This window comes from Olsenella sp. Marseille-P4559 (genome assembly GCF_900605015.1).
GTDB lineage: Bacteria > Actinomycetota > Coriobacteriia > Coriobacteriales > Atopobiaceae > Tractidigestivibacter.
Map to the genome: position 1 here is coordinate 1,568 of NZ_LR027574.1, position 56,091 is coordinate 57,658.

The 56,091-nt window shown below is 61.1% G+C and carries 56 protein-coding genes, 1 tRNA gene and 1 pseudogene; 48 read left to right on the top strand and 10 right to left on the bottom strand.

The window, feature by feature from the left end; all coding sequences use genetic code 11:
* Positions 1-813 precede the first annotated feature (813 nt).
* Positions 814-1,110: a DDE-type integrase/transposase/recombinase gene (locus E0E00_RS06210; RefSeq protein WP_165443581.1), complete on the top strand. Its 297-nt coding sequence runs from the start codon at positions 814-816 to the stop codon at positions 1,108-1,110.
* Between the two features lie 38 nt (positions 1,111-1,148).
* The gene (locus tag E0E00_RS06215; RefSeq protein WP_165443582.1) at positions 1,149-1,409 is read left to right on the top strand and encodes an integrase core domain-containing protein; all 261 of its coding nucleotides are present in this window, start codon (positions 1,149-1,151) and stop codon (positions 1,407-1,409) included.
* 143 nt (positions 1,410-1,552) lie between these two features.
* Here E0E00_RS06215 and E0E00_RS06220 read toward each other — a convergent pair whose 3' ends face one another.
* Genes E0E00_RS06220 through E0E00_RS06230 form a run of 3 tightly spaced genes read right to left on the bottom strand, consistent with a single transcriptional unit; the run spans position 1,553 to position 4,292 of the window.
* Positions 1,553-3,034 carry a glycoside hydrolase family 1 protein gene (locus E0E00_RS06220; RefSeq protein WP_130811700.1) on the bottom strand — a complete coding sequence of 494 codons (1,482 nt, stop codon included), beginning with the start codon at positions 3,032-3,034 and terminating at the stop codon, positions 1,553-1,555.
* Positions 3,031-3,951, bottom strand: coding sequence for an N-acetylmuramic acid 6-phosphate etherase (gene murQ, locus E0E00_RS06225; RefSeq protein WP_130812618.1), 921 nt, complete (start codon positions 3,949-3,951; stop codon positions 3,031-3,033). The genes E0E00_RS06220 and murQ overlap by 4 nt, the downstream gene beginning before the upstream one ends.
* Before the next feature lie 8 nt (positions 3,952-3,959).
* The gene (locus E0E00_RS06230; RefSeq protein ID WP_130811701.1) at positions 3,960-4,292 is read right to left on the bottom strand and encodes a PTS lactose/cellobiose transporter subunit IIA; all 333 of its coding nucleotides are present in this window, start codon (positions 4,290-4,292) and stop codon (positions 3,960-3,962) included.
* A gap of 392 nt (positions 4,293-4,684) precedes the next feature.
* Here E0E00_RS06230 and E0E00_RS06235 point away from each other — a divergent pair, with 392 nt between their 5' ends.
* The 11 genes from E0E00_RS06235 (at position 4,685) to E0E00_RS06285 (ending at position 14,105) form a co-directional block, all read left to right on the top strand.
* On the top strand, positions 4,685-5,533 hold the full coding sequence (locus tag E0E00_RS06235) for a MurR/RpiR family transcriptional regulator (protein WP_130811702.1): 849 nt from the start codon (positions 4,685-4,687) through the stop codon (positions 5,531-5,533).
* A 46-nt stretch (positions 5,534-5,579) separates the two neighbouring features.
* Positions 5,580-5,882 carry a PTS sugar transporter subunit IIB gene (locus tag E0E00_RS06240; RefSeq protein ID WP_130811703.1) on the top strand — a complete coding sequence of 101 codons (303 nt, stop codon included), beginning with the start codon at positions 5,580-5,582 and terminating at the stop codon, positions 5,880-5,882.
* A 65-nt stretch (positions 5,883-5,947) separates the two neighbouring features.
* On the top strand, positions 5,948-7,246 hold the full coding sequence (locus tag E0E00_RS06245) for a PTS sugar transporter subunit IIC (RefSeq protein WP_130811704.1): 1,299 nt from the start codon (positions 5,948-5,950) through the stop codon (positions 7,244-7,246).
* 91 nt (positions 7,247-7,337) lie between these two features.
* Entirely contained in the window at positions 7,338-8,438 is a 1,101-nt protein-coding gene (locus E0E00_RS06250; RefSeq protein WP_130811705.1) for a DUF871 domain-containing protein, read from the top strand.
* Entirely contained in the window at positions 8,435-9,352 is a 918-nt protein-coding gene (locus tag E0E00_RS06255) for an N-acetylglucosamine kinase (protein ID WP_130811706.1), read from the top strand. The genes E0E00_RS06250 and E0E00_RS06255 overlap by 4 nt, the downstream gene beginning before the upstream one ends.
* Before the next feature lie 2 nt (positions 9,353-9,354).
* The gene (anmK, locus tag E0E00_RS06260) at positions 9,355-10,539 is read left to right on the top strand and encodes an anhydro-N-acetylmuramic acid kinase AnmK (protein WP_130811707.1); all 1,185 of its coding nucleotides are present in this window, start codon (positions 9,355-9,357) and stop codon (positions 10,537-10,539) included.
* Positions 10,540-10,541: 2 nt separating this feature from the next.
* Positions 10,542-10,934, top strand: coding sequence for a hypothetical protein (locus tag E0E00_RS06265; protein ID WP_130811708.1), 393 nt, complete (start codon positions 10,542-10,544; stop codon positions 10,932-10,934).
* Positions 10,935-11,029: 95 nt separating this feature from the next.
* Positions 11,030-11,689 (top strand): HAD family phosphatase, encoded by a 660-nt coding sequence (locus E0E00_RS06270; protein WP_130811709.1) that lies wholly within the window; start codon positions 11,030-11,032, stop codon positions 11,687-11,689.
* Positions 11,690-11,764: 75 nt separating this feature from the next.
* Entirely contained in the window at positions 11,765-12,121 is a 357-nt protein-coding gene (locus tag E0E00_RS06275; protein WP_130811710.1) for a hypothetical protein, read from the top strand.
* Positions 12,122-12,428: 307 nt separating this feature from the next.
* A complete protein-coding gene (locus E0E00_RS06280) occupies positions 12,429-13,193 on the top strand; it encodes a S9 family peptidase (protein WP_130811711.1) in 765 nt (254 codons plus the stop codon).
* A 162-nt stretch (positions 13,194-13,355) separates the two neighbouring features.
* Positions 13,356-14,105, top strand: coding sequence for an SDR family NAD(P)-dependent oxidoreductase (locus E0E00_RS06285; RefSeq protein ID WP_130811712.1), 750 nt, complete (start codon positions 13,356-13,358; stop codon positions 14,103-14,105).
* Positions 14,106-14,176: 71 nt separating this feature from the next.
* Here the strand turns inward: E0E00_RS06285 and E0E00_RS06290 are convergent, their stop codons facing one another.
* Both E0E00_RS06290 and E0E00_RS15345 read right to left on the bottom strand, forming a co-directional pair.
* The gene (locus E0E00_RS06290; protein WP_130811713.1) at positions 14,177-14,452 is read right to left on the bottom strand and encodes a hypothetical protein; all 276 of its coding nucleotides are present in this window, start codon (positions 14,450-14,452) and stop codon (positions 14,177-14,179) included.
* Positions 14,453-14,492: 40 nt separating this feature from the next.
* A complete protein-coding gene (locus E0E00_RS15345; protein ID WP_130811714.1) occupies positions 14,493-14,813 on the bottom strand; it encodes a LysR family transcriptional regulator substrate-binding protein in 321 nt (106 codons plus the stop codon).
* A gap of 228 nt (positions 14,814-15,041) precedes the next feature.
* Here E0E00_RS15345 and E0E00_RS06300 point away from each other — a divergent pair, with 228 nt between their 5' ends.
* The 28 genes from E0E00_RS06300 to E0E00_RS06435 all read left to right on the top strand — a co-directional run bounded on the left by E0E00_RS06300 (position 15,042) and on the right by E0E00_RS06435 (position 42,962).
* Positions 15,042-15,791 (top strand): SDR family NAD(P)-dependent oxidoreductase, encoded by a 750-nt coding sequence (locus tag E0E00_RS06300; protein WP_130811715.1) that lies wholly within the window; start codon positions 15,042-15,044, stop codon positions 15,789-15,791.
* 381 nt (positions 15,792-16,172) lie between these two features.
* Positions 16,173-16,853 (top strand): dTMP kinase, encoded by a 681-nt coding sequence (tmk, locus tag E0E00_RS06305; RefSeq protein WP_242622168.1) that lies wholly within the window; start codon positions 16,173-16,175, stop codon positions 16,851-16,853.
* Positions 16,840-18,012 (top strand): DNA polymerase III subunit delta' C-terminal domain-containing protein, encoded by a 1,173-nt coding sequence (locus E0E00_RS06310; protein WP_130811717.1) that lies wholly within the window; start codon positions 16,840-16,842, stop codon positions 18,010-18,012. The genes tmk and E0E00_RS06310 overlap by 14 nt, the downstream gene beginning before the upstream one ends.
* Positions 17,991-19,613, top strand: a complete 1,623-nt coding sequence (locus tag E0E00_RS06315; protein ID WP_130811718.1) for a regulatory iron-sulfur-containing complex subunit RicT — start codon at positions 17,991-17,993, stop codon at positions 19,611-19,613. The genes E0E00_RS06310 and E0E00_RS06315 overlap by 22 nt, the downstream gene beginning before the upstream one ends.
* A 7-nt stretch (positions 19,614-19,620) precedes the next feature.
* Positions 19,621-20,049, top strand: coding sequence for a 6-carboxytetrahydropterin synthase (locus tag E0E00_RS06320; RefSeq protein ID WP_130811719.1), 429 nt, complete (start codon positions 19,621-19,623; stop codon positions 20,047-20,049).
* 371 nt (positions 20,050-20,420) lie between these two features.
* Complete coding sequence (locus E0E00_RS06325; RefSeq protein ID WP_130811720.1) at positions 20,421-21,482, top strand: glycoside hydrolase family 5 protein; 1,062 nt, start codon at positions 20,421-20,423, stop codon at positions 21,480-21,482.
* Positions 21,479-22,345, top strand: coding sequence for a 16S rRNA (cytidine(1402)-2'-O)-methyltransferase (rsmI, locus tag E0E00_RS06330; RefSeq protein ID WP_130811721.1), 867 nt, complete (start codon positions 21,479-21,481; stop codon positions 22,343-22,345). The genes E0E00_RS06325 and rsmI overlap by 4 nt, the downstream gene beginning before the upstream one ends.
* Before the next feature lie 116 nt (positions 22,346-22,461).
* On the top strand, positions 22,462-23,232 hold the full coding sequence (locus tag E0E00_RS06335; RefSeq protein WP_130811722.1) for a GntR family transcriptional regulator: 771 nt from the start codon (positions 22,462-22,464) through the stop codon (positions 23,230-23,232).
* A gap of 353 nt (positions 23,233-23,585) precedes the next feature.
* The gene (locus E0E00_RS06340) at positions 23,586-24,281 is read left to right on the top strand and encodes a triose-phosphate isomerase (protein ID WP_130811723.1); all 696 of its coding nucleotides are present in this window, start codon (positions 23,586-23,588) and stop codon (positions 24,279-24,281) included.
* A gap of 3 nt (positions 24,282-24,284) precedes the next feature.
* Entirely contained in the window at positions 24,285-24,806 is a 522-nt protein-coding gene (locus E0E00_RS06345) for a YjbQ family protein (protein ID WP_130811724.1), read from the top strand.
* An 89-nt stretch (positions 24,807-24,895) separates the two neighbouring features.
* Complete coding sequence (locus tag E0E00_RS06350; RefSeq protein ID WP_130811725.1) at positions 24,896-25,186, top strand: PTS sugar transporter subunit IIB; 291 nt, start codon at positions 24,896-24,898, stop codon at positions 25,184-25,186.
* Between the two features lie 77 nt (positions 25,187-25,263).
* Positions 25,264-26,676: a PTS galactitol transporter subunit IIC gene (locus E0E00_RS06355; protein ID WP_130811726.1), complete on the top strand. Its 1,413-nt coding sequence runs from the start codon at positions 25,264-25,266 to the stop codon at positions 26,674-26,676.
* A gap of 99 nt (positions 26,677-26,775) precedes the next feature.
* Positions 26,776-27,312 (top strand): hypothetical protein, encoded by a 537-nt coding sequence (locus E0E00_RS06360; protein WP_207302682.1) that lies wholly within the window; start codon positions 26,776-26,778, stop codon positions 27,310-27,312.
* A 3-nt stretch (positions 27,313-27,315) separates the two neighbouring features.
* Positions 27,316-28,200, top strand: a complete 885-nt coding sequence (locus tag E0E00_RS06365; protein ID WP_130811727.1) for a class II fructose-bisphosphate aldolase — start codon at positions 27,316-27,318, stop codon at positions 28,198-28,200.
* Between the two features lie 10 nt (positions 28,201-28,210).
* Positions 28,211-28,684 carry a PTS sugar transporter subunit IIA gene (locus E0E00_RS06370; protein WP_130811728.1) on the top strand — a complete coding sequence of 158 codons (474 nt, stop codon included), beginning with the start codon at positions 28,211-28,213 and terminating at the stop codon, positions 28,682-28,684.
* A 238-nt stretch (positions 28,685-28,922) separates the two neighbouring features.
* A complete protein-coding gene (locus tag E0E00_RS06375) occupies positions 28,923-30,503 on the top strand; it encodes a helicase HerA-like domain-containing protein (RefSeq protein ID WP_130811729.1) in 1,581 nt (526 codons plus the stop codon).
* 114 nt (positions 30,504-30,617) lie between these two features.
* Positions 30,618-32,225 carry a methionine--tRNA ligase gene (metG, locus tag E0E00_RS06380; protein ID WP_130811730.1) on the top strand — a complete coding sequence of 536 codons (1,608 nt, stop codon included), beginning with the start codon at positions 30,618-30,620 and terminating at the stop codon, positions 32,223-32,225.
* Positions 32,226-32,231: 6 nt separating this feature from the next.
* Positions 32,232-33,062, top strand: coding sequence for a 16S rRNA (adenine(1518)-N(6)/adenine(1519)-N(6))-dimethyltransferase RsmA (rsmA, locus tag E0E00_RS06385; protein WP_130811731.1), 831 nt, complete (start codon positions 32,232-32,234; stop codon positions 33,060-33,062).
* Positions 33,063-33,096: 34 nt separating this feature from the next.
* Positions 33,097-34,110, top strand: coding sequence for a TatD family hydrolase (locus E0E00_RS06390; RefSeq protein ID WP_130811732.1), 1,014 nt, complete (start codon positions 33,097-33,099; stop codon positions 34,108-34,110).
* 81 nt (positions 34,111-34,191) lie between these two features.
* The gene (locus E0E00_RS06395) at positions 34,192-34,953 is read left to right on the top strand and encodes a ComF family protein (protein ID WP_130811733.1); all 762 of its coding nucleotides are present in this window, start codon (positions 34,192-34,194) and stop codon (positions 34,951-34,953) included.
* 853 nt (positions 34,954-35,806) lie between these two features.
* Positions 35,807-36,397, top strand: a complete 591-nt coding sequence (gene hpf, locus E0E00_RS06400) for a ribosome hibernation-promoting factor, HPF/YfiA family (RefSeq protein WP_207302683.1) — start codon at positions 35,807-35,809, stop codon at positions 36,395-36,397.
* Positions 36,398-36,415: 18 nt separating this feature from the next.
* Positions 36,416-37,498, top strand: a complete 1,083-nt coding sequence (locus E0E00_RS06405) for a DegV family protein (RefSeq protein WP_242622169.1) — start codon at positions 36,416-36,418, stop codon at positions 37,496-37,498.
* Between the two features lie 77 nt (positions 37,499-37,575).
* Positions 37,576-38,622: an NAD(P)-dependent oxidoreductase gene (locus E0E00_RS06410; protein WP_130811734.1), complete on the top strand. Its 1,047-nt coding sequence runs from the start codon at positions 37,576-37,578 to the stop codon at positions 38,620-38,622.
* 6 nt (positions 38,623-38,628) lie between these two features.
* Positions 38,629-39,108: a hypothetical protein gene (locus E0E00_RS06415; protein ID WP_130811735.1), complete on the top strand. Its 480-nt coding sequence runs from the start codon at positions 38,629-38,631 to the stop codon at positions 39,106-39,108.
* Positions 39,109-39,891 (top strand): NYN domain-containing protein, encoded by a 783-nt coding sequence (locus E0E00_RS06420; protein ID WP_130811736.1) that lies wholly within the window; start codon positions 39,109-39,111, stop codon positions 39,889-39,891.
* Positions 39,892-39,918: 27 nt separating this feature from the next.
* Entirely contained in the window at positions 39,919-40,509 is a 591-nt protein-coding gene (locus E0E00_RS06425) for a hypothetical protein (RefSeq protein ID WP_130811737.1), read from the top strand.
* 227 nt (positions 40,510-40,736) lie between these two features.
* Positions 40,737-41,639, top strand: a complete 903-nt coding sequence (locus E0E00_RS06430; RefSeq protein ID WP_242622170.1) for a SurA N-terminal domain-containing protein — start codon at positions 40,737-40,739, stop codon at positions 41,637-41,639.
* Positions 41,640-41,771: 132 nt separating this feature from the next.
* Positions 41,772-42,962 (top strand): purine-nucleoside phosphorylase, encoded by a 1,191-nt coding sequence (locus tag E0E00_RS06435; RefSeq protein WP_130811738.1) that lies wholly within the window; start codon positions 41,772-41,774, stop codon positions 42,960-42,962.
* Between the two features lie 53 nt (positions 42,963-43,015).
* Here the strand turns inward: E0E00_RS06435 and E0E00_RS06440 are convergent, their stop codons facing one another.
* Positions 43,016-43,825: a spermidine synthase gene (locus E0E00_RS06440; protein WP_130811739.1), complete on the bottom strand. Its 810-nt coding sequence runs from the start codon at positions 43,823-43,825 to the stop codon at positions 43,016-43,018.
* Positions 43,826-44,028: 203 nt separating this feature from the next.
* On the opposite strand from E0E00_RS06440, the gene E0E00_RS06445 reads away from it, so the two are divergent.
* Positions 44,029-44,104, top strand: a tRNA-Thr gene (locus E0E00_RS06445).
* 573 nt (positions 44,105-44,677) lie between these two features.
* On the top strand, positions 44,678-46,126 hold the full coding sequence (locus E0E00_RS06450; RefSeq protein ID WP_165443585.1) for a zinc-ribbon domain-containing protein: 1,449 nt from the start codon (positions 44,678-44,680) through the stop codon (positions 46,124-46,126).
* A gap of 872 nt (positions 46,127-46,998) precedes the next feature.
* On the opposite strand, the gene E0E00_RS06455 is transcribed toward E0E00_RS06450, so the two are convergent.
* Complete coding sequence (locus E0E00_RS06455; RefSeq protein WP_207302684.1) at positions 46,999-48,063, bottom strand: ATP-binding protein; 1,065 nt, start codon at positions 48,061-48,063, stop codon at positions 46,999-47,001.
* Positions 48,064-48,628: 565 nt separating this feature from the next.
* Here E0E00_RS06455 and E0E00_RS06460 point away from each other — a divergent pair.
* Entirely contained in the window at positions 48,629-49,792 is a 1,164-nt protein-coding gene (locus E0E00_RS06460; RefSeq protein WP_130811741.1) for an ATP-binding protein, read from the top strand.
* Positions 49,793-49,827: 35 nt separating this feature from the next.
* On the top strand, positions 49,828-50,205 hold the full coding sequence (locus E0E00_RS06465; RefSeq protein ID WP_207302685.1) for a hypothetical protein: 378 nt from the start codon (positions 49,828-49,830) through the stop codon (positions 50,203-50,205).
* Positions 50,206-50,320: 115 nt separating this feature from the next.
* Here E0E00_RS06465 and E0E00_RS15350 read toward each other — a convergent pair whose 3' ends face one another.
* From E0E00_RS15350 to E0E00_RS14960, 3 genes and pseudogenes are all read right to left on the bottom strand, one after another.
* The gene (locus E0E00_RS15350; protein WP_130812622.1) at positions 50,321-50,626 is read right to left on the bottom strand and encodes a type II toxin-antitoxin system RelE/ParE family toxin; all 306 of its coding nucleotides are present in this window, start codon (positions 50,624-50,626) and stop codon (positions 50,321-50,323) included.
* A 14-nt stretch (positions 50,627-50,640) separates the two neighbouring features.
* Positions 50,641-50,907 carry a type II toxin-antitoxin system prevent-host-death family antitoxin gene (locus tag E0E00_RS06475; RefSeq protein ID WP_130811742.1) on the bottom strand — a complete coding sequence of 89 codons (267 nt, stop codon included), beginning with the start codon at positions 50,905-50,907 and terminating at the stop codon, positions 50,641-50,643.
* A gap of 511 nt (positions 50,908-51,418) precedes the next feature.
* A pseudogene (locus E0E00_RS14960) lies at positions 51,419-52,537 on the bottom strand (DUF6429 family protein).
* A 374-nt stretch (positions 52,538-52,911) separates the two neighbouring features.
* Between E0E00_RS14960 and E0E00_RS06490 the strand changes: the two are divergent.
* The 3 genes from E0E00_RS06490 (at position 52,912) to E0E00_RS06495 (ending at position 55,645) form a co-directional block, all read left to right on the top strand.
* Positions 52,912-54,273, top strand: a complete 1,362-nt coding sequence (locus E0E00_RS06490) for an ATP-binding protein (RefSeq protein WP_130811745.1) — start codon at positions 52,912-52,914, stop codon at positions 54,271-54,273.
* Positions 54,274-54,706: 433 nt separating this feature from the next.
* The gene (locus tag E0E00_RS14340) at positions 54,707-54,883 is read left to right on the top strand and encodes a hypothetical protein (RefSeq protein ID WP_165443587.1); all 177 of its coding nucleotides are present in this window, start codon (positions 54,707-54,709) and stop codon (positions 54,881-54,883) included.
* A gap of 9 nt (positions 54,884-54,892) precedes the next feature.
* Positions 54,893-55,645, top strand: coding sequence for an exonuclease domain-containing protein (locus tag E0E00_RS06495; protein WP_256386426.1), 753 nt, complete (start codon positions 54,893-54,895; stop codon positions 55,643-55,645).
* Positions 55,646-56,091 lie beyond the last annotated feature (446 nt).

The following is a 56,091-nucleotide window of genomic DNA, read 5'->3' on the forward strand; positions in this document are numbered from 1 at the left end:
CCTGCCTCTCGACCCGTGGGTTGGGCCCTGCGAATCGAGCATGGCAATGTGTGCGGTGCCAGGACGTGTCCCCCTTGCCTATCTGTGAAACTTTTTCATGCTCACGAGTGAAAAGCCGCTCTGCTTTTTTGTGCAACTCCGAGGCTATCAAACACACTCGAGCGCGGCCCGGCATGCTTGCCAGGCCTGGCAAGAGCCGCACGCCGGCACTCACAGGGGCCCTTCGACATCCCCAAGGGAGCGGCGAGGCCCTTCGAGGCGTGGCCGGCCGTCTGCCTCAGATGCCCCATGGCCAGGGCCTTCCCCCTGTCCGTCAGCGCATCGGGGCCTGCGGCCTTCAAAGCCTCCACCACTCCGCGCAGGGTGTCGTCCTCGGGCCCGGGCCGCCTCATGCGCCCCTCGGGCGTCCCCTCGAAGCCCGACCAGGCGCGCTCGCCCCCTTCGGGCACGGTCGGCTTGGCTGGTGTGGAGGGCCCCCTCGGCCGGTCCCGCCCGATTGTACGCAGTGGCAGCATTGGGCACCCCGAGCGCCCTCGCCACGCCCTTCCCGCCCACCCCGCCCTGCACGAGCCTGACGGCCTCCGCCCTCGTCTCGGGATCGTAGCGGCCGAAGGGACGGCCGGCGGTCCCCGCATGCGCGGCATCGCTCCCCCGGACCCAGGCATGCATGGCCTGCCTGGGGGATGTCCGAGCCTGCGGATTGCGAGGGTCACCTTCCCACCGCATGCCCCGAGGACCTCGAGCGCCCTCTTCCTCTGCTCTGGCGCAAAGCTCATTGCGGACTCCTGACCGGACCGTATCTGGTCCAACTTTTTGTCCGCATGCCCCTACCGCCCCTGCTGCCCGCTGCCGTCGCTCTCGAGGCCGTCCAAGCACTCCAGGAGGTTCCCGTACCCGCTCGGGGGCAAGCGGGTCCTCTTCCCCGACCAGGTGTGGTCGACCGACATCACCTACGTGCAGATCGGGGGGCGCCACATGCACCTCACGGCGGTCATGGACTGGCACAGCCGCCACATCGTGGGCTGGGGGCTGTCGGACACGATGCGGGCGGAGGGGGTCGTGGCCTGCGCGAGGGCGGCCTTCCGCGGGCGAGGTAGCCCCCCATCATGAACAGCGACCGGGGGTCCGCCTTCGGGTCGGACGCCCACGTGGGACTCCTGGAGGGCAGCCACGTCACGCAGGGCATGGACAGACGCGCCCGCTTGGCGGACAACGTGCTGACGGAGAGGTGGCTCGGGACCCTGAAGTCGGAGTGGCTGCGCACCCACGAGCGCTCGGCGCCGAGGGAGCTGGAGTCCCTGGCTGCCGAGTTCGTGGGCTACTGCAACGACCGTCGCATCCACCAGTCACTGGGGTACGACGTGCCTAGGGACTGGTACTACGCGGGAATCGGCGAAATCGCGGCCTAGCGAGGACGAGGAACGGCTAATCCTAGGGCATCATCGGATTTGGGCTTTCGGTAGCAGACGGCTTGCCGTGTCGAACTTCCCCAGCCACTTCACCTTGTTTTCCTTGGTTGTCCGAGCCGCCTTAGAAAAGCCGTTGAATTTCGTTATTCGGAGGCTGGCTTCTCCCTTTGGTGGTAGTCCTGAATGAATTTCTTGTACCACCAAAAGCTGTCTTTGCGAGTGCGTTCGTAGCTTCCGTTGCCCTCGTCGTCCGCATCGACGTAGACGACACCGTAGCGCTTTTCCATCTCACAGCTGCCTGCCGAGACGATGTCGATGATTCCCCATACGATGTAGCCGAGCACGTCTACGCCGTCCTTTTGGGCCTCAATCACCTGCTTAAAATGCTCCGAAAGGTATTCAATGCGACGTGCGTCGTGAACGCGCTTCTCGTCCTTGCTGACCACGAGCCTATCTCTTGCACCTAATCCGCCCTCTGCTACGAAGATAGGCTTGTGCACACGGTCATACAGCACGTTTAGTGCGGTTCTTAGGCCCACCGGGTCTATTTGCCATCCCCACTCTGATGAGGCAAGGTATGGGTTTACTGTTGAGCATACGAGGTTGCCCGCCGTTTGCGGCCCATCATCGCCACAGGACACAACGGATGATTGGTAATAGGAGATGCTCACGAAGTCGCACGTGTTGTGAGCCAGGAGCTCTAGATCGTTCTCGCCCATGCGTATTTTGATCCCGCGCTCATCAAAGAATCGTGCCGTGTACGAGGGATAGAATCCGCGCGCCAGAACATCGACTGCTAACCACTGGCTTATCTGCTCGTCCTTCACCAACTTGAGGTTGTCTTCCGGCGAAGGCGTATTGGCGTAATAGCAGAAGTCTGCGACCATGCATCCGCTCTTGCAGGTGGGGGCAATGCGCCTCTGCAGCTGTATTACCTGCGCGCTTGCCACAAACTGGTTATGTAAGGACTGGAAGACTTTGGATTGATCGTATGGACCTTCCTCGGGCTTGAGAAGCCCCACGCCATTCCACGGACTAAAATACCCAGCGTTAATCTCGTTGAAGGGGAGATAGTAGTCGATGTATTTCCCCCAACGCGTGAATACAAATTCTGCAAATCTGAGATAGCAGTCAATTGTTGATCTGTTAAGCCAGCCACCATCACTGAGCACCAAGTCTATTGGCATGGCATAGTGCGTAAGGGTGAGAAATACGCGCATGCCGGCCTTGCGTACCAGACGAAACACCTTGTCATAATACGCAACGCCTTCGGGGCTTGGGTTGCGCTCGTGACCAGTGGGGTAGAGCCGCGCCCAGCTGATAGAGAAGCGATAGATGTCAATTCCAAGGTCCTCGAGGAGCGCGACGTCCTCTTCGCAGTGAGAGATGCCTTCTGTCCCCCTCCTGAAGGGGTAGTTCCCATTAAATCCCGAGTCAAGCGCCTCATTTACCATTCTCTTGGTGAGAAGGCGCGTCTCCGTTGTTGCCTTGCTGGTTCTTGGCCGGAAGGGGCGAACGTCTTGTGTGTCCGGCCCCTTGCCGACCATGTCGGAGCCGCCCTCATACTGACTTGCAGATGTCGCCCCACCCCAGAGGAGGGCTCGCCTTGGGACCTCGAAACTCATGCCAGCTGCCTCTCCGGACTGACATTCTTTGCTGCCTGGCGCACGTGTCCCTTCGCTTCTCGCAAGGCTGCTCGCGCGGCTCCCGCATCACAGTTGAGCAGGAGCATGGTAATGGCGAGCTTTGCATTCCCGTTGGCTTCATCCAGTTTTTCGCTCGCAACATTGGGCGTGCAGCCACATGCTTCGCAGACAATGCCCTGAGCCCTTGCACGGAGCTTCTCGTTGTTCTGCTGCACATCAACCATGAGGTTCTGATACGCCTTGCCAATTCCTACCATGCTGCCGGTCGAAATCATGTTGAGGATGAGCTTCTGTGTCGTTCCCGCCTTGAGCCTGGTGGATCCCGTGAGCACCTCGGGTCCCGTTATTACCTCTATGGCCAAGTCGGATTCAGAGGATATCTCTGAGTTGGGGTTGCAGGCAATCGAGACAGTCTTGCATCCAAGAGAGCGAGCAAAGCGGAGCGCTCCCACAACATAGGGTGTACGACCGCTAGCCGCAAGGCCAATGACAATGTCCTTGCTGCAGAGACTCTTGTCCCGGAGGTCCTCCTCGCCAGATTCCTCTGAGTCCTCTGCGCCCTCTCGTGCCTTAATGAATGCATTCTTGCCGCCAGCGATTATTCCCACCACTACATCCGGCGATACGCCAAAGGTTGGCGGGCATTCGACGGCATCCAGCAGGCCCAGCCTTCCACTTGTGCCCGCGCCTACGTAAAGTATCCTTCCTCCTGCGCTTAGGCTCTGCGTTGCCCAGGTGATTGCCTGCGCTACCTGAGGAAGGACTGCATGTACGGCGTCAACCGCGCGACGGTCCTCCCGGTTCATCGCTTCGACAATCTGAAGAGGAGTGAAGGTGTCCAGCTCCATGGTATCCGGGTTTCTCTGCTCGGTAAGCAGACAACCCAGATTCGGCAGCACCGTGCTCATGCCCGCTCCTCCCTGTCCTTTGCCCTCAGCTCGTAGAGGTCAATGAGTTCCTGAATGAGTTCGATGGCAAGGATGGATGCCATCAGATGGTCCTGGGAGTGGATGAGCAAGATATCGAGAGGAAGCTCCTCTCCGCGAGCCGCCCTCGTGATGAGGTCAGTTTGAATGGCGTGCACCTTGTTCGATGCTTCCTGAGCCTCGACCATGGTGGATTTTGCCTTATCAAAATCCCCCTGCTTGGCATAGCCGAGCGCCTCATAAGCCTTGCTTCGCGCTTCTCCGGACTCGGCGATAATCTCGAATGAAGTCTGGACACTCTTTTCGTCCATAAGCGAGATTCCCTCCTAAAGCGATTGTTCCCCAACTTGCTGAAATGAGAATACGCATCACATTTGGAACGAACAAACGGTCAAAACGCCCTTTTGACGAACGAATGCACCCATGTGAAGCTAAACGGAGAACCCTGGTGACAACATTGAAGTCATCCGATTAACTTGCAGGTAAACGATGCATTTCTGCTCCTGCTGTTTCTGCGTAACGCTAGAATCTAACCATTTGACCATGCGATTTGCTGACACGTTGGCACTGATGGTCAATGCCGCCCAGCGGTGCCCAAAAGCCGTTTGGAGTGTTGGACTTTCAAAATTGAAATAAAATATCAGTTATTGAGAAATAGCGTGACATGATAATTCCACATCGGTACAACGTTAGAGGACAGGCGATGGAACAGCGCGATGTCATTGCACTCTTAAAAGAGAATAGGGACAGCGCAACAGTTACAGAGAGAAACGCAATCGACTACGTTCTCTCGCATCCAGAGGATGTCATGGGCATGAGCATCCATGAACTTGCGAATGCATCGTTCGTATCACCCTCAACCATTTCCCGCATGTGCAGACACCTGGGACTAAGCGGCTATCGCCAGTTTCAACGGTCCCTTGTCTTCGAGCTTGCGAGAAGGCGAGACAGTGAGAGAACGTCAATTGGGGACGTAAGCCCAAAGGATTCGGTGAGGCAGACGATCCTCAAGGTAACCAGAAGAAATATTGAGTCTCTCGCGATTACCGAGAAGCTCAATGACGTGGAAGCTATCGAGGCATGCGTTGCCATGATGAGCAAGGCGGAGACCATCAACTTGTTTGGGATGGGTTCCTCGCTCTTGAGCGCACGAGACTTGTATTACAAGCTCATACGTGCCAATGTTCGCTGCAACATCAATGACGACTGGCACGTGCAGCTGGTGTATGCGACGAACATGGGGGAGGGGGACCTTGCTATTGCCTTTAGCTATTCGGGATTGACGCACGAGGTCATCGAATGCTCGAGGCGGGCGAAGAAGCGTGGTGCACAGCTCGTTGCCATTACGCGTACTGGGCATGATTCAGAGTTTGTTCGCTTGGCGGATCAAACGCTATACGTTGCGTCGACGGAATCGATTTTCCGAAGTTCAGCGCGTGCGTCACGTATTTCTCAGCTGGACATCGTCGATATCCTCTTCATGGCATACGTGAACAAGAACTACGAGCGATGCTCTGAATGGTTCGAGCGCAACTACATCGAAAGGCACTAACGCTGATGGGTCTCGCGATTGCCGAGACCAGAGAGGAGTGTTCACGATGAAGGAGTACAAGATTTTGCTAGTCTGCTCAGGCGGAATGTCAACCTCGGTTCTCATGAACAAGATGGAGAAGTACGCCAACGAGAATGATATCTCTCTCAAAGTGGATGCCTGCGGAACCGGAAACTACCAGGATGAGGCCAAGGACTACGACATCATTCTTCTCGGCCCCCAGATTGCCTATCGCAAGGCACAGATCGCCGGAACCGTAAATATCCCCGTGGTTCCCATTGTCCCGCAGGATTATGCATTCGGAAACGTCGAGAACATACTCAAGGGAGTCGACAAGGTTCTCGGATAGCACTACTTGTTTTGCATCAATGATCACAGCTTGATAAGTGAATAACAGACGGTCTAGGAGGTCGCATGGAGAAGTTCCAGAAGTTCTTGGAGGAGAAGCTGGGACCCGTGATGAGCAAGCTCGGATCCAACAAGTACCTTCTCGCAGTACGCGATGGCGTCATCTCGGCACTGCCGCTCATCATTGTTGGCTCATTTTTCCTCATTATCGCAAACCCACCTCTTCCCGAGGATTGGGGCGTTTATCAGTTCCTCAAGGCGAATGCCGCTACGATTCTGCTGCCCTACCGCATGACCATGTACATCATGTCGCTTTACGCTGTGTTTGGAATGGGCAACAGCCTCGCTAAGTCCTACGGGCTTGACGGCCTGTCCGGCGGCATCATGTCAGTGATGGCCTTCCTTCTTACCATCACCCCCGTCAACGTGAGCGCAGATGCCAATGCAGGCATTGCCGGCTTTGTGCTTCCCATGGCGTCCCTCGGCAGCGGCGGCCTCTTCGTTGGCATGATCGTGACCTTCATTGCCATCAACATCTTCAGGCTCACCCAGAACTCCAAGTTCCACATTACGATGCCTGACCAGGTGCCCCCTTCGGTCTCCCGGTCGTTCGAAGCCCTCACGCCGACGCTGCTCGTGATGCTTCTCATTGGCTCCATCACGTACTACCTGGGCTTCAACTGGAACGGCGCGATTACTGCCGTTATCACCCCGCTCGTCGCAGCTACGGATACCCTGCCCGGTGTCCTGCTTGTGTGCTTCCTCACCTGCTTCTTCTGGTTCTTTGGCATTCACGGCGCTTCGATCGTGGGCTCGATTGCCCGTCCGCTGTGGCTTGCCCTGCTCGAGCAGAACGCGAACGCAGCAGCGTCCGGCGTGGCTGGAACGTCGCTGCCTGCAATTGGTGCCGAGCCCTTCTACCAGTGGTTCATTTGGATTGGCGGCTCTGGCTGCACCATTGGTCTCGCAATCCTTCTGGTCACCGTCTGCAAGTCTAAGTACCTCAAGGACCTTGGCCGCATTGGCATCGCCCCTGCCATCTTCAACATCAACGAGCCCCTCATCTTTGGTGCTCCTGTGGTGCTCAACCTCACGCTGGCCATTCCCTTTGTTGTCACGCCCATGATCTGCGCCATCATCGCTTGGGTTGCAACAAGCCTTGGCATGGTAAACCGTGTGGTCATCACCGCCCCGTGGACCCTCCCTGGTCCCATCGGCGCATATCTCGCGACTGGTGGTGACTGGCGTGCGGCCGTTCTCTGCTGCGTTCTTATTGCCGTGTCCGTTGCGTGCTACTTCCCGTTCGTCAAGATGTACGACAAGCAGTTCCTCAATCAGGAGCAGCCTGAAGAGGCGGCGGAGTAGTACAAGCCGTCCGCTGTCCCAGGTACCCATCGCGGCCCCGGGGCGTAAACTCCAGGGCCGCTGTTGTTTAAGATGGGAAAAGGAGGGGCGCATGAAGCGTCTTGGAATATCGATCTATCCCGAGAAGAGCGACAGGAACCAACTGCTGGACTACATGGAGAGGGCTTCTGCTGCCGGCTTTTCTCGCATCTTTAGCTGCCTACTCTCGGTCAAGGACAGCCGAGAGAACGTTATGCGTGACTTCTCGGATATCAATGCCCGAGCACACGAGCTTGGGTTCGAGGTGGTTCTTGACTGCAACCCGAGGGTATTTGAAGAGCTGGGGGTGTCGTATAAAGATCTGTCATTTTTCAAGCAGATTGGCGCGGACGGCATACGTCTCGACATGGGCTTCACGGGCAGCGAGGAATCACTCATGACCTTCAACCCCGAGGGGCTTACCGTTGAAGTGAACATGAGCAACGACGTCCACTACATCGACACCATCATGGACTACCGGCCTGATCCGACGCATCTCGTGGGGTGCCATAACTTCTACCCCCATAACTACTCTGGTCTTGGCCTTGACTTCTTCCGGTCGTGCACTCGCCGCTTCAAGTCGTATGGCCTGCAGACCGCTGCGTTCGTAACGTCGCAAGCACCTGACACCTTTGGCCCTTGGCCGGTGACCGATGGGCTCCCCACACTAGAGATGCATCGTCACCTCCCGCTGTACCTGCAGGTCGAGCACTACATATCCATGGGGGATATTGATGACGTGATCATCTCAAACTGCTATCCCACGCAGGAAGAACTCGACGACGTTGCAAGGCTGCCCAAGAACCTCGCTTCCTTTGGCGTCGTGCTCGACGAGGGGCTGCCGGAAGTCGAGCGCTCTATCGTTCTTGACGAGCTGCACTTCAACAGGGGCGATGTCTCCGAGAACTTCATTAGGTCCACGCAGAGCCGCGTGAAGTACCGCGGACACCACTTCGATGTGTTGGACGCCCCAGAGATTATTCATCGGGGGGACGTCGTCATTGAGAGCAGCGAGTATGGGCACTATGCTGGCGAGCTGCAGATTGCTCGCAGTGATATGCGTAACAGCGGGAAGAGTAGTGTGGTTGGCCACATCCCCGAGGAAGAGCACTTCCTTATCGATACCATCAAGCCCTGGCAGAAGTTCCGTTTCCACGAGGCGAACGCCAAATGAGGTGGCTTGGTGTCGATGGAGGTGGGACAAAGACTACCTTCACCACGTTCAGCGAGGATATGAGCAGGCTCGCCACCAAGGACTTTCCTACCTGCCACATTGGGCAGGTAGGAAAGGAAGGCATGCGTAGCGTCCTCCATGATGGCATCGAATGGTCAATGCGCTGTGGTGGCCTTGGTGACGCGTGGGGGATTGGGTTTGGGCTTGCCGGCTATGGAAACGAGCCCATCTCTCGTGACGAGATAGAGTCTGTCTGCGAAGACGAGGCACAGGGTCATCCGCATGTCCTGATGAGTGACTTGAAGGCTGGTTGTGTTGCCGCTCTCGGTCTCGAGGACGGCATCGTTGTTGTTGCCGGTACGGGGTCCGCAGCTTTGGGGATTCGGGGAGAAAAAGAGCTTCGCTGCGGGGGATGGGGTTTCCAAATCGATGACGAGGGGAGCGGCTGGTGGATTGGCCGACGTCTCCTGCAGGCCTTCAGCAGAGAGTCTGACGGGAGGGCTCCCCTCGGCGCACTCTACGTTTTATTACGCGACCACCTTGGGCTTGAGAACGACTACGACCTAATTGCGCTGAGGAGAACAACGCTCTCCGGTCGCACGGAGGTTGCCTCCCTCGCCCCCTTGGTCTTCGAGGCTGCGGCGGAAGGTGACAAAGAAGCAGAGCTCATCCTGCATGATGCGGCGGCAGCCGATGCCAAGATGGTCTCGACCCTCGTCCGCGAGCTGTTCCCAACCTCTCCTGAGGTAAGGACCTCTTATGTTGGAGGGACTTTCAAGGGCGGGGACGGTGTCATTCTCGACCTACTCTCAGGAGGGCTGCTCCCCGTGTCGTGCAGGCTTGCCGCTCCGGAATATGGTCCTGATGCCGGTGCTTGTCTTGTCCTGAGAAATACTTTGGGAAAGGGGATGTAGGGGTGCTTGCGGTTGGGCTTATGAGCGGCACGAGCCTTGATGGAATCGATGCCGCATTGGTCGAGGTCGATGGGGTAGACGGTTCGACCAGCGTTCGCCTTAGGTCGTTCGAAACTCTCCTCATGCCAGCGGACATACGACGGAGGATTGAGCGCGTATGCGATTTGGAGGAGAGTTCGTCTCGGCTCCTCTGTTCTCTCAACTTTGAGCTTGGTCATTTGTTCTCCCAGGCAGTTGGCAAAGTCTGCGAATCGGCAGGGGTCAGCGACACTGCCCTTACGTTTGTTGCCTGTCATGGACAGACTGTTTGGCACGAGCCTTACCCCCCCAGGGGCTGGTGTGCGGGTACTCTCCAGTTGGGGGAGGCATCGGTAATCGCTCGCGAACATGGGGTCACTGTGGTCTCTGACTTTCGCAAGGCAGACATGGCTGCAGGAGGGCAGGGAGCTCCGCTCGTTCCCTTCTCCGAGCAAATTCTGTATGGAGACTCGGAGAGAAACGTTGTCCTTCTCAACCTGGGCGGTATCGGTAACGTGACCGTGCTTCCGCGCAGCAACGCGTCTGGGGTCTTTGCCTTCGACACTGGTCCAGGCAACATGATGATTGACGAAGCCTGCAATCGTCTCTTTGGCATGCCTTTTGACCGTAGTGGAGAGATTGCGAAGCGCGGCTCTGTCAATAAGGACCTGCTCGAGATGCTCATGTCCAGTCCCTACCTGTCAAAGGAACCTCCCAAGAGTACGGGGAGAGAAGTGTTTGGTGCGCAGGCAGTTGACAAAATTCTCTCCGCGTACCGGACCATTCCCCCAGAGGACATAGTCCGCACGCTGGCAGAGTTCACCTCAGCAAGCGTTGCGGATACATGCGTGCGCTTTGTAGAGCCGCGCGTGTCCGGCAGCATTGATCGGCTCGTCGTTGGAGGCGGCGGGGCGCACAACCCGGTCATCCTCAGCGGTCTCTCTGAGCGGCTTCCCAACACCGAGGTGATGACCCAGGAGGATCTTGGGTTCTCGAGCGACGCAAAGGAAGCGGTTGCCTTTGCCGTCCTTGGAAACCAGACGCTGCATGGGTGCCCATCGAATGTTCCTAGCGCGACGGGGGCAGCCTATCCTGCCGTTCTTGGAACCATCACCCTGCCGCCCCAAGGCTGGAGTCCTGAAGTCGAGTCATGTTCAAGGAAGGCATAGAGATGAGCAAGAAGCGCAAAAAGGGAGGTGAGAGCAGGCCCACTCAAAGGGATTGGGTGAGGATGCATGGCGTGATCACGGATGATCGAGTAGATGAACAGGTGGAGAGGACTGGAACGTATCCCTTCACGTTCACGAGCTCGGCAATCATTGCTGGTGCCGCGCTCTTGGGGTACCTCGTTCTTCCCGCCGTTCTGCTTGGTGCCGGGGTGGAGGCGAAGACCTCAATGCTGGTGCTTGGACCGCTGCTCATCTCTGGCGCGCTGGCGCTTACCAGGTACTTCCTCGACTCCAAACGGGGCCCGACCAAGGGTTTCTGGATGACATTGGTCATCTCCCTCCTGGCGCTTCTGCTTGTGACTTACCTCATGGCCTTCCGCGGCATTGCGCTGTAAGAACCCCAGGAGCCGTTGGCCAACGCACGCCTCATGGACTTCCCGGTATCCTAGAGTATCAGTCATTCGCCAAGCGAAGTTCTCTGGAGGCTCCCATGCTTGAGGCGGCTATATTCGATCTGGATGGTCTGATGTTTGACACCGAACCAATCTGGGTCTCGGCATGGGAGCCTGCCTTTAGGCAGCATGGGCTTGAGCTGAAGCCAGGCCTTATGCAGCGCTTCTTTGGCATGAGCCAGCATCGCATCGAGGAGCTTGTCGATGAGGAGTATGGTCATGACCCCCGTGCGGTTCCTGCCGTCCGCGAGCACGTTCGCATTGGAATTGAAGAGATGCTCGCGCACGGTGCCCCCAAGAAGCCTGGTCTCGACAATCTTCTTGCGTTTCTCGCCGAGCGGGACGTACCATGTGCCGTTGCCTCCGCGTCACCCAGAGCCATTGTGGAGACGCACCTTCTCAAGGGTGGAGTGGAGAAGTACTTCTCTGCCATTATCGCGGGTGATGACGGCCTGCCGTCAAAGCCTGCGCCAGACGTGTTCCTTGAGGCGGCCCGTAGGCTCCATGTAACGCCTGCACGCTCGCTCGTTCTTGAGGACAGCCCCAATGGGATTCGCGCTGCGTCTGCCGGTGACTTTCTCTCGGCGATGGTCCCAGATATGGTTGCGCCCACCCCGGAGATTCGTGGGCTTGCGACGTGCGTTTGCAGCTCGCTGCTTGACGTTCGCGACTTTGTGGAAGCGGGGAAGCTCGGGTAGCATCTCTCGGGCTGTTAATCCATTCCAAACTGGGTAGGTTCTTCGGGTAAGATTGGGCTTAAGGAGATGGTTTGGATGGCAGGCCTCACGAAGAACAAGAACTCCGTTGCGGCAGCATGGGTGGCAGTTGTCCTTGCCATTTTGGGAGCCCTCATGCTCTATCCCATTGGTGTTCCAGCCCTTAACTGCGCTTTTGTCATTGTGAAAATATGCATGGTCTCTGGGCTTCTCATTTATATACTCTCGAGCAACCAGGACGCGGGGTTCAACCTGTGGCTGGTTGCAAGCATTGCGGCCGTGGTAATGACGGCCATCAAGTGGGGCTCGTCTGTCTCGCCTGACGTGTGGGAGATCATCTTGTACCTTGGCAGCATGGTCGTTGATCTTGGCATGCCGGCGCTGGTCCATCATCTCTCTGGAGGCAAGGGATAGTTCCGCTCCGTTCGGTTCCCCTTCCCGGCTTTTCGAGGAGTGGGACTACGTCTACTTGCGCATGCCTCAAGCAAGGCTAACGGTTCGTATAGCTAGCTAAATCAGCCGCTCGCGTTTGGAAAACGACTACATGCTCGACGTTTGAGCTTTACTCGCTAGCGGGAACCTTTGCTTGCACTTGAAAAAGTCCTTCTCCCTAAGTAGTCGTTCTGTTGTCTTCACACTTTTAAAAACGTCTTCGAAAGTCATACTTTGTACAATATCGAACAGATACATCGTTATCTGGCTATTAGATGGGAGCCATCTCATGAGCTACGAGGAGCGAGAGCACTGGTGCCGGCGTGAGGACAAGAACATCTACGGCAAGCTGTTCCTGCCCGAAGGGTGGGATGATGGCCGCCCGCGCGCAACGGCGATCTTCTCGCATGGGTTGAGCACCAACCATGGGGATATGGAGCCCTACGCCCGCACCGCCGCAGAGCGCGGCATGGTGTCGTACGTCTTCGACTTCTGCGGGGGAGGCAACTACAGCAGGAGTGACTGGCAGGACAACATGTCGCTCTTCACCGAACAGCATGACCTCGAGTCCGTTGCCTGGGAACTCTCCCGTGAGCCATTCGTCGATGAGAGGAACCTGTTTCTCTGCGGATCGAGTCTTGGGGCAACGGTTACGCTCATGGCGGCACGCGCAAACGCCGACCTTGTAAGCGGGTGCGTCTTGCTTTACCCGGCATTCAACCTGCATGACGCGGTGCACCAGACGTGTCCCAACCGTGACCTCCTTCCGGATCGTTTTCCCATCATGGGGATGGACGTGAGCGGGGACTTCCTAAGGTCCTGCTATGACTATGACTTCTACGAGCACATCCCGGCCTTTCCGCGAGACGTCCTGCTCTTTCACGGGGATGCCGACAAGGCGGTGCCCCTGTCCTACTCGCAGCGTGCGGCGAGCCTCTTTCCCAACTGCGAGCTGCGTGTTATTTCCGGTGGTGGTCACGGCTTCACGGGCGAGCAGTACTGGCAGGTTGTCGACCAGGCCACCGAGTGGTTGCGGGCGCACATTGGACGGTAATGGGGCGCGTGCCTAATCTCCCCCAAGGTGGTAACAGCACCAAACCGCTGCCGATAAAACGTTTTTTTCCTACTGCTTGCGGAAGCCGTGCGTTATCCAGTTTGGTCACGGGTAGGGGCTTCTATGTGTTGGTCACCATTCCACAACTGTTGGGAGGAAATCATGTTTGAAATCAAAGGCAAGACTGCGGTTGTAACTGGCGGCACTTCGGGCATTGGCCTGGCTACCGCGAAGGCATTCCTCGAAAAGGGCGCGAAGGTCGTTATCGCTGGCCGAAACGAGGGGCGTGGAGCCAAGGCGCTTGAGGAGCTCAGGGCAGTATCTCCGGACGTCGTTTTCCACAAGACCGATACCAGCGATCCCGAGCAGGTTAAGGACCTTATCAACTTTGCTGTGAAGACATACGATTCGGTTGACATCATGTACAACAATGCCGGCATCGCCAACTTCCTCCCTGTTGACCAGATGAGCGACGAGGACTTCAACACGCTCATCTCCATCAACCTCACCGGCGTCTTCTATGGCATCAAGTACGCAGCCCTCCAGATGGAGAAGCAGGGCCACGGCGGCGCCATCGTGAGCACATCCTCCATCGAGGGCACCATCGGTGACCCCAACCTGCCGTCCTACAACGCTGCAAAGGGCGGCGTGAACCTGCTTACCCAGTCCGCCGCTCTGGCGCTTGCCAAGTACAACATCCGTGTGAACACCGTGAACCCCGGCTACATCTATACCGGTATGATTAACGAGAAGACTATGGGCGAGGATGGCATGAAGCGCCTTGAGTCCCTGCACCCGCTGGGACGCCTTGGCAAGGCCGAGGAGATTGCCCACGGCGTGGTCTTCCTTGTCGAGAACGAGTTCACCACCGGCACGCACCTCTACATCGATGGCGGCTACACCGCACAGTAAGGCGAAAGGGATTCCGTGCATAATGGCCCTCCGGCACCGCAGGATGTCGGAGGGCTTTCTCATGTGCGCAGTCATAACACGTTCGCAAAAGCGCATGCAGCGGCATTGCCCGTGTCATATGCCACGACCATGTCACCGCCCGTGGGCTTGCATCCTACAAGCGGGACGCAGACAACCTTGTCGGGGACCCGCTCCCCCGGCAGGCCTACGTCGATGGCGCCCAGGCAGAGGAACCTGCCCGTACACACAAGCAGCACCATCTCGGCGTGTGCGCTCACGTAGGTCATATCTTGTGCATCACACCCAACAGACACCAGGTAGCGGGCCTTGGCGTGGTAGCTCCGCATGTCGTTGCTGGTGAAGAGTGCTATGCGCTGTCACGCAAGGTCACTCGGTGTACAGGCGGTGTGACGGGAAAAAGGGTGACCCGTAACCAGTCAACACACAGTAGCGCATGCGCCTGAGGACACGCATGCCCACAGCGTCCTGGGGGTGGGCGTTCTCCTCGAGCGTTATTGCAACGTCCACTCTTCCGCGGCGTATCTCATCACAGGGGTCGGTCAAGCCGGATGCCTCCGTGAACGAGAGGTCCGTCTCCGGATGCTCCTGCGCCATCCGGGTGATTGCTGGAGCGATGAGGGCAAGGGGTGTTGCGGGCAAATACCCAACGCGTAGCGGTCCTGAGGTGCCTGTGCGGACGCCGTGCATCTTCGCGCAGGGTCTCGTTGCTCAGCCTGAGGGTCTCCTCACAGCGTGCGAGCAGCACTAGGCCCGCCTTAGTGGGAAACGCAGGGAGCATTCCTTCAAGGAATACCTTTTGCCATCCAGCCGTGACATGCGGAATCTCTTTTGTGTTGTGCGCCCGGGTGGGTAGCCTTGCCAAAGGGGAGGACTGCTCGCCCTTGGCATATACGCCATCAACGAACGGAGGCCCACATGTTTGACATCAAGGGAAAGGCCGCCATCGTCACTGGAGGCACCTCGGGCATTGGCCTTGCCACGGCGCAGGCACTTCTCGCCAAGGGAGCCAAGGTCGTCGTGGCTGGCCGCAACGCCCAACGCGGCGAGAAGGCCGTGGAGGAGCTTTCCAGAACGTCTTCCGAGGTCGCCTTCTGCCAGGCAGACGCGTCAAACGAGAAGAGCGTAAGGGACCTGGTCGACTTCGCTGTCGATCGCTTTGGCTCCTTGGACATCATGGTCAACAACGCCGGTACCGGTACCATGGCAACGGTGGACGAGATGACCGACGAGGACTGGCGCCAGGTCATCGACATCAACCTCACGGGCGTCTTCTACGGCGTCAAGTACGCGGCCATCCAGATGAAGAGGCAGGGTCACGGCGGGGCCATCGTGAGCACGTCCTCCATCGAGGGCACGATTGGCGACCCGCTCATCCCGTCGTACTGCGCGGCAAAGGGCGGCGTGAACCTGCTAACGAAGTCATCCGCGCTGGCGCTGGCAAAAGACGGCATCCGCGTGAGCACGGTGAACCCCGGCTACGTGGATACTCCACTCGTGAGCGCCGAGCTCATTGGGCAGAAGCGCCACGATGAGCTTCTCGCCATGCACCCGCTTGGGCGCTTTGCCAAGCCCGAGGAGATTGCGCACGCCGTGGTCTTCCTTGTCGAGAACGAGTTTGTCACGGGAACGCAGCTCTATGTCGACGGCGGCTACACCGCGCAGTAGGACGAGAGGTACCTGGCGTTACGGCCCTCTGGTGCACTTGTGTGCCAGGGGGCTTTTGCTTGGGCGCGGGACGGCTGCGGGCGCGGGACGGCTGCGGGCGCGGGACGGCTGCGGGCGCGGGACGGCTGCGGCGACGGGTGGGGTCGGCAACGGCTGGCCTGCTCGGAATCATTGCGCATCCATTGCTGATGCTCAGAGCTCAACTGGGAGGATATCATCGTTACCCTACACGAGCGCGCAATAATTCTCAGTGCGATAAGGGCCACCATCCGCACCTGCTGCGCAAACACGCCCTTGCCCCACCAACTCCCCACGATGACCTGCTAAAGTAATTCGGCTACCCATGCAATGGCATACGGAGGCGGGAGGAGGCATGCGTCGGTGGCAGCGGGGAAGACATCTGAAGGACGGGGCCTGTTTGTGACCCTCGAAGGAATCGACGGCTGCGGCAAGACTACGCAGGCGGCGAGACTGGCTACAGCGCTCGAGGCTGTCGGCTGTGACGTAGTGCGCTTGCGCGAGCCCGGCGGTACATCTATCTCCGAGAAGATCCGCGGCCTGTTGCTCGATGCCTCCAATGCCGAGATGTGCCCCGAGTGCGAGCTGCTCCTCTACGAGGCCAGCCGCGCGCAGCTGGTCCGCCAGGTCATCGAGCCCGCGCTCGAGCGCGGCGCCATGGTGGTGTGTGACCGCTTCTTCGACTCGACCCTGGCCTACCAGGAGGCCGCACGGGGTCTCTCGTCCAAGACTGTGCGAGCGGCCAACGCGCTGGGCAGCTGTGGCGTTACTCCAGATCGCACGGTTGTCCTAGATATCGATCCGGTGGTCGCGTTTTCCCGTGCCACCGAAGGCGGCGTCGACCGCCTCGAGGCGGAGGGGCTTGCCTTCCAGAACCGCGTGCGCACGGGCTATCTGCGCCTTGCCGAAGAGGAGCCAAGCCGCGTGCGCCTGGTGGACGCCGCCGGCACGCCGGATGAGGTATACGGCGCCCTTGTCGCTTCCCTTGTGGACGTTCTCCCCGTGTCGCTCTTCCCGGAGGTTGAGCATCATGGCCGCCGCTAGGGAGGGCTCCGTGCCCGCATCCGCGCACGCCGCTGTCGTGCTTGATGCGCTTAGCGACCAGCCGCGCGTCCGTGACCTGCTCACCGCGGCTGTGAGAGAAAACCGTCTCTCGCACGCATATCTCTTTGTGGGGGTGCCGGGTTGCGGCATGGAGGAGGCCGCTGCCGCATTGGCGCAGTGCATTGTCTGTCCCAATGATGGCTGTGGCACCTGCGACGATTGCCGCCGCGTGGAGCATCGCACCCACCCCGACGTCCAGTGGCTCTCGCCGGGAAGCGTAACCGGTTACCTTGTTGACCAGGTGCGCACCCTCATCGAGGGCGCGACTCGCGCGCCCAGCCGTGCCCGCGCGAAGGTCTACGTGCTTGAGAGCGCGGGTCTTCTCCGCGGCACGTCGGCAAACGCCTTGCTCAAGACCATCGAGGAGCCGCCCGAGGGCGTGGTGTTCATCCTTCTCGCCCGCTCGGTGGCATCGGTGCTGTCCACGATTGTCTCTCGCTGTCAGGTGGTGCCATTTCGCACCATTGCACCCAGCGTGGCTCTCGACGAGGTCATGCACCGCTCCGGTGCAAGCGAGGATGAGGCGGCGAGGATCGCACTATCGGTTACCGGCACTCCCGCGCGTGCCTCGGAGTTTCTCGCCTCTCCCTCGCGCCGTGAGGTGAGGCGCCTGGTCGTTCGCATCTTGGACGAGCTTGGTCGTGACGATTCGTGGGACATGCTCTGCTCGGCACGTGACCTTTTGGCTGCCGTGCGCGTGCCTTTGAGGGACGTCCAGGTGGCTCAGGACGAGGCCGCTAAGGAAAGCGCAGACTTCCTTACCGCATCGGCGCTCAAGCAGGTGGCCGACGCAAACAAGCGCGAGCTTACGGTACGTGAGCGTTCCGGTATCATGGAGGCCCTGGCCGCTGCAGACTCTCTTCTGCGCGACGTGCTCGTACGCTGCGAGGGCGTGCCGCAAAAGATCGTGAACGGGGACGCGGCCGCCGTGGTCGACCGCCTTGCCGCATCCACAGGAACGCGCGGTGCACTTTCTGCGCTCAAGGCGGTTTCTGCAACGCGCGACGACCTCGCGCACAACGTATCCCCCCAGCTGGCCCTTGAGGTCATGCTTCTTCGTATCAAGGAGGCGCTCGCATGCCCACCGTCATTCCGGTGAAGTTCAAATATGCTGCCCGCGACCTGTGGTTTGACGTCGCGGGCACCGAGGCCGTCGAGGCAGACCACGTGATCTGCGCCACCGAGCGTGGCCACGAGATTGGCCTTGTCACCGCAGACGCTCGCGAGATGAGCGCCGAGGACCTCGACCGCGTAACCAACCATGCCCAGCTCAGACCCGTGCTTCGCGTTGCAAGTGACGAGGACCTCGCCCACGCAGAGGAGCTTGCCGATGAGGGCGAAAAGGCACTCCCCGTCTTTAGGCGCCTGGTCTCCCAGAGCGAGCTCGACATGAAGCCCGTGGGCGTCGAGTACCTCTTCGATGGCGGTAAGGTGGTCTGCTACTTCTCGGCCGAGGAGCGCGTGGACTTTCGCCAGCTGGTGCGCGACCTCTCCCGCGAGCTCCACAAGCGCATCGACATGCGCCAGATTGGCGTGCGTGAGGAGGCTGCCGTGGTGGGCGGTTGGGGGCACTGCGGCCAGGAGCTGTGCTGCACCCGCTTTGGCCTCGCCTTCGAGCCGGTTTCCATTCGCATGGCAAAGGAGCAGGACCTGCCACTCAACTCTACCAAGATCTCGGGTGCGTGTGGGCGCCTCATGTGCTGCCTGCGCTATGAGTTCGAGGCGTACCGCGACTTCAAGGGCCGCGCCCCCAAGCGCAACGCTGTCATCGAGACGCCGCTGGGCAAGGCCAAGATCGTGGAGTACGACACCCCCAAGGAAGAGCTTTGCCTGCGCCTGGAGAACGGCAAGCAGGTGCGCGTGCCGCTGGCCGAGATGATTGCCTCCGATGCCGCCGTAAAGAAGTCCAAGGACCTGGGCTGCGCCTGCCGCCCTGACACGGTGACGCGCGACGCTCTCGAGCGCCTCCAATCGCCTGACGTTCGCATGGCTTTGGCCGAGCTTGACCGTGCGCACGGCGTGACGCCTCCCGAGGGCTTCGACGACGCGGACCTCTTCGTGCGGCCCAAGCGCCGTCGCAGGCGCGCGGGTGACGGCGGTGCGGCCGAGGGTGCCGAGAGGCGCCAGGCTGCGGGACCGGAAGTTACGGATGCCGCCGATACCAAGGGCGAGCAGCAGCCCACGAGACGCCGCCACCGCAACGGTCGTACGGCACGCGTGGAGCTTGCTGCCGAGGAGTTCGAAGTCACGGTGACCAGCAACGTGGAGGCCGATGCGGATGCGCCTAGGCCCACACGTCGCCGCAGACACCACCGCGTCACTGGAAGCGCAACCGGCGTCGAGGGCGGGCAGGGTCGCGGGATGGGTGCCGAGAAGGGCACTGGTGCCGGCACCAGACAGGCGCAGAGCGCGCAGCAGCGTCGTCGCACGCGTCACCCAGGCGACCGCGGGGGTGCTGCAGCGCAGGGCTCCAACGTCTCCAGCCAGGGTGGTCCCTCTCGCCCCGGCAATGGCCGGCAGGGTGGCCGTCCCTCGCCCAAGCACATGGCACCCACCGATGGTGCCGCAGGCCAGCCGGGCGCAGACGGCGCCGCACCCAAGCGTCGCCGTCGCCATCGTGGCGGCCGTGGACGTCGTGGCGGCGGCGAGGGTGGTTCTGCAGGCAACGGCGCGCAGCCCTCGGCGCCGACAGGGGAGTAGGTGGCTCGTGTACGAACTCTCGACCGAGTACTGGTTTGACTCGGCGCACTTCCTGACCGGCTACAACGGCAAGTGCGAGAACCTGCATGGCCACCAGTGGCGCGTGACCGCCTACGTTCGCTCAAGGGAGCTGGGCGCCTCGGGCACGGAGAGGGACATGATCGTGGACTTTGTCGCGTTCAAGCGCATCGTGCGCGAGGAGTGCGACGCGCTCGACCATACCTTCCTTGTGGAGGAGGGCTCCCTTAAGCCCGCGACGCTCGAAGCGCTCGAGTCCGAGGGCTTTAGCCTCACCATTCTTCCGTTTCGCACCACGGCCGAGAACCTCGCACACTACCTTTTCGACCGGCTTGTCGCGCGTGGGCTGCCCGTTGGCCGCGTGGACTGCAACGAGACTCCCAACAACCGGGCGTCGTACGCGCCAGACCAGGGGTAGGCGGGGCCTGGGCCCCAGGGGCCGCCCGGGTGGGTCCCAGGGGCCGACCAGGCCAAGGCCCCAAGGTCCTTCTCGCCACCGTCACACAATCGTTGCCGAACGTGTGACGAGCGCAGGGCGTCACAGAAACGCATTCGAATGTGTGACGGGGCGTCACAGAAACGCATTCAATTGTGTGACAAGCGCAGGACGTCACACAAACGCGTCCGAATGTGTGATGGGGCGTCACAGAAACGCATTCGATTGTGTGACAAGCGCAGGACGTCACAGAAACGCATTCGAATGTGTGATACAGAGGAGCGCGCCTGAACCCGCTCGCCTGCGCTACACTCTGAAGAGGCGCTGAACTTTGATGGGAGCGGAGGCGGCGCATGGCAGAGAACGCACTTCATGGCGTCAACCTTACCGGTTGGCTTACGCTTGAGTCCTGGGTCACGCCGGAGCTCTTCTCCGGATCCGGGGCCCTTGATGAGCCCTCGCTGGTCACATCGCTGGGGGCAAAGGGATATCGCGAGGTGGTCAGGCGCCACCGCGCCCGCTTTGTGACAAAGGAAGACTTCTCTCGCATAGCGTCTCGTGGCTTCAATGCCGTGAGGTTGCCCGTCCCCTGGTACGTCTTTGGCGAGAACGGTCCCAACCCCGGTCCCCACCAGGGCTGCATCGAAGAGGTTGACCAGGCGCTCGAGTGGGCCGAGGAGATCGACCTCAAGGTGGTTTTCGCGCTTGCGGTAAGCCCGGGCGTCCCCGGAGACGAGCAGGCCTGGAACAGCTTCACCGACAACCGTGGCATTCGCGAGAACGCCCTTTGGGTCCTCTCCCAGCTGAGTTCGAGGTACGCCTCGCGCATGGGCTTCTACGGTATTGAGGTCGCAGATGATGCCCGCATCCAGGTACGGCATGGCCTGAGCGTCACCGACGGCATGCCTGGCCATCAACTGAGAAACTACTACCGCGCCGCGTACGACCGCGTGCGTGAGGCTGCGGGCCCAGAGCCGGTGGTCATTCTCCCCGATGCGGGCATTCCCACCGATTGGCGTCGCTTCATGGCGCAGCGCCAGTACCAAAACGTGTGGCTTGACTGCCACCTGGACAAGCCGTCTGCCATCATGGCCGACATTGGCTACGTGCCTGGGGCAAACACGCTTGGCGTGCGGAAGATCATGACGACCATCCATCGCCACATACGAGAAGACCAGCGAAGCGGCCTTCCCGTGATGGTGGGCAAGTGGTCATCGGCGCTTCCCATCGCAGATGCGGCCATGACACCAGAGGGGCGTGTGGCACTCGAGCGCATCTACTCGTCCGAGCAGCTCACGGCATACGAGAAGCTCCCGGCGTGGTTCTTCCAGACCTGGAAGACCACGGGCAGGCTCTCGAGCTGGGATGCCCGCGTGGCGCTCTCGTCGTTCGAGCGGGGGATCATCTCCAGATGACAGGCATTCTCTCCGTGGTGGGCACGCCCATCGGCAACCTCGAGGACGCCTCTGCGCGCGTGATCAGGACGCTCTCCGAGGCAAGCGTCATTCTCTGCGAAGACACGAGGGTCACGGGCAGGCTTCTCTCGGCCTTTGGCCTGCACGTGCCTCTCGTGCGCTGCGATGAGAACGTGATTGCGTCAAAGATTGCCCCTGCGCTTGCGCGCATGGAGGCGGGCGAGCGCGTGGTCTTTGTCTCGGACGCGGGCATGCCGGCCGTGAGCGACCCTGGCCAGTGCCTGGTTGATGCCGTGCTTGACGCGGGCCTCCCTGTCGAGGTTGTGCCCGGGCCCTCGGCCGTGACGTGCGCCGTTGTTGCGTCTGGCCTGGCGTGCGAGCACTTCTTCTTCGAAGGCTTCCTGCCTCGCCGACATTCCGCGCAGCTTGCGCGCCTGGACGTCTTGGCGCAGGTGCCCGGGGCAATCGTCTGCTACGAGTCCCCGCATCGCGTGGTCGCAACGCTTGCAAGCGTGGCCGAGGTCATGCCGCACCGTAAGGTGGCCCTGGTACGAGAGCTCACCAAGCTGCACGAGGAGGTCGTGCGCGGCGTGGCACCCGTGCTTGCCGCAGCCGTGGCGGCGCGCGACGAGGTGCGCGGGGAGTGTGTCATTGTGATTGCGTCGCCCTCACCGGAGGAGCTTGAAGGGTGCCGCAGGGCCCAAGCATCGGGGCCAACAAGCCTGGATGAGGCAATCGACGAGGGGCTTTCTTTGGGAGAGTCCACAAGTGCGCTTGCAAGACGGCTTGCAAAGGCGTTCAAGGCCAATAAATCAGACGTATATAACGCAATACTATGTCGCGCACAGGCTTTGGATGAATAAGGTCGCCTTGGGTTGTGCGCCCCCGCCCTCTTGAGTATCGTTGTTGGCGGGTGTTGCCCATAGCGTGTTTGTCGGGGATCTGTTGGTTGGGGTGTTCTTTGGTGTTGGAGTCAAGGGTGTTGGGGGACAACGCGGAGATTTCCACCGGCGGCAGCGTGTGCGGAAACATGCGGGACGCCTCGAGACCCCGTTACCTCACTGTTGCGGAAGTACTTAGAAAGATGATCTACAACTATGAGCTGGAGCCGGGGGAGAGGATTCCCTCCGAGCACGAGCTTATGGACCGCTTTGACATTGCACGAGGAACGGCACGCCATGCAATCAAGCTGCTTGTAGAGGAAGGCCTTCTCAAACAGGCCCACGGCCGTGGGACCTTTGTGTCAAGCCCTGACATCACCCACAATGTAGGTGACTTTCCGCTTTCTTTTGCTCAGTCCCTCACTCAGCAGGGCAAGGAGTTCACCACGCGCCTGGCCTATTCCAAGGTCGAGGTTCCTCCTCCGGCGATGCAGGTGGCACTCGATATTAGGCCGGGCTACAAGGCACTTTACCTCGAGCGCGTGCGTATGGTGGAGGGTGCGCCGCTTCTGGCTCAGGAGAGCTGGGTGTCCTTGGTCGAGTGCTCTGGCATTGAACGGTCGGACTTCGAGCGCGACACGCTCTTTGACTGCATTGAGCGCTGCTCTGGCCGAAGGGTGAAAAGCTCGGTCATGACCTATAGCGCCAGGAATTCAGGGCCAAAGTACGCCTCGATTCTGGGCTGCGACGAGAGTACGGCACTTCTTGTGCTCGAGCAGGTTATGTCGCTCGACGATGGTAGGCCCGTGTCCTGGGACCGCACGTGGCTCAGGCCAGGTCAGACGGTGACTGGTACCACGCGACGCTAACAACAAAGCCAGACGGGGGAAGAGTCCTCGCATGTAACGGGAATGATCATCTCGTCTTGGAAAGCAAATGCCGTTTGCCGCCCAATTGCTACCGCTTACCGTCAGATGAGGAATCTCTCCGATTAAATTAACGGATGTTTTTCCCATTAAATACCATTTACTAGCATAATATTGCAGATAATACCCATAAATAACTTATAATCTGTCCTATATATACTATTGTATTTGAAACACGCGATATCTTGAACTTATACAATCTCAGCCGAACAAGTTTGTGATACAGTTCCGCATTGGCAGTTATTCCGGAAGGGGGCCAGTATGGAGAATCCGGAAGGGGGCCAGTATGGAGAAAGTTGTATTGCGTCGTCCGTTTTTTTGTCGTGAATCCGAAATCCTATCTGTATGGCGAGGAGCTTCGAAAGCTTGCCAAGAGGACCGACGAACTCTGCAAGGAGTACAACTTCCAGAGCCTCTTCACTGCACAGCTGATTGACCTTGCTTGGGTTGCCGAGAACTGCCCCCACCTCATTCCATGCGCCCAGAACATGGAGAGCCTGAAGCCTGGCCGTGGAATGGGTCACATCCTGCCCGAGGCGCTCGCTGCCGCTGGCGTCAAGGCGACCTTCCTCAACCACGCCGAGAACCCCATGACTGTCAGCGGGCTTGCAAAGACCATCAGGCGTGCCCGTGAGGTGGGTATCCTTACCTGCGTCTGTGCTGACTCCGTTGACGAGGCGCGTGCCATCGCCGAGCTGCACCCCGACATCATGACCTGCGAGCTCACGGAACTCATTGGCACTGGCAAGATTGCCGGGCCTGACTACATTCGTCAGTCCACAGCTGCCGTCAAGGAGGTCTCGCCCAAGACCATGGTGCTTCAGGCTGCGGGAATCTCGACCGGCCAGGACGTCTACGACGCAATCATCTATGGCGGTGACGCCACGGGCGGTACTTCCGGCATCGTGGCAGCTGCAGATCCGTTTGCCGTTCTGGACGAGATGTTCGAGGCGCTCGACCGCGTGCGCACGGACCTTCAGGAAAAGGAGTAGGGCATGGCAGTCTGCAAGGACCGCGTTGTCGTTGAGACGTCTGCCGGCAAGCCCACCTACGTGGACGTGACCGACGAGGTGCGCAGAATCGTCGAGGCGAGCGGCGTCAAGGAGGGCGTAGTCTTCTGCATCTCGCAGCACACCACCTGCGCCGTCTTTACCGAAGAGTTTGATCATGACCACAATCCCGCTGGCGACACCTTCCTGCAGGTCGATCTCAATAACGGCCTGGAGAAGGTCTTCCCCGAGCAGCATGACTGGACGACGTACAACTATCCTGGCCTGCATCACTTTGAGGAAGTCGAGTCTTGGCCAAACCCCGAGGCGTACCTGCCTGGCGGCGACCGTCGCTACCTCTGGAATGGTGACGGGCACCTGCGCAGCACGCTCATCGGCAGCAGCGTTACCCTCGAGGTTGAGGATGGAAAGCTCCAGATGAGCGGTCTCGCAAGCATCTTCTTTGTCGATTACGATCGCACGCGCGAACGCACCCGCAAGCTCCGTGTGATCGTGATGGGTGAGTAACTCGCAACCGGGTCCTCGGAAGGACTTAGAGCGCGAGTCTGCCATAGGGCGAGTGTAACGGCAGTTAGTTTCACGAGAGGAGGAAGTTTATGGTCAATATTCTATTGGCGTGCGGCTCCGGCATCGCGACTTCTACGGCGGTGGCCGCAAAGATCAAGGACCTTCTTAACGACAATGGCTACGGTGGCAAGTTCAACATCACGACCTGCTCCATCGCTGATGCTGTGGGAAAGTCCTCTAGCGCCGACCTTGTCATCGCGACAACGGTTAAGCCCGGGGGTATCGAGTGCCCGTTCATCTCGGGTATCCCTTTCCTGACCGGTATGGGTCGCGCTAATGCCGAGAAGCAGGTCCTGGCCTTCATGGCCCAGAAGGCCTAGCGGGCTAGCGGCCTAAGATCAAGGAGGCGGGGACGTGTCTGGGTGCGGGCCCGCCACGAGTAGAAGGTACATCAAATATGGACTCAATCGTAGGGTTCTTTTCTGGCTTGTCCAGCCTGGGCGTCTCGGTTGTAATGCCGATCGTCCTCACTATCATTGGCTGCCTGTTTGGCTGCGGATTTGGCAAGAGCCTGAAGGCCGGCCTTACCGTGGGTATCGGCTTCATCGGCCTTAACCTCGTTATAAACCAGCTTATGGGTACCGACCTTGCTGGTGCGGTCACCGCTATGGTCCAGCGCTTTGGCTTGAGCCTGTCCGTCATCGACGTCGGCTGGCCTGCTGCCTCCGCAATCGCCATGGGCTCTGTGGTGGGCACGATTATCATCCCGCTTGGTCTCCTGGTCAACATCGTGATGCTCGTCACTAACACGACCCAGACTGCGGACGTCGATATCTGGAACTACTGGCACTTCGCCTTCACTGGCGCCCTCGTGGCCATTGTGACCAACAGCGTGGCACTGGGCATCTGCGCCGCAATCATCAACGAGGTTGTCGTTCTGATCATCGGCGACGTCACCGCGCCTCTCGTCGAGGAGTCCCTTGGTCTGCCCGGTGTCTCCATCCCTCACGGCTTTGCTGGCGCCTATGCTCCTATCGCCTGGGTCATGGACAAGATCATCGACAGGATTCCTGGCCTGAGCAAGGTCAACATCAACGTCGAGAGCATGCAGAAGAAGTTCGGCGTCTTTGGTGACCCGATCCTTCTTGGCTCCATCATCGGTCTCGTCATCGGCATCCTCGCTGGCTACGGCTTCCTGCCTGGTAAGGACACCCCGTCCTTCCTCGCGACCGCGGTCTACATGGGCGCCGTCATGGTCCTGATTCCGAAGATGGCTGCCCTGCTGATGGAGGGCCTGCTCCCCATCTCTGACGCCGCCTCCAACTTCATCTCTGAGCACTTCCAGAACCGTGGCAAAATCTACATCGGCCTTGACTCTGCAGTCGGCACCGGTCACCCCGTCACCCTGACGATGGCACTCATCCTTGTTCCGTTCTGCATCGCCCTCTCGTTCGTCCTGCCTGGCAACAAGGTCATGCCCCTCGCTGACCTCGCCTGCATCCCGTACATGCTCGTCCTTGTCACGCCCATCGTTCATCAGAACGGCTTCCGTGGCATCCTCTGCGGCATCGTTGTCCTCGCCGTTGGCCTCTACATCGCCACCGACCTTTCACCGTTGATCACCCAGGCCGCGCATGACGTCAACTTCGACATGGGTGGGGCAGCCGCCATCTCCTCCATCTGTGACGGCGCAAACCCGCTCACCTGGGTCATCGTCCGCCTTGGCCAGCTTGGCGGCGGCCTTGGCCTGCTCGTCCCCGGTGCAGGCGTCATCGCTCTGGCCCTCTGGAACCGCAAGCGCATCATCGCTGAGGCCGAGGAGATGCACGAGGAGGCCGCTGAGGCCACCAACGGGACCCCCTCGAACTAGTCTGTCGTCCCTGGCAACTGCCGCACTCGTCCTTTTCACTCGCTCCGCAGAGACGGGACTCTGTAAGGGGTCCCGCCTCTGCTTTGTATGGGAGTCAGCATGAAGACCTATAGGTATGAGCAGGCTAAGTTCAACGTCTCGGTTATCGCGACGGGCATGTTCTGCCTCGTGCTCTGCATCGTTTCCGCGCTGAGCATCATGGGCGTGGCGGATCTTCTCCCTGCGCCCATCGCGGTGCTCGTCCTGATTGTTGCAAGCTATCAGGTGTGGAACACCTTCGTTGCTATCGCAAACCCCCAAGATGTCATCATCGACGAGGACTCAATAACCTTTGGCGCCTTTGGGCGTCGCGATCGCTTCGCCTTCGCTGACATCAAGAGCTTCAATGTACGCGAGGTGGGTGGCAACGCGAGAATCTATGTTCGCGTCAACGGAGGCGGGCTTCTTCGCGGCAGGTACTGGCTGCAGACTCTCTACATGAGCGATGGCGAGGAACTCTTCCAGTGGATGGAGGACTTTGAGTATCGCGTGGAACCAGACAGTCTCAAGGCCCGTGCGCGTCGCTCGAGCGAGATTGCGGCAGTCGGGGACAAGGGTGCTCTTCCAAACAAGACCGACAAGAGGAGAAAGAGGTAGGACATGATTGTCAACCTTCGCGACATCTGTGCGATTGCCGAGCAGAACAACATGGCTGTCGCGTCAATCAACGTGCCGAGCCTTGAGGCGCTTCGTGCCACACTCGACGCGGCGGAAGAGACCGGCTACCCCGTCATCCTGAGCCACGCGGAGGGCCACGAGCCCTTTGCGCCTCTTGATGCTCTTGGCCCCTCCATCGTTGCGCTGTCCGAGCGCTCCAGCGCAATGGTATGCGTGCACCTCGATCACTGCGAGCACCTCTCCTACATGCGCCGTGCCCTCGAGATGGGCTTCACGGGTGCCATGTTCGACGGGTCCCTCCTTCCCTACGAGGAGAACGTCGAGAACTCGCAGCGTGCCGCCGACATGGTCTCTGGCTTTGACTGCGGACTCGAGTGCGAGCTGGGTTCGATGGGCACGCGCGAGAATGGCATTGGCCACGAGAACGACCACGTCTCCGAGGTCGCCTACACCAATCCCGACCAGGCGGAGGACTTCATTTCTAAGACGGGGCTCGACATCCTGGCTTGCTCCTTTGGAACCTCACACGGCATCTACAAGGGCGAGCCGCACCTGTCCTTTGATGTCCTGACCCAGATTCGAGACCGTGTGAAGGTCCCCCTGGTCATGCACGGCGGCTCTGGTATCTCGGACGACGACTACCGTCGTTCCATCGATGCCGGCATCCGCAAGATTAACTATTACACCTATGGCGTCAAATACGCGGGCGACGCGGTGCGCAGGGTCATTGCCGACTACGAGGCCAAGAGCCCCGGCCAGGCCATCGTGTACTGGCACGACATGACGCAGGCTGCGTACGAGACTCTGTTCCAGGACTTCAGGCACGTCATCGAGATATTTGCAAACGGCGCCGCGCCGCTTGTCTAGGAGGTAATTGATGGCACAGGTAGACACGTCCCTGTTCAAGCCCGAGCTCGTCTTCTTTGGCTTCGAGGCTTCCGACGAGTGGGACTTCTTCGCCAAGATGAGCGAGAAGCTCCAACAGATGGGCTACGTGAAGGAGAGCTGGCTCGACGCGATTGAGACGCGCGAGCGCAACTTCCCGACTGGCCTGCAGTTTGAGACCGTGGGCGTTGCCATTCCGCACGTTGACCCCGAGAACATCGTGAAGCCCTATATCGCGGTCATCAAGCCCAAGGAGCCCATCGACTTTGCCCCCATGGCGGACATGATTGACCACCCCGTGAAGGCAGAGTTCATCATGAACCTCGGCCTTCTCGCGCATGCCGAGGACCAGGTTGCTGTGCTTCAGGCAATGATGGGAATCTTCATGGACGAGGATGCGACCAAGGAGATTATGGCCCAGGACACACCCGGGGGTATCATCGAGGCTATCACCAAGCGCTGCTAGGGAACCTTTTCACCAGGCCGTAGAGCCATGAGGCCGCATAACCTTGCCCTACTTGGGGCTCTTTGGCGAGAGGGGCTCATGTTCCTCTCGCTTTTTTGTGGCAGGGAATCGAGGAGACGGCCCTTATCCCTCGTCGAACCCAGCCCTTGCGTCTTGGTTGGTCGTATGTCTGTCGGTGCTTTTGCACCATAATGTCCGTAACCGTTTTCTTGCAAATCAGACCACGTTGGGAGGCCCCGTGCTCGTAGACAACAAGATCTGGCTCGCCCAGGGCGAGAAGCCCTGCTGCCTGCTGCTTGGCCAGGCAAACCGTCACGGACTCATCGCCGGCGCGTCCGGGACGGGCAAGACCGTCACGCTCAAGGTGCTTGCCGAGGGGTTCTCCCAGGCAGGCGTGCCTGTCTTCATGGCAGACGTTAAGGGCGACGTCACGGGCATGGCGCAGGCCGGCGAGATGACAGACTTCATCCGCAAGCGCTGCGAGGACACCTTCAACCTCAAAGAGGGCGAGGTCAGCTTCCAGGGTGCACCGGTTCGCATATGGGACATGCTTGGCGAGAAGGGCATTCCCGTGCGCGTGACCATCTCTGACATGGGACCGGTCATGCTCGCCCGCATCCTTGGCCTCACGCAGGTCCAGGAGGGCGTGCTCAACATCGTGTTTCGCGTGGCAGACGAGAACGGTCTCCTCCTCATCGATCTCAAGGACCTGCGCGCCATGCTCGCCTTCGTGTCTGAGCACGCCAAGGAGTACCAGTCCACCTATGGGAACGTCTCGCCGCAGTCCGTTGGCGCCATCCAGCGCGCGCTCATCTCAGTGGAGGACCAGGGCGGCAATGTCTTTTTTGGCGAGCCTGACCTCGACCTCACTGACTGGTTTGCCTGTGCGCCTGACGGCCGCGGCTACGTGAACGTACTGAACGCCGCCAAGCTCATTCAGACCCCGCAGATCTATGCGATGTTCCTGCTTTGGATGCTCTCCTCGCTCTTTGATACCCTGCCCGAGGTGGGAGATGCCGAAAAGCCCAAGTTCGTGTTCTTCTTTGATGAGGCTCACCTGCTCTTTGATGATATGCCCCAGGAGCTTGTGGACAAGATCGTGCAGGTAGTGAAGCTCGTGCGATCGAAGGGCGTGGGCGTCTACTTCATTACGCAGTCGCCGGCAGACATTCCCGACGAGGTGCTGGCCCAGCTCTCGAACCGCGTGCAGCACGGCCTTCGCGCCTATACGCCGGCCGAGCAGAAGGCCGTGCGCGCGGCATCGGCGAGCTTTAGGCCAAACCCCGCGTTCGACTCGGTGCAGGCGTTGCAGGACCTGGGCACCGGTGAGGCGCTCGTCTCGCTGCTCGACGAGGAGGGCAGGCCGTCGGTGGTGGAGCGTGCCCGCGTGCTCTTCCCGCAGTGCCGCATGGCGGCGGCTGATGCCGACGTGCTGGATGGTGTCTATGCGGCCCAGGCAGACCTCATGGAAAAGTACGGAACCGCCATCGACCGCGAGAGTGCCTACGAGCAGATCCAAGGGCAGCGCGACGTTGCTGCGGCAAACGCCCAGCTTGCGGCTGAGCGTGTTGCCTTCGAGAAGGAGAAGGCGGAGTTCGAGGCCAAGCGCCAGAGGGAGGCCGAAAAGGCCGCCAAAGACCAGCAGAGGGCAGAGGAGAAGGCCGCGCGCGAGGCAGAGCGCGAGGCCCGCGAGCGCGAGAAGGCCCAGCAGGAGGTCGCCAAGCAGGTGGGGAGGGTCGCCACCTCGATGATTGGCTCCTTTGGTCGCGAGGTCACGAGACAGCTTGCGCGCGGGCTCATGGGGAGCCTCAAGCGGTAGGCGTGAAGACGTGATGTCGGTGCGCTGTCGGCGCTGTGCGAGGCTCTGGGGTATCATATTCGCTTGCACATACGCGCCCACGGCGCACCATCCATCATGAGGAGACCGCAAGCCATGGCCAAGCCAAGCTTCTTCATCACCACGCCCATCTACTACGTTAACGCCAAGCCGCACCTGGGCACGGCCTATTCGACTGTCCTCTGCGACGTCGAGGCTCGCTACCGTCGCGCGACTGGCTACGACGTGAAGTTCCTCACGGGTATGGATGAGCATGGCGAGAAGGTCGCCGAGGCCGCGGCCAAGCACGGCATGACCCCCCAGGAGTGGTGCGACTCGCAGGCCCCGCTCTTCAAGGACCTCTGGCGCGATCTCGAGATCTCTAACGACGACTTCATCCGTACCACCGAGAAGCGCCAGCATGACGCCGTGCAGTACCTCTGGGAGCGCATGAAGGAGTCCGGCTACCTCTACAAGGGCTCCTATGACGGCTGGTATTGCGTGCCCGAGGAGACCTACTACACCGAGACCCAGGTCTCCAAGTCCGACGAGGAGCACCATACCGAGGGCCAGCACCTCTGCCCTGACTGTCGCCGTCCGCTGGAACGCGTGCAGGAGGAGTCCTACTTCTTCAAGCTCTCCGCGTTCCAGGACCGCCTGCTCAAGCTCTACGACGAGCACCCGGACTTTGTCCAGCCCGACTTCCGCATGAACGAGGTGCGCAGCTTCGTGGAGGGTGGCCTTCAGGACCTCTCGGTTTCTCGCACGGGCTTCGATTGGGGCATCCCCGTGCCCTTTGACGAGAAGCACGTCACCTACGTGTGGTTCGACGCCCTGCTCAACTACATGACCGCTGTGGGCTATGGCATGGACACGCCCGAGGGCGAGGCCGAGATGGCATATCGCTGGCCTGCCCAGTACCACGTGGTGGGCAAGGACATCATCCGCTTCCACTGCGTGATCTGGCCGGCCATGCTCATGGCCATTGGCGAGGCTCTTCCCGAGCACGTCTTCGCTCACGGCTTCCTTATGGTGCGCAACGAGGAGACCGGTCAGGGCGAGAAGATGTCCAAGAGCCGTGACAACGCCATTGCGCCGCAGGACGTGATTGACCTTCTTGGCGTCGAGGGCTACCGCTACTACTTCATGACCGACGTCGTGCCTGGCGAGGATGGTGCCATTAGCTTCTCTCGTATGGAGCAGGTCTACAACGCCGACCTTGCCAACAGCTGGGGCAACCTTGTTTCCCGCGCGCTCAACATGAGCGCGAAGTACTTTGGCGGCAAGACGCCCGAGCTGGCCGATGGCTGGGCAGACGATGAGAACCCCCTGCGCGAGATTGCCCAGGGCATTGGGGGGCGCTACGTCGAGCACATGGACAAGCTCGAGTACGTCCAGGCCAAGGACGTCGTGATGGAGCTCGTGCATGCAGCCAACCACTACGTCGAGGACTCTGCACCCTGGACCGTGGCCAAGGAACCGGCGCGTGCGGGCGAGCTTGCCCAGATCATCGCGAACCTGCTCGAGTCCATCCGCATCTGTGCGCACCTGCTGTCGCCGTTTATGCCGCAGGCCTCGGCCGAGGTGCTGCGTCGTATGGGTGCGGGTGACGAGGTCGACACCACGGACCTTGCCTCTGTGTGCACGTGGGGCCGTCTTGTCGGCGGCGTCGAGGTGACGAAGGGCGATGCGCTCTTCCCGCGCCTGGCGACGGCGAAGAAGTAGCATACGGTGGCATACTCGAAGCTGGCCAACCTGCGTGAGACCCACGCGGTCCTCGAGCATTTTGGCTTGGCCACAAAGCACCGACTTGGCCAGAACTTTCTGGTGGATGACTCCGTGATCGGGCACATCCTGGAGCTTGCGGAGCTTGACCCCGCAGACGCTGTGCTTGAGGTGGGGCCGGGCATCGGCACTCTCACGGTAGCCATGCTGCCGCGCGTGGGTGCCGTCTGTGCCGTTGAGGCCGACCGCCAGCTCGAGCCCGTTCTCGGCGAGACCTGCGCCCAGGACTCCGACCGGCTTCGTCTGGTGATGGGGGACGCCCTGAAGGTGATTCCGGATGGGCTGCCGTTTGCGCCGGGCAAGTTTGTCTCGAACCTGCCATACCAGGTGGCGGCGACGCTCGTCTTGAAGGTGTTCTCCGAGGTGCCCTCCGTGCAGCGGGCCGTCGTGATGGTGCAGGCCGAGGTCGCGGAGCGCATCTGCGCCGCGCCGGGGTCCAAGGCCTACGGTGCCTACACGGCAAAGCTGGCGCTTCTCGGCCGCGTGACCGGCCGCTTTGAGGTGGGGCCGGGGTCGTTCAGCCCACCGCCGCATGTGAACTCTGCCGTGGTGCGCATCGACCGCGCGCCGCTTGAGGGCGTGCCCGCCACGGCGCCCGCCGTGATCGATGCGGCGTTCGCCCAGCGTCGCAAGACCATTCGGAACTCGATGGTGGCGTCTGGGTACGAGAGGGACGCGCTGGCCGCGGCCTTTGCGACGTGCGGCATTGCGCCTGGCGTGCGCGCCGAGACCCTCTCGCCTGCGGATTTCGTGCGCCTTGCTGGCGCGCTGGGGTGACGGACCCGAGGCGGCGGAAAGGCGGAACGCGAACATGTCGCAGGAACTTCTCGGGCTGGACGCCCTGACGCTTGAGGACGGGCACCTCTTTCACGACCGAAGGGGACGCCCCTGCGAGCTGCCCACATCGCCTGCGCCGCTTGCGGACACCCATGGCCACCTCACGAGCTTCTCGCGACATGACCCCTCGACTGCCATCTGCCGTGCGGCGCTGGCTGGCGTCCGCCTGCTGGTGGTGCCGGTCGATCCGGTGGATGAGGTCCCGCGCCTCTTTCCCTCGGCAGCTGCGTACCTCTCATGGATAGACGAGCAGGTCGAGCGTGCCACCGAGCGCTTGGATGAGTGCGCGGCGCACGGCTTTGCGCCGCCCGGGCCGGCGGGGTACCCAGCCCTTCCGCCGCTCGTGGAGCGCGTCCGCATCGTGGCCGGGGTGCACCCCTACGGAGCCGCGCGGCTGGATGACGCCGCGCTTTCTTGCCTGGGTGATTTTCTCGCCAGCCCGCGCTGCGCGGGCGTGGGCGAGATTGGCCTGGACTTTGGCCCGTACAACGAGCTTCCTGCAGACGTGCAGGAGGTTGCGCTCAGGCGTCAGCTTGCCGTTGCCCGCGATCGCGGCCTGCCCGTTGAGCTGCACATACGAGACGGTCAGGACCCAGATGACCACTCGGCGCATGACCTTGCCGCGCGCATGCTGGCCGAGGAGGGCGTACCGCCTGCTGGCTGCGACCTGCACTGCTTCACCGACGGCCCCGAGGTCATGGCTCCCTTTGTTAGGCTTGGGTGCCACATTGCCTTTGGGGGAGCCGCTACGTTCAAGCGCTCCGATGACATCCGCGATGCGGTCGCGGCCTGTCCTGCCGAGCTTCTTCTCTCCGAGACGGACTGCCCCTACATGGCACCCGTCCCGCTGCGTGGTGAGGAGTGCGAGCCCGCCATGGTGGCCTTCTCGGCTGCCTGCATTGCGACGGCTCGCGAGGATGCTGGCGTGGCGACAAGGGACGAGACGTACGCCGCCCTCTGGCAGAATGCGTGCGCGCTTCTCGGATAGGGAAAGACGGTGCGGCACCTGCGTGCTACCATCAGTTCCAACCGAGAGGTGACCCCCATCCATGCGCGCGATGGGGGTCGCATGCCGTTTGGGGGCACACACGCTACGAGACGTCCTGCCATCAGGGCGGCATCGCTTCTCGCCTCCGGCACCGCCGAGCTCCTGTGGCCCACGCGCTGCGTCACCTGCGAGATGCCCGGCGAGCTTGTCTGCGAGGAATGCCGAGAAAGCCTTCCCTGGATTTGCCAGCGCTGGGCCTGCCCCGACTGTGGGGCTCCCTTTGGGCATCTCACCTGTACCGAGTGCGAGCACGACTGGGAGATGCGCGCGACCATCTGCGCGCTTGGGTTTGCCGGTACGGCGGCGCGCATGGTCTCGTGCCTCAAGGACGCGCACGAGCTGCGACTGGCGCCGGTCATTGCGGCTGCCATGGCAACGGCGCTCGACGAGGCCTCTGCCTGGCCGGCACGTGATGGCTGTTCCCGCTTTGACCTGGGCGCGACCGATGCCATATGCTTTGTGCCCGCCACCTCAGCGGCGTTTGCCCGGCGCGGCTTTGACCACATGGAGCTTGTCTCGCGTGCACTTTGTCGCGAGGAGGGCCTTGCCTTGGCCGACGTTCTGGTGCGTCCGCGCTCGCGCGACCAGCGCACCCTTGGGCGAGAGGAACGTGCGGCCAACCTCGCGGGCACCGTCTTTGTGCGCGACGACGTCTCGGGGCTTGACCTCTTGCTGGTTGATGACGTGATCACTACGGGGGCCTCGATCCGCGAGGCCACGCGGGCACTTCTCGCACGTGGAGCTGCGTCGGTTACGGCGTGCGCCTTGGCCCGCGTGTGGTAGGCATGGGGCTTGGCGAGGCCTCTCGCCTGCTATAATCGGCTGCGTTCCGCCCAGGTCTGTGGTTGCGGGCGCTTTCGTGCGCCCAAGTTCATGGCAGACGAGGCCAAAAGGATCCACGTAAGCCGCGGGGTGCGCCCGGCGGCGAGCACGGCTCGTCCTAGAGGTAAGTCGCACCGCCCGTTAGACAAGAGGCATACGGCCTCGCGGGCGAGAGGGCCGTGAGTTAGGGGCCGAGTAGCCCCAAAGCGGAGGTCCCAGTGCGCGAGTGTGGGGTCGAATACCAGGTCAGCTGGGTGGAACGCCTTTCTCGACGGATGGGCTTCGGAGCACTTGACCGTAGGCTGCCCTGCTGGCAGCAAGTCTCGGTGGTGCGTACACACGACCGGTGGGTTCTGCCAAGCGCCCGGCGTTTGCCCAGTTGGGCGAGAAGGCCATGGCAACAGGCAGGGATGGTGCGTACGCACGACGGTGGTCCGTTGCCACGGTGGGGCTCCCAGAGATCGGAATTGTCAGCAAGTCTCGGTGGTGCGTACGCACGAAGCCGAATCTCTGCCCTCGTAGACGTCCATCCTGTAGATTTCGGACGGTTGTGCCAGGTTAACCGTCGAGAATCCACGCCAACCCGGCCCGCGCTTGTCGCCTGCTGCCCCCAAAGGAAAGCTGTGGGCCAGGTGCAACCTGCCAAGGGATGCAAGCGGCCTGCCGTCCCTCGTCGCGTCACCACTGCCCCTGTCGCCTACGCCGCCCGCCGTCCTCGCGCGTAGCCTGCATCGGCTTTGGGTACCAATCATATACGGCCAGACCCGTGTTGGCGTTTGCGTGGGAATGGCATGGCAATCGATTGGAGGCACGCATGGTGGACATCAAGATTTCGGGCCGCAAGGTTACCGTTTCCGACGCGTTGCGTGACCGCGTCAACGAAAAAATCGGAGACGCCCTCAAAGTGTTCGACATCTCGCCCATGAGCTGCGACGTTGTACTTCGTGTTGACAAGAACCCCTCGAACCCCGATCGCAAGACCTGCGAGGTTACCGTCTTTGTGCGCAAGAACGTGGTGCGCGTCGTCGCCAGCGCGGATGACATGTACGTCGCCATCGACGAGGCGGCAGACAAGGTCACCCGCCAGCTGCGCAAGTACAAGACCCGTGTCATCGACCGTCGCCAGCGCGCCCAGGTTCCGCCTGCGCCGGTACCCAGCGCAGACGAGCTCGCCAACCTCATCACACCCATGCCGGAGGAGGCAGACGACCAGCTCGTGCGCGAGAAGTACGTTGAGCTCACGCCTATGAGCGAGGAGGAGGCCCTTGTCCAGACCGACCTCCTCGGCCATGATTTCTATGTGTTCACGAACGCCACCACTGGCTTGGTCAACGTCATTTACCATAGGAAAAGTGGCGGCTACGGCATCATCAAGCCCAAGGTCGAGGAAAACCCGGACGCGTAAGCGGGAAAGACGGAGCGAATGGCAAAAGAGGCAGACCAGAAGACCATGAGCGTCCGGGAGGAAGCTCCCCAGCCAGCACAGGCGCCGGCCGACGTCGAAGGTGTCGGCCGGCGCTACCATCAGAGGCGCAACGTCAAGATCATTGTCGACTCCACCTCGGACTACGCTCCCGGCGTGGCCGAGCAGCTCGGCGTCGAGGTCGTTCCCTTCACCTACGTGGACGCGGAGGGCGTCGAGCACCTCGACGACATGTGGAAGACCCAAGACCCCCACGAGTTCTACGAGAACATGCGCAAGCACCCCGAGGTCCACTACACCACCAGTGCGGTGACGCCGGGGCGCTACCTCGAGGTGTTCGAGGAGGCTGCCGAAGAGGGTCTCCCCATCATCTACATGGGACTTTCCGAGGGCCTCTCGTCCTCCATCAACTCGGCGCGCCAAGCGGCAGAGATGCTGCGCGAGAAGAGCCCAGGCGCAGAGATCTACGTGCTGGACAACCGCTGCGACTCCGCGGCAGGAGAGCTTCTCGCCATCGAGGTCGTCCGCCAGGCGTCAAACGGCCTTACGGCCCGCGAGCTCTATGACTGGGCATCGGATGCGCGCTACTTCATCCACGGCTACTTCACGCTCGACAGCTTTGACGCGCTTGCCGCAGGCGGTCGCATCCCGCCCGCGGCGGCCAACGTGGGCGGCAAGCTCGACATAAAGCCCGAGCTCTCCTACGACCTGAACGGTGCCCTCACGCTGCGCGGCATGTGCCGTGGTCGTAAGAAGGCGCTGCGAGCGATCATCCAGGACTTCCGCGACAACTACGCGCACGACCCGTCGCTGCCGCTTGCCATTGTCTCGACCGACGCCGAGAAGGACGCAGACTGGCTCGAGCACGAGATCCGCAAGGAGAAGGGCTGCGAGGATGTCACCATCGTCCGCTCCTCGGTCTCGCCCATCCTGGGTGCCCACGTGGGTCCGGGCATGGTCGCCCTCGTCTTCTGGGGCACCGACCGTCGCGAGAAGCTCTCTCTTACCGACCGTATTGCCAAGCGCGTCCGCGGCCGTGCGGGCGCTGGTGACACACCTTCTGCGTCAGGCGCAGACGCCTAGCTCTCGGTACGCAACCGGGCCGTCCCGCAGTGCGCACACTGCCGGGGCGGCCCACCTCTCATGAAAGGACCATGCACATGCCCACAACCCACAGGACCAAGGTCGCCTTTATCGGCACCGGTATCATGGGTGCCCCTATCGCTGGCCATATCCTGGACGCTGGCTACGACCTCACGGTGAGCAATCGCACCAAGTCGAAGGCCGAGGGGCTTCTCGCCAGGGGTGCCCATTGGGCGGACACCCCCGCCGAGGCTTGCGCCAACGCGGACGTTGTCTTTACCATGCTCGGCTATCCCGCAGACGTCGAGGACGTCTACCTCTCCACCGACGGCCTGGTGCAGGCCGCAAAGAGGGGCGCCTATCTCGTTGACCTTACGACCTCCTCGGCGCAACTTGCCAAGGACATCCACGACGCCTGCGAGGTAGATGACAAGCATGCCTTCGACTGTCCCGTGACCGGTGGTGACACCGGCGCCAGGGCAGGCACGCTGACTCTCATTGCGGGGGCAAAGGAGAGCGATGCTGCGCCTGTGCTGCCCATCCTCAAGACCTTCTCGGACAAGATCTATTACATGGGCGGGGCGGGCAAGGGCCAGACGGCCAAGCTCTGCAACCAGGTCTCGCTCGCCGCATGCATGGTGGGCTACGCAGACGCGATGGCCCTCGCCGAGCAGGGTGGCCTCGACGTTGCCCAGACGCTTGACATGGTGAGCCATGGCATGGGCGGCTCCGTTGCCATGGAGCGCCTCTCACCCAAGTCGCTCGAAGGCGACTACAGGCCTGGCTTCCTTGTGGAGCACCTGCGCAAGGACCTGGGCCTCGCGCTTGCGCAGGCCGAGGACACCGACGTCACGCTGCCTGGCGCCGAGACCGCCTATACCCTCTATGACATGCTGTGCCAGATCGGTGGCGCACGCCTGGGCACCCAGGCCATAAGCCTTCTCTACCAAGACGAGGCCGCCTGCGCGGCCGCGGGTCTCGACTGGTCCAAGCTCGACGTGGAGGACCTTGCCAATGACGGCTCCGACGAGGGCCGCTGCTGTGGCGGCCATGGTGGCGACGGCTGCTGCGGCGGGCATGGCGAGGGCGGCCACTGCTGCCACCATCACGGCGACGAGGAGTAGCTCCGCATGGGGGAAGCCAGCCTCGACACAGCGAGCTTTGCAACAGCCATCTTCGTGATCATGCTCTTTGCCTTTGGCCTCGTTATTGGCGAGCATGTGGGCGAAGACATGGGTGCCAAGTGCGTCGAGCGCCGTGACTTCCACATCATGAGTCTCAAGATCATAGGCATTGGGATCCTGGCCTCCGCCGCGGTGTGGGCGGTTCAGATGCTCACCCTTGCGGGTGTGGTCTTTGGTCTTATGGTAGGCGCGCTTGCCGGCGCAAGGATGGGCTTTGGCGAGTCCGTGGGACCTTGGAAGTTTGCTGACAGGTACTTCAACGTGAACAAGGGCCAGGCGGAGCGCGGCAATGCCGAGAAGGCCCGAGGCCGTGCCGTGCGCAAGGCGCGCAAGGAGGGCGAGCCCGAGCCCGAGCTCATAAGCGTGCAGACGGACGCCCCCAGCCCCACGAGCGGCGCCAACGCAAAGAAAGGAAACAGGCACTAGATGGCAACGAATGAGATGCCGCAGAGTTCCATTGCGGTGTTCATAGACTATGAGAACCTTGCGCTGGGAACAGGCAAGCGCAGGAGAAACGGCCACCAGGAGCCGGGCCCCGCACCCGACGTGAAGCTCATCTTGGAGCGCCTTGTCGACAAGGGCCGCATCACGGCAAAGCGCGCCTATTGCGACTGGCAGCGCTTTGACACGGCGGTCACGCCCCTGCACGAGCTGGGCATCGAGCTCATCGAGATTCCAGACCGCGCCTACACGGGCAAGAACTCGGCCGACATCCGCCTTGCCGTGGATGCTGTCGAGATGTGCCTTACCAAGGACCACATCGACACCTTCGCGATTCTCTCCGGCGATTCGGACTTCTCGCCGCTCGTCTCCAAACTCAAGGAGTTTGGCAAGACGGTTATTGGTGTGGGCATGAAGGAGTCCACGAGCTCGCTTTTGGCCGAGGTCTGCGACGAGTTCATCTTTTATGAGGACCTCACGCGCCAGGCGGGCATCCCGGACTTCTCGCAGAAGGTCCCCAAGGAAAAGCAGCCCTGCTACCAGTTGCTCTTCGAGACGATTGACGCCCTGCAGCGCGAGAGCGACTCGTTTATCCTGGCGAGTCGCCTAAAGGACACCATGCGTCGCAAGCGCCCGCAGTTCTCGGAGGGCTCCTTTGGGTACCGCTCCTTCACGGCGCTTATCCGCGAGGCTGCGAAGCTTGGCTTTGTCGACATTCACCAGGACCCCAAGAGCGGAACCGTCGTGGTCGACGGCTTCCACGAGTAGCGCGGGGCACAGAGAGGAGACTTTGCAATGGCAGAGGAGAACAACAAGGCGACGAGCGCGGCGGGCGTTGCGACGCTGGTCGAGGGCCTCTCGGCTTCGAGTCGCAGGCATCGCCAGGAGATGTCGCAGGACATCGCGGCCGTGGCGGCAAAGGACCCGTCTCTGCTTGCGGGCCACATCGACGCGCTGATCGACGCCCTCGACCGTCCCGAGGCCCAGACGCGCTGGGAGGTGCTTGGCGCCCTCTCGACCATGACCGACAACTACGCCGACCAGGTGAGCGCCGCGTTCGATGGCGCCGAGGCGTCACTCTTCGATGACGATTCCGCCACGGTGCGCTTGGCGGCATTTCTCTTCCTGTGCCGGCTTGGCTCCACATCACCCGAGCGCTCCAACCGGGTCTGGCCGCTCCTGGACGAGGCCATCCAGTGCTACCACGGCGACGCCGAGTACCGCGACATGCTCGAGGGGCTTCTCGGCTTTGTGGGTGGCAGCGTCTCCAAGAAGACCGCCAAGGCGCTTGCCGCTCGCGTGAAGTTTGATGCCGAGAGCGGCAGTGGCTACATCAAGCAGTTCTCGGGCGACATTCTCGCCACTGCGAAGGACAAGGCCAAGTAGCGGCAGCTTGAGCGTGGTGCCACCATATGCGCGTGGTGCCGCGAGCGCGACTCGCCGGCGCGTGGCCCCTTCAGATTGGCTGCGTGCATGTGCGAACATGGGGGAGCATGCCCGGTCGAGCCGGTCGACCCTGCACTCTGCGGTAGAATGCCACGCGTATGTATCCGTCGAGTATCGATTGCAGATTCATGACGCGGGCCTTCCGCGCCGGTTCGAGAGGTGAGCACATGGCAGACAGCACTACCGAGAACACCAGTGTCAAGGGGGGAACGGCTACGACTTCGGGCGCCCCTAAAGGTACGAAGCGTTCGCTGGGCACTCCGATCTGGATTGCCATCTGCGTCGTTGCCCTGGTCGTGGGCGTCCTGTGCGGCCACTTCCTGCTCTCCAGCGGCTCGGGTGCGGCGTCGGGCAAGACGACCGTCAGCGACTCCGAGCTTGACTCCACCATTGCCACCTACACCTACAGCGGAACGAGCCACGCCATCACGACACGCGAGGTGTTGGAGCAGAACGGCACGCTTGACAACCAGGCCAACAGCGACGGCACCTACAACGTACCCTCTGCGGACAGCATCCTGAACTATGCCCGCAACAAGGTCATCCTTGCAGAGGCAGAGGCTAAGGGCATTACCGTGAGCGACGATGACGTGAGCGCATACGCCCAAGGCATGCTCGGCACCGACGACTATGCAACCATTGGCTCCAACTATGGTCTGGACGAGGACGCGACCAAGTCGCTTCTCCATGACGCTGCGGTCATCAAGAAGCTCCGCGACTCCGTGATTACCACCACAGTGCCCGACCAGCCCACCGCCCCTACGGCGCCTTCCGACGGCAATGAGGACACCGCTTCCGCTGAGTACGCGCAGTACATCATCGGCCTTGCCGGCGACGAGTGGGACTCCACCAACAACACCTGGGCCAGGACGGACGGCTCGTATTACCCGGCGCTCTCGACCTACTCGATTTCCAACGACTCAGCAACGTACGCGGCTGCCGAGCAGGCCTACTACGTGGCGTACTCCAACTACTCCACCACCGTCTCCCAGGCGTCGAGCGAGTGGACCACGTATGTGAACACCCTGCTTGCGAACACCTCCATCCAGATGAGCTCGCTCACGGTCTAGCCCTTTGGAACTGCTCGTTAGCTTTGCCTGATACGGGACGGGGCCTTGCTCCCCGTCCCGTTTTTCATGGTCGCTGCCAGCTCTCTGGCGGTATGGCTGCGCGGCGGAGAGCGCCGCGGGGAAGGGGTGCATATGCGTGCGATTGTGAGTGCCTGCCTCCTGGGAAGGCCCGTGCGCTACGACGGTGGCGCGAAGCCGTGCCAAGCGGTAATCGACCTTGCCGAGAGGCTCGAGGTGACGCCTGTGTGCCCCGAGACGGCAGCGCAGCTGCCCGTGCCGCGTCCGCCCGCAGAGCAGCGCGACGGGCGCGTGTGGCTGCGTGACGGCACGGACGTGACCGAGGAGTTCCAGCGCGGAAGCGAGAGGATGCTGGGCGTTGCTCGCCGGACAGGGGCACCGCTTGCCGTCCTCAAGGCAAAAAGCCCGTCGTGTGGCGTCCACCTCATCTACGATGGTACGTATACCGGAAGTCTTACCGAGGGGGAGGGCGTCTTTGCCCGTCTCCTCGAGGAGGAGGGGATCTGCGTGGTTAGCGAGGAGACGGTCGAGTCCTGCAAGCCTTCGGTGGAGCATCCCGTTGCCATCGTGCTGGGGACGGGCCTGGGACATCTGGCCAAGCTCGTGAAGCCCGTGCGTCGTATTGGCTATCACGAGATCGAGGGCTTCCCGGAGTCCGCGCGTCCCGTGAAGGGCCACGATTTCGAGGCCACGGTTGGCACCATCGACGATGTCCCGGTGGTGGTCTATCCCGGCCGCATCCACCTGTACCAGGGCTACTCCGCCTCGGAGGTGACGTCGCTTGTGCGCCACGCGTTCCGGCTTGGGTGCCGTGACATCATCTTTGCCTGCGCCACGGGCGCGGTTGAGGGCAACGCCAAGGTTGGCCTGGGTATTCTCACCGACCAGATCAACCTTACGGGGAGAAACCCGCTTGCCGAGTGGGACGAGCTTCGCGATGTTGACACGCCGTTCGTGGGCATGAGCGAGGCCTTCTCGCCATACCTGCGCACTATTGCCCAGGGCGTGGCAGATGACGCGGGCATTGGGCTGCAGCACGGCGTCTACGCCGGAATGCTTGGGCCCTCGTTTGAGACGCCGGCCGAGGTGGGCGCCCTGCGTGCGCTGGGGGTGTCGTTTGCGGGCATGTCGACGGTGAACGAGGTCACCATGGCCCGTGCGCTCGATATGAACGTGCTGGGACTTACGCTTGCCACCAACATGGCGGGCTCTGCCGACACGGACCACAAGTCGGTGCTGGAGTGCGCCGCGCACTACTCCGAGGACTTCGAGCGTCTCGTCCGTGGCGTGCTGCGGATGCTGTAGGCGACGCCCGCGCCGGGGCCGGTCCCCGGTCCGGTGCGGCTCCTGGCCACCGGCTACAGCGCGTCGTCGCGGAGGGGCTCGCCGAGGAAGTCCTCGTCGAAGGGGATGGCGTCTGGGAGGTCGAGAGTGTCATCCGAGGCAAAGACGATGTAGTTCTCGCCGACGTTCTGGTGGTCGACCACGAGCGTGATCTCCACGTGGGCGAAGGTGGCCGCAAGTCCCGCGGCCACGCTCCTCAGAAAGACGTTGCCCGGGTCGTTCTCGTCTGGAACCACGTTGGCGAGAAGGACTCCGTGCGGGGAAAGCGCCTGGTGGACGGCCCGGAACGCCTCGACTGTGGCGAGGGTGCGCACGGGAGCGTCGCGGACGAAGGCGTCGAGGACGATCACGTCGTACGAGGAGGGTGCGACGTTGCCGAGCACCTCGCGACCGTCAGCGCAGATCACGTTGAGTTCGCCCCCGCCGCGTCGCTGCAGTTCGCAGGCCTCATCGAGAAAGAACCATCGGCGCGCTATATCGATGACGGCAGGGTCGATCTCGACCACGTCGGTCACGGCGGAGGGGTGACTCTTGGCGACGAGCTTAGGAAACGCGAAGCCCCCGCCGCCTATGGCGAGAAGTCGCCTCGCATTGGGCACCAGGTCAAAAACGCGGCCAAAGACCCTATGATAGGCAAACGGGGGCTCCATGTGGTAGGGGCCAAGCAGCGTCGCGGACTGCCAGACGCCGCCCGTACTGAGAATTCGCTGCCACATGCCGTGGACGTGGGTCGTGCGGACGAGGGCAAGGCCGGACTGCGTGCGCACTGCGTGGGGGAGAAGCTCGGCGGGGGTGGGGAAGTAGCTGCGTGCGTCGCGTGCCATTCTCGTCTCCCTCGTTTCGGCCTTGGTAGGTCCACTATCTTAGCGGCGTCGTGTCCTGCTGAAGCTTGGCGTCGAGGCGGCGTTCGGGCGGCTACGTCGGGCGGCCACGTCGGCCGGTTGCCGCGAGGAGTCGTGGAGAATTCCACCACGACGCTTGCAAAGCAGGGCGCATCCCCGTATAGTAGTTGAGCGCTCAAGCGTAGGCCAGCATAGCTCAGTTGGTAGAGCACCGCTCTCGTAAAGCGGGGGTCATCAGTTCGAGTCTGATTGCTGGCTCCATCTAACATCGCAGGCCATGGGCATTGTCTGTCAATGGCCTGTTTGCTTTTTTGTTTGCGGCAGATCCACACTTCGAGCGTGATAGGGAAATGCGAGGCAGCCGTCCGGGCACGACCTATGGCGCTACCCGTGGTGACTCCCGCCCTCGCGGCCAACGGCAACCGGCATACCATCACAGTGAACGCCGCCCGACACGCACCCTCGCCGCCTGGATGGCACGAATGTGCGGTTGGTGGCAGTTTGCGTGAGAATCTTTATATGTCCTGGTCGAGGTCATAATTCTCTGATCTGCAGTTCAACAAATATCAAACCAGTTTATACTCGATGCACCCTCGAAAAACTGCCACGAACCGTAAAAAGTTGCCAACCGGGCTCGTTGCGAGTGGCAGCCCGTCCTCACATCGACCGCCGAGATGCCAAGTCGTGAAGCGGACATGGGACCCAATCGCTGGCTGTCGCAGGATTAGCGTCTGCCCTTTCGCACACCCTGAGGAATGCCTGAATGGCGGACAACGTCCGTCGTTGATCGGATTTCCCGATAGTACCCAAATCGGCCAAAGCGAGGGTTCTGCCATGAAGCTGACCAACTCCGAGTTCGACGACATCCTCGCCACCGCGGGGCTCGAAATCGCGCAGCCATACTCCGCGAGCGGGAAGTACCGCAAGGACAAGTACCTCTTCACGTGCTGCAAGAGGTATGGCATTGAGACGCACTATCGTCTCAAGTACATCCTCGACAACAACGGGAGATACGAGAAGACCTGCCGCGCATGCTTCTGGATGGGCTGGTACGGCCGGTCACGTTCTCTGCAACATGCGGGAATCAAGGACATGCTCGACCATGGCGCCAGCCTCGATGACCTCATCGACCAGGGCGCGGTGACCCCGAGCCAAGCCATGGGCCTCGCCGACGCGCGGAAGCTCGCTGCGGAGAACGGCTACGAGCTGGTTGACCTCCTTCGTGGGGACCGACCGGGGGACGATCTCCTCGTCGTGAGGTGCAGAGCGTGCGGAAAGCAGACCGTCAAGAGACCAGGTGACATGAGGTTCGGCTACTCGTGCGGTGGGAGGTCAAAGGGCGTCGCGTACGGCAGCGAGGCCGTCAAGGTAGAGAGGAACGCCACCCCCGTGGCGGCCGACGAGAACCAGGACACTTCGCCGAGGTTCCTGGTGGGATCGGGCTACGCGTGCCTCGCATGGTGGGACGCGGACGCGAACGGCGGGAGTGTGCCATCCGACCTCACCAGCCGCTCCCGCCAGGATTTCTGGTGGAAGTGCCCGGAGTGCGGCTGCCGCTTCCGTGCCCCCGTCTACACAATGGCCTCGTCGCCGCGTTGCCCGATATGCGCCGCCAAGAGGAGTGCGGAGTTCGAGGTCGAATGGGAGGCCCTCGACCACATGACGGCAGTCGACTTCCCCGACCTCCTCGCGGCCTGGGACGACGCGCACGACCTGAGGACCTTGCCCGTGACCAGCTACCAGCTCGTCCACCTGTGCTGCCCGAAGGGCCACCACCCCACGCAGACCCTCTACAGCTACCTCTCGAACGGATGGATGGTCTGCAGGGGGATCGAAACCAAGGCGTCGCCGGACAAGGAGTACCTCGCGACGACAGATTCAGAGCTCGCGGCCGAGTGGGTTCGACCCAGAGACGGCGGTAACTGGACCCCGCACAACGTCGAGGACGGAAGCAAGCGCTTCATCGTGTGGCGCTGCATCGCCTGCGGTCACGAGTGGGAGGCCACGGTGCACGCCAGGCAGCTTCGCATGAACAACCGCTGTCTCGCCTGCGGCAAGGTGATGGGGTCGCTCGCCTGGAAGTATCCGCAGCTCGCGGCGGAGTGGAGCCCAAGCAACCCGATAAGCCCATGGAACACGAAGCCCTTCGGCAATCTGGGCTTCATCTCCGAGTGGGTGTGCTCGAAGAACCCCGAGCACGTCTGGCGCATGACGACGGCCACTAGGATCAACAAGGGTCGCGGCTGCCCGTTCTGCGAGAAGGAGGAAGGCGAGCAGGGCTGACCCTCGTTCGCCCATGCTCGCGACCGTCCCTGACCTTCTCATCTCCCTCCGGGGAGACAGCACGACCGCATGACCAGCGGGGGTGCGGGGCGAGAAGGACGCCTGCCGTCCCTCCGTACCAATCAAGGACACTTCCGTGTGCTGGATCAGTGTCGACCGAAAGAATGTTGCCATGGCGCACATGGATGCTGAGGTCCTATTTGGGGGTGCGAGCTCGATCCGCCTGGCTGGACGCAGGACCGATACCATCCCTGCGTCCAACCAGTAGCATCGACCGGCGTATCTGCGATATCGGGCCACGGAGGCGGGGATGGTGTATGGAATTATTGCGCGTCCGTTTTTGATATTCTGACCTCATCTGGGGAGATATCAAGGTTACTGTCAGCGAGCGCGTAATAATCCCTTGCCCGAGGGGAATCTTGCGGTACACCCACCACACAGACGCGCTGCGGTTGAACGGCTGTCGATTCTGTCCCTGCATCCAACCGTGGAGTTCTGCTCGCCCAAAACCTCACGCGTGACGTTTTCTTCGCAGCGTAAGCTTTTCTCCGTCATGCGAGGCTTTCTCCGCGGCGAGGATCGCTCACCTCTTCTGTCTATAGCGCCAACATGCGTCGACTCTCGCCGCCTTGGCCCTTGAGGGGACGAGCACCACATCGTCCCCTGCATCGCGGGTGCCCTCCTCCCTCGTGCCCCTCAACCCCCCGGCATGTACTTTGCCAGATACGCCTCGACCGTCTCCATCCACTCCTGGTACACGGCGCTGTCATTCTGGAGGCCATGTCCCGAGTGCTCGCACACGAAGTACCGGTAGTCGGTCGCGCCTCCTTCTACCGAAACTTCCGCACGAAGGGCAGCCGCTTGGCGCTTCTCTATCCGAGGAGCCAGTCCAGCAGGTTGACCACCCTCACACCGTTTGTCGTGACGCCGCAGCGGTAGCGGTCGAGCGTCAGGACGACCTTCGGGAACGAGTCGCCGATCAGGTCGAGCGGCGCAAGCTCGCGCATGTAGGTTGCCTCGTCCGCGAGAGACTCGATCACCTGGACGTAGACCCTCTCGCCCGTCCGCTTCGATGCGACAAAGCCGACCTCGCCGGAGCGAAGCGTGCCGACGCACGCCGCGTATCCCCTGCGAACGAGTTCATTGAACACGACGCACTCCAGCTGGAACCCGAGGTCTTGGGGAGAGAAGCCCGTCATGAGGCCGCGCAGTCCCGTGTCCACCGGGTAAAGCTTGTACTGCGGCCTCAGTACCTGCTTTCCCGAGATTCCCTCCTGCTCGCATCGGAAGACGATGAACGCACTCTCAAGGGTGCGCAGGTAGCTGTCGACGGTGCTCGCGCTGGTCTTCCTCCCTGCGCTGGTAAGGTAGTTGGCTATCGACCTTGTCGAGAAGAGATTCCCCGACGTCACGAAGACGTACCTGACGAGCCTCTCGAGCAGGTCGATGTCGGAGATTCCGCCGTGAGTCGCCACGTCGTTCAGGATGATTGTCTCGTAGATGGTCATCAACATGTTCTCGACGTATTCGTCGCTTCCGAATGGTCCGCCGAACTGGCCGGGCATTCCGCCATATTTGAGGTATCGCGCAAAGAGGGCCTCGACGGATTGCTCCTGTGGGGTCTCGACGGTTTGCTCCTGGGCATGTCGAGCCTGGGAGAAGGACAGGTACTCCTTGAACGACAGGGGGCTCGCCTTGAGCTCGATGTAGCGGCCCCCTATCAGCGTGGAGAGGTCCGAGGACAGGACAAATGCGTTCGAGCCCGTGATCCAGATGTCCGTTCGTTCCCGGGTCCGGAGCTGGCGCACGACCTTCTCCCAGGAGGGAACCTCCTGCACCTCGTCCAAGAACACGTGAACCATGCGACTGTCGTCTGCCTTGTCGAGAGACGCTTGTATCTGCTCCTTCAGCCATTCTGCCGTCGGCTCGAGTGGCATGTCGAAGCCATCAAGCCTAGGGAGAATCGTGTTGTCTTTGCCGTCGCGATCTGCTGCCGCAGATGCGAGTGCCTACAGAAGCGTGGACTTACCGCTGCGTCGAACGCCAATCAGCACCTTGATGTCCTCGGTGCCGAGATAAGGGAGCAGACGCTCTTCGTAGTCGGGGCGGGCAATTCTGGCGGTCATGGCGAGGTCCTATCGTCTTTTTTGCATCAATTTGGCATTGTAGTCTGAGAAGTGGTGAATGTCTAATTAATTTGACATTCAAGAATTAGTAGGCAAGATTGTCAAGCTGGTTTATCAATGTGGTGTTGCATTCGCGATTCTCGCGGCTGGCCGCGACGCTTCTGTGGGTGCCGCGACCAGCGCATAAGGGACGCGAACAAGCGCGGCGACTGCGAGCCGCGGATAGCGCTCTTCTCTGACGGCCTAGCAGGTCGCTACAGACTGCATGCTGTTCTGGCTGTGCTAATGTATGAATATGGCAATAGCTAATGTCATAACTCGGGTTTTCCTAATGTATGATTGTGGTACGCGATTTCACTCAAGGGGGTCAAGGAACATGACACTCATACCGCGGACGATATCGGCACAGCTGGAGAGGTATGCGACCTGGTTTCCAGTCGTGTCGGTTACGGGACCCAGGCAGAGTGGAAAGTCGACCAGCGTCAGAACGACGTTTCCCGACTACTCCTATGTGAACCTTGAGGATAATGCCCTGAGGAAGCAGGCACTTGATGACCCCGTGGGCTTCATTCGCAATCGGCCTCGACGGCTCATCATCGATGAGGCACAGTACGCCCCAGAGCTCTTCTCGATGATCCAGGTGTCCTCTGACGAGAGCCCAGACAGCGGCCAGTACGTTCTCTCTGGTTCGCAGAACTTCCTGCTCCTAAAGCAGATAACGCAGTCTCTGGCTGGCAGGGTGGGGATTCTGAGGCTGTTGCCGCTCTCGTTTGCGGAGGCGCTTAACGCACGTGTTCCCCCGAGCGTCGACGAATTCATGTATCGAGGCGGCTATCCTAGACTCTACGACGCCCAGGTTCCCATCACGGTGTTCTTCAGGAGCTACGTGGACACGTATGTGCAGCGTGACGTTGCCGACTATCTGGATGTTCGGAGCCTCTCGGACTTCCGCAGGTTCCTGGGACTCTGTGCGCTTAACGCCGGAAACCTCGTAAACTACGCTGGGATTGCCAGGGATGCGGGGGTTGACTCGCGCACGGTGAAGGCGTGGCTGAACATACTCGAGTCGAGCTACATCACGTTCTCGCTCATGCCGTATTTCCGAAATGAGGGAAAGCGACTGACGAAGAGGCCCAAGCTCTACTTCTATGACACCGGACTGCTGTGCTACCTGCTGAACATCGCATCACTCGAGGAGCTGCTGGTAAGCCCACACCTGGGCATGGTTTTCGAGAACCTCATTGTGGCGGAGACGCTCAAGCATCGTATGAACGAGGGCAAGGAGCCTCGTCTGTTCTTCTATCGCGATGACTCGAAGGTGGAGGTCGACCTGCTCGACCTTGCTGACGCCTCAAATCCCCGGATGGCAGAGGTCAAGTCGTCACAGACGTATCGCGACCGCTTTGCGATGCACCTTGGCGCAGTGGGCGACAGCTTAGGGATCCCGAGAGATCAGCGCTTCGTGATCACGCGCGAATCTGCAAGTCACGATGCCCCAACGGCACGCGTCATGTGCGCTAGGGATTGGCTGCTGGGGTAGGGTTGCCACAAGAGCCGCCATGCTGGCTGACGGCGGTGGAGGCGTGCCTGGCCCGCGCCGGGGTTCACGGCACGTTCCTGCCCGTTGCCGCTGCCGGTTGCATAGACCACTTCGACGTGGGCGGAGACATCATGGTCCCCATGCGCACCATGAAGGGAACGTGCGAGGGGGAGTCCAACCCCAAGACCTTCGTGCCACAGATGGTGAAGTGGTGCCAGCAGGGCAGGTTCCCGGTCGACCGCCTGCTGAGTTTCTACGACTTCGCCGACATCGACCAGGCGCTGCAGGACTCCCATGACGGGAAGATCATCAAGGCAGTGCTCAGGATTTCTCAGCAGCTCGCCCTACGCCAATGGCCGAGAGGTCCCGCAAGATCTGTCCGAGAAGCCCCGCTCACGCCGCCCGCGGCTTGAGCGAGGCCTTTTCGGCTCTGGGGTTCTTTCTCTGCAAGTCGTGAGAAGCGGACTGGAGGGGCCCCACAAAGCCTGGCGCGCAATAATTTCTCGGCAGCGAGGGCGCGCGATTTCGCTATTGCTGACGACCTCTACGGATCGTCAGCGAGTCCCGGAGACCGTGAATGAATGCGACGACCTGGGCCAGGTTTGCCTTCTCGTCCACCAGGTAGTAGGTCCCGTAGTGCTTCACCTGGCATTTCCTGATTTTCTTGCCTACTGCTTCACTGACTTCGAGGTCGAAGTCAAACAACAACGGATTGTCAGCTATTAGTTGGAGCTTGTCCTCATAGGCATCAAGCAGCGACCTCGCAGCGCTTGGCGCGCTGAGTTCGCGTACGAGATAGGAGACTGCCTCGTCAAGGTCTCGGTTCCGCAGGATCTGTTACCTGCACGTTAAAGGCCATACTTGCTCCTGAGTGCGGCAACTGCTCCAAATGCATCCTGGCACTCTCCGCGTTCGACTGCGCTGATTCCTTCCTGTACGAGCGAGACGATTCTTCCCGTCTCTGCCGCCTTGGCAAGGCTTTCATGCGTCTCAGTGCTCATGATGACCATGTCTGGGCATCCGTTTTTCGTGACATGGACGGGCTCGCCAGTCTCGTGGCAGAGCCTCGAAACCTTTGCGGTGTCCTTGAGCTCTTTGACGGGAATCATCTGCATTGCTTACCTCCAATCACATAATCGTGGGATGATGATGCCATCATGCATCGAAACCACCTTCGTTACATGTTTTCCTGGGCCCGTTGCGCCGAACTCGCCTTCGTTACATTGGGTTTTCGGGTGCTCTCGAGTAGATGGGCATGTCCACATGCCACATATGGTGTCATGTAAATGGAATGACACAAGATATGCATCCCGATACTTGACCACCGCCCCAAAACCAATGTAACGAAGGCCACTTCGGCGCACGAGAGCGAAAAAAGATGTAACGAAGGCGGTTTCGGCGCAACGGGCCTTCCCATCGCTTCCTGCGGAAGAGTGGGAAGGCCCGCGATCTAGCCAAACAGTCGACTCGCGGTGCCGCCCCGCGAGTGCCGCCCTCAGTTCGGCCCGCTTCCCGCTGCCTGCCCAGCGGCCTCCACCAATATCCCTGCGGTCGCGGCCGACGCCCAAGCTCGTCTTATTGTCCTGGGGCGAGGCGCGAGAGGTCGCAAGCCTCGTGTCTGTCGCGCTACGGAACCAGCTTGAACGGCGAGGAACCCGCGCCGCCCTTGGCTCCCGCGACGCCCGTTGCGCCGCCGAGCTGCAGCTCGTCAGGATGCAGCCTGTCCCACTCGTCGTATATCTCGCCCGTGAGCCACTTGTGAATGCGCTCGTTGATGCGCTTCAGGTCGAAGTGCTCGAACCCCAGCGACTTCGCCCACGCGACCGTCTCGTCGTGCTCGGGGTCCTTCGGATCGGCAAGGATGCGGAGAAAGTCCGCGAACCCGCAGGTACTGCCCACGTCCTCCGGGGGAGCGTCGCCGTCGCCTGCCGTGCAGACGGGCATCTAGCCCTCGAAGTTCGCGATGGTCTCGACGAGGCGAATCTTGTGGACCCACCAGTCGCCGTAGTCATAGGTGTACGTTGCCGTCCTCGTGCGGGGAAAGACGTCAAAGAGATGCGTCTTCGTTGCGTCGATCGGCTTGCGGCCGTCGGTGCCGGGCGCAAACATGCCGTCGATCCCGCCAGCGTCCGGGTCGATGATCATGAGCTTCTCGCGCCTGCTCGTGAGCTGGAAGTCGTACATGTGGTAGTCCCACCAGAGAAACGCTGCCTGGATGACCTCGTGGAGGTCGGCAAACGTGAAGTTCTGCGGCACCACGATCTCTCGCCAGCACGTTTGCCCATCGAGCTGGAGAGTGACGCGGAAGCGAAACGCCGGCTCGTTGGTGATGGGGCCTGCGTTCTTGAGCTGGTCGTCGAGCATGTTCTGGAACTCGCCGACGACCGTTCCGTACACCTTGACCAGCATGCTGGCCATGTCCTCACCGTCTGGCGTGAGGCTTATGGGCTTCGCCTTCTGTGCCGGGCCAATGAGCCCCTCGTTCTGCAGGGCCTTGAGGACGTTGCTGTCATACCTGTTCCACGACCTTGCTACCGGGCCGCTCGGGCCCTTCTCCTTCCAGGAGTCAAGGTACAGGAGCATGAGTGTGAGGTCGTGCATCAGTTCTTTCTCGTCCATGTGACCCCCTGGGAGTCTTGAGGCGGATGTCTGGGTCCATGGTAGCGGATGGGACTGGAGGGTGTGGGTGGCGAGAAGTACGGGTGGCGCGGGGCGACTGCGCTGTCCCCGTAGGGCCACCTGCATCGTCCACCGAACGGTCGCCCGCGCTGTTCCCCGGGAGGCAGCCTGCGCCGTCCACCGAATGGTCGCCTGTGCTGTCCTCCCTGCCGCCGAATTACGCACGGCTGAGAATCAACCGAGCAAAAGTCCAGGTCCCCACAAACCTTAAACCCAGCCGTGCGTAATTCGCGCCTGGTGTCAGCTCACCCTAGAACTGTCGCGGCTATCCCTATGCCGTCGCCCGTGGGCCGGCACGCGTGCGCGGCCGGCGCGGCCGGAGTGACTCGGCCCTCCTCCGTGCGAGCCGAAATTGACCCCACGAAAACAATCTTGCAGTATCAGACGACAAGTATCATCATAATCATGAAGTATGAGACTGCAAGGATGGTGAATGGGCAATGAACGACGGGCAGCACGCGACCGTACTCGAGAAGGTCACCGAGGGCATGCGGTCCGAGGTCCCAGACCTCTTCTCACGGGAACTGGCCCTTGGCACGCCACAGGTTCCAGCCCGCGGCAACATCGTGAACATGGTGGCCGGCGTTAGGCGCTGCGGAAAGACGTATCGCCTCTACCAGGAGATGAGGTCGCTTCTCGACAGCGGGGTCGAGCGCCGGAGGATTCTCTACTTCAACTTCGACGACGAGCGGCTCATGCCTCCCGACGATGGTCTTCTCGGTGACGTGATCACGACCTACGAGGCGCTGTTTCCCTCTGCGACCGAAGGCTGCTATCTCTTCTTCGACGAGATACAGGAGATTCCGGGATGGGGGGCCTTCGTTCGGCGCCTTGTCGACACGAGAGCCGCGACTATCTATGTGACGGGATCGTCCTCGCGCATGCTCTCCTCCGAGCTGCCCAGCGGGTTCAGGGGACGCTCCATCACGCGGGAGCTCTTCCCGCTGAGCTTTGCAGAGTACTGCAGGGTGACGTCCCGTTGGGACGAGACGCCAAGGGACCCGGACGCCTATACCTCTGCGGAGAAGGCCCGGCTCAGGAATGCCCTCGACGACTATCTCGTGCGTGGGGGCTTTCCCGCGACGCTGGCGCTCACAAAGCCAGATGCGTTCCAGCTCCTGCAGGGCTACGTGGGTCAGACCGTCGCACTCGACATCATCGAGCGCGAGGGCCTGGGAAACGCCCGCGCCGCCCAGGCCTTTGCGCGCAGGTGCATCGCCTCCTCCGGGCGCGAGCTCTCAATCAACAGGGTCGCGAGCCAGATGAGAAGCATGGGGCTTGGGGTGGCCCGGGAAAGCCTCTCCGCGCTTCTTGGCTATTACGAGGAATCCTACCTTGTTTTCGGGCTCAAGGAGCTCAGTAGGTCACTTTCCGCAAACGGCAGGAGCGCGATGAAGGTGTACGCCGTGGACCCGGGACTCGAGGCGGCCTTCTCGCCGGCGACCACGGAGGACCTGGGCCAGCGCCTCGAGACGAGCGTGTACGACGCGCTCAGGCGACGCTGCGGGTTCCTGCGAAGCGGCTCGCTCAGCCGTGCCCTGCTTGCCGACGGTTCCAGGCGCCACGAGATCGACTTCGTCGTGGGCGACGTGCTGCTGGGGGAGGGCGTCCGTCTCTACCAGGTCTGCACGAGCCTCTCCAACGAGCAGACGAGAAGTCGCGAGCTGCGCGCGCTGGAGGTGGGCATGGAGAGGTTCTCCTGCGACGAGGCCTGGGTCGTGACGATGGACGAGCGTCGTGACATTCGCGTTTCGCGGGGAACGGTTCATGTGGTGCCGGCGTGGGAGTGGCTCTTGCGTTGACGGTACGGGGGTCGTTGGGGCAAGTTTGGGCGCGAGTTGCTTGCTGGTAGCCACGGTGAGCGGCTGGCGAGAAGCCCAATGGCCTCACGCGCGTTGTAGTCTGTAGGCAATGGCGGTGGAAGGCTTCGGCCGACACCCGGGAGGGCTGGGGGGCTGCTTGTCGCGGGGATAACGAGATTCGGTAGCTTGCGGGAGGGGAGACATTGAGAAAAGTCGACTACCAAGCGAGTTGAAGTCACTCAGTTGAAGCCTCTACTCGTCATGCGGGCATATCGCGGGCCACCCAAGTAATGTGGGCCGTACCCCTGTTCGTGACTCAATTTTGAACAACATGCTCCGTAGCGGCGGAGAGCGAGAGCGCGAGCTCGGCCTCCGATGCGTACTATATTCGATATGCATTTCAATACCGATGAACGAGAGAGCGAGGTTACCGATGACGAAGACAAAGAGCAACCGTAGGCCCGAGGGGGGAAATAACCTATATGCACTCCCCACTTCATACGTGGCGGTTGATACCGAGACCACTGGCCTCGACTTCGATTTCTGTGCTCTCATCGAGATTGGTGCCACGCGTGTGGTCGATGGGGAGATTGTAGACACATTTGACTAGCTTATTCACATCGACTACCCGCTCGATCCCTTCATTACCTACCTCACGGGTATTACCGACGAGATGCTCCAGAGTGCGCCGGGTATTGACAGAGTCATCAGAGAGTTCTCTGACTTTGCAGGCGACTCAGTGCTCATGGCACACAACGCACCTTTCGACATGAACTTCCTGTATGCGGCGTATGAGCGCGTGTTGGGGCGTCCGCTCATCAACGATTACGTGGATACCTTGCGTGTTGCAAGAAGAGCATTCCCAGAGCTTCAGCACCGTAGACTGCCAGACCTCTGTGGGGAACTTGGCGTCGTGAACGATCACGAGCACCGTGCGCTCAGTGATGTCGTGGTAATGGTCACGTGCTATGGCTCCATGCGTGAAATGGTGCTCGAGCGCTATGGTAGCGAGGAGAGCTATCGTAAGTCGTTCACTCATGGTGGTTCGTCGAATTCGCTGAAGGCGAGTGAAATCTCTGCAGAATGTGATGCTGACGAGGGCAATCCGCTCTACAGGATGCACTGCGCTTTCACTGGCAAGATGACGAAAATGGTGAGGCGCGATGCCATGCAGGCGCTTGCTAATGTGGGAGGAATTCCTGAGGATGGCGTCAAGAAGGACACTGACTATCTTGTCATCGGTAACGATGGTTTTCGTGACGCAATGAAGACGACTTCCGGCAAGATAAAGAAAGCCCAGCAAAACCAGCTCAAGGGACTACCGATACAGATTATCTCGGAGAACACTTTCCTTGAGTTGCTTAATGGTTAATCTGGCCGAAGCGGTTACATAGAGCGCGGGTTCCAGACACCGAGTGGGGTGCTCGCAAACAGGGCACCATGTCTGTGAATAGGAGCTTCTTCTTTCTCGCCAATCCAATTGAGACGCACCGGAGGGTTGGATAGGAGCACGGCTGTCTTTCATGGCATGACCCCGCCGGGGAGTAGGACGCTCCGTGAGCTTGGATTGGAGAGGTGACAGGCACGGACGTCTCCTAGTACATGAGGAAGCACGACATTTCCGACGACGAACTCGATGTGGTGGCAGCGCCCTACGAGAGTGGTGATTATCCGAGCGGGGGCGGGGGAGGTCTTCACCAGCTCCCACCTCGATGCGGTGGGGAAGAAGCGCTCGACGGTCATCTATGATGCACATGACGCGCAGCGCGTTGAGGCCATCGCCCGCAACCGGTGGCGTCGAGACCTCCGAGGTCTGAC

What these genes read in the sequence shown, in the direction of transcription:
- E0E00_RS06220 (WP_130811700.1), bottom strand. Translation starts at nt 3,034, where the DNA reads ATGAGTTTCGAGGTCCCAAGGCGAGCCCTCCTCTGGGGTGGGGCGACA.
- E0E00_RS06230 (WP_130811701.1), bottom strand. Translation starts at nt 4,292, where the DNA reads ATGGACGAAAAGAGTGTCCAGACTTCATTCGAGATTATCGCCGAGTCC.
- E0E00_RS06235 (WP_130811702.1), top strand. Translation starts at nt 4,685, where the DNA reads ATGGAACAGCGCGATGTCATTGCACTCTTAAAAGAGAATAGGGACAGC.
- E0E00_RS06240 (WP_130811703.1), top strand. Translation starts at nt 5,580, where the DNA reads ATGAAGGAGTACAAGATTTTGCTAGTCTGCTCAGGCGGAATGTCAACC.
- E0E00_RS06245 (WP_130811704.1), top strand. Translation starts at nt 5,948, where the DNA reads ATGGAGAAGTTCCAGAAGTTCTTGGAGGAGAAGCTGGGACCCGTGATG.
- E0E00_RS06250 (WP_130811705.1), top strand. Translation starts at nt 7,338, where the DNA reads ATGAAGCGTCTTGGAATATCGATCTATCCCGAGAAGAGCGACAGGAAC.
- E0E00_RS06255 (WP_130811706.1), top strand. Translation starts at nt 8,435, where the DNA reads ATGAGGTGGCTTGGTGTCGATGGAGGTGGGACAAAGACTACCTTCACC.
- E0E00_RS06265 (WP_130811708.1), top strand. Translation starts at nt 10,542, where the DNA reads ATGAGCAAGAAGCGCAAAAAGGGAGGTGAGAGCAGGCCCACTCAAAGG.
- E0E00_RS06270 (WP_130811709.1), top strand. Translation starts at nt 11,030, where the DNA reads ATGCTTGAGGCGGCTATATTCGATCTGGATGGTCTGATGTTTGACACC.
- E0E00_RS06275 (WP_130811710.1), top strand. Translation starts at nt 11,765, where the DNA reads ATGGCAGGCCTCACGAAGAACAAGAACTCCGTTGCGGCAGCATGGGTG.
- E0E00_RS06280 (WP_130811711.1), top strand. Translation starts at nt 12,429, where the DNA reads ATGAGCTACGAGGAGCGAGAGCACTGGTGCCGGCGTGAGGACAAGAAC.
- E0E00_RS06285 (WP_130811712.1), top strand. Translation starts at nt 13,356, where the DNA reads ATGTTTGAAATCAAAGGCAAGACTGCGGTTGTAACTGGCGGCACTTCG.
- E0E00_RS06290 (WP_130811713.1), bottom strand. Translation starts at nt 14,452, where the DNA reads ATGCGGAGCTACCACGCCAAGGCCCGCTACCTGGTGTCTGTTGGGTGT.
- E0E00_RS15345 (WP_130811714.1), bottom strand. Translation starts at nt 14,813, where the DNA reads ATGCACGGCGTCCGCACAGGCACCTCAGGACCGCTACGCGTTGGGTAT.
- E0E00_RS06300 (WP_130811715.1), top strand. Translation starts at nt 15,042, where the DNA reads ATGTTTGACATCAAGGGAAAGGCCGCCATCGTCACTGGAGGCACCTCG.
- E0E00_RS06310 (WP_130811717.1), top strand. Translation starts at nt 16,840, where the DNA reads ATGGCCGCCGCTAGGGAGGGCTCCGTGCCCGCATCCGCGCACGCCGCT.
- E0E00_RS06315 (WP_130811718.1), top strand. Translation starts at nt 17,991, where the DNA reads ATGCCCACCGTCATTCCGGTGAAGTTCAAATATGCTGCCCGCGACCTG.
- E0E00_RS06325 (WP_130811720.1), top strand. Translation starts at nt 20,421, where the DNA reads ATGGCAGAGAACGCACTTCATGGCGTCAACCTTACCGGTTGGCTTACG.
- rsmI (WP_130811721.1), top strand. Translation starts at nt 21,479, where the DNA reads ATGACAGGCATTCTCTCCGTGGTGGGCACGCCCATCGGCAACCTCGAG.
- E0E00_RS06345 (WP_130811724.1), top strand. Translation starts at nt 24,285, where the DNA reads ATGGCAGTCTGCAAGGACCGCGTTGTCGTTGAGACGTCTGCCGGCAAG.
- E0E00_RS06350 (WP_130811725.1), top strand. Translation starts at nt 24,896, where the DNA reads ATGGTCAATATTCTATTGGCGTGCGGCTCCGGCATCGCGACTTCTACG.
- E0E00_RS06355 (WP_130811726.1), top strand. Translation starts at nt 25,264, where the DNA reads ATGGACTCAATCGTAGGGTTCTTTTCTGGCTTGTCCAGCCTGGGCGTC.
- E0E00_RS06360 (WP_207302682.1), top strand. Translation starts at nt 26,776, where the DNA reads ATGAAGACCTATAGGTATGAGCAGGCTAAGTTCAACGTCTCGGTTATC.
- E0E00_RS06365 (WP_130811727.1), top strand. Translation starts at nt 27,316, where the DNA reads ATGATTGTCAACCTTCGCGACATCTGTGCGATTGCCGAGCAGAACAAC.
- E0E00_RS06370 (WP_130811728.1), top strand. Translation starts at nt 28,211, where the DNA reads ATGGCACAGGTAGACACGTCCCTGTTCAAGCCCGAGCTCGTCTTCTTT.
- metG (WP_130811730.1), top strand. Translation starts at nt 30,618, where the DNA reads ATGGCCAAGCCAAGCTTCTTCATCACCACGCCCATCTACTACGTTAAC.
- E0E00_RS06390 (WP_130811732.1), top strand. Translation starts at nt 33,097, where the DNA reads ATGTCGCAGGAACTTCTCGGGCTGGACGCCCTGACGCTTGAGGACGGG.
- E0E00_RS06395 (WP_130811733.1), top strand. Translation starts at nt 34,192, where the DNA reads ATGCCGTTTGGGGGCACACACGCTACGAGACGTCCTGCCATCAGGGCG.
- hpf (WP_207302683.1), top strand. Translation starts at nt 35,807, where the DNA reads ATGGTGGACATCAAGATTTCGGGCCGCAAGGTTACCGTTTCCGACGCG.
- E0E00_RS06405 (WP_242622169.1), top strand. Translation starts at nt 36,416, where the DNA reads ATGGCAAAAGAGGCAGACCAGAAGACCATGAGCGTCCGGGAGGAAGCT.
- E0E00_RS06410 (WP_130811734.1), top strand. Translation starts at nt 37,576, where the DNA reads ATGCCCACAACCCACAGGACCAAGGTCGCCTTTATCGGCACCGGTATC.
- E0E00_RS06415 (WP_130811735.1), top strand. Translation starts at nt 38,629, where the DNA reads ATGGGGGAAGCCAGCCTCGACACAGCGAGCTTTGCAACAGCCATCTTC.
- E0E00_RS06420 (WP_130811736.1), top strand. Translation starts at nt 39,109, where the DNA reads ATGGCAACGAATGAGATGCCGCAGAGTTCCATTGCGGTGTTCATAGAC.
- E0E00_RS06425 (WP_130811737.1), top strand. Translation starts at nt 39,919, where the DNA reads ATGGCAGAGGAGAACAACAAGGCGACGAGCGCGGCGGGCGTTGCGACG.
- E0E00_RS06430 (WP_242622170.1), top strand. Translation starts at nt 40,737, where the DNA reads ATGGCAGACAGCACTACCGAGAACACCAGTGTCAAGGGGGGAACGGCT.
- E0E00_RS06435 (WP_130811738.1), top strand. Translation starts at nt 41,772, where the DNA reads ATGCGTGCGATTGTGAGTGCCTGCCTCCTGGGAAGGCCCGTGCGCTAC.
- E0E00_RS06440 (WP_130811739.1), bottom strand. Translation starts at nt 43,825, where the DNA reads ATGGCACGCGACGCACGCAGCTACTTCCCCACCCCCGCCGAGCTTCTC.
- E0E00_RS06450 (WP_165443585.1), top strand. Translation starts at nt 44,678, where the DNA reads ATGAAGCTGACCAACTCCGAGTTCGACGACATCCTCGCCACCGCGGGG.
- E0E00_RS06455 (WP_207302684.1), bottom strand. Translation starts at nt 48,063, where the DNA reads ATGCCACTCGAGCCGACGGCAGAATGGCTGAAGGAGCAGATACAAGCG.
- E0E00_RS06460 (WP_130811741.1), top strand. Translation starts at nt 48,629, where the DNA reads ATGACACTCATACCGCGGACGATATCGGCACAGCTGGAGAGGTATGCG.
- E0E00_RS06475 (WP_130811742.1), bottom strand. Translation starts at nt 50,907, where the DNA reads ATGCAGATGATTCCCGTCAAAGAGCTCAAGGACACCGCAAAGGTTTCG.
- E0E00_RS06490 (WP_130811745.1), top strand. Translation starts at nt 52,912, where the DNA reads ATGAACGACGGGCAGCACGCGACCGTACTCGAGAAGGTCACCGAGGGC.
- E0E00_RS14340 (WP_165443587.1), top strand. Translation starts at nt 54,707, where the DNA reads ATGACGAAGACAAAGAGCAACCGTAGGCCCGAGGGGGGAAATAACCTA.